Here is a 56571-nt window from a genome sequence, read left to right on the forward strand (position 1 = left end):
TTAAACAACAATCCACTAATCAGGAAACGCTTACATTATTGGTCTATAAAGAATGCCTGTACTTTTTAATCGTTCAAAAAATTTTTTAAAATTCTTTTTTTACTGAAAATATATCTACTTTCTTACATTTTCATTTTCCTATGGTGCTCATTATAATAAAATAATTCTTTCTTTTAAAGAAAAGTGTTAAAAAATCTAACATGGTATTTTCATTATGGAACCTTCTCCCTAAAAAAAGAAATGCAATCGTTCCCGAAGAAAGCGATTGCATTAGTGGGGTAAATTAAGATACAGCACAAATATCTTGAATCCACGATAAGCGGATTTGATACGTATTTTCTTTGTCATCTTTTAAATCAATCGTTTGATCGATGAGATTTAACTTCTGAACCTGTCCTTTAATTGTTTCTAATAATCCATTCTTATAATAGTTAATGACTATAAGCCTACTTCTTCCTAATTCCTTGAGAATCATGGTGCATATCTCCTTCTACATTTTTTATATTAATGTTCATCTATTCACATTATTTCATTTCTTGTTTATTTAACTTAAATCTATTATACACAATAATAGTAAGCGTTTTCAAGTAATTTACGTGATTTTCTGAACATTATTTTTCTTACTTCCATTATTACCTATTTTATTTCTCTTTATACCTTTGCAGGTAATTTCATCATCCTCTTTCCTGGAAATTTGTATCCTGAAGGGATTGGAAATTAAGCGCGAACAAACACTTAAATAGGAAAGAGCTATATCTTTTCAACTCTTACATTGTTTGTTAAAAAAGATAACTAATAAAGAGCTTATAAAAGGATTTAATAAAGGATATTTCTCCATCATTATTCTAAAATAAGATAGAAGTATTTTCTTTCCATTTGAAAAACTAACTTGTCAACAATAATAAAAAGGAATCTTTTTTGCCAAAGATATTTACCGTTTATTCTTTTCATAAGTGGGAATATATACTATATGCAAGAATTAATTGTTTAAAGGAGGAATAGGTATATGACAAAAAGTATTGTAGGTATATATGATTCTCCTGAAGCTACAGTAAATGCTATTGAGGAACTACTCTCTAAAGGATATTCACCAAATCATATTTCCGTTATTACAAGAAGTGAACAAACTGCATTAATCGAGCAAGAGACTAATGTAGACACTGCAAGTGGAATTGATGAAGTAGAACCCACATCTTTTTTAGATCGGTTAAAGACTTTCTTTTCCGATACTGATACAGAGCCATATGAAAAAGAGTTACAAGAAGGGAAATACATTGTTCTTCTTGATAATGACGCCGAATCAGAAGAAGAGAAGCTAAATAAATTAAACTTCGATAATAATGAAGTAGAAGTTATGCCATCTCAAACGATGAATACAACAGTAGAACGCAAAAAAGTATAAATAGAAAAAGAGGGTGGACTAAACCCTCTTTTTTTTGAGATTAAATTCACCTCTAACTTATTCCGTTATAGTCAAGCCTCTAATTATAAAAAAGTCAATGCTCCGTTCCAAAGGATTTCGTTATCTACTTTATATTAAGAAAAGTAGACCAGGAAGTAATTTCTTTTAATTAGGTGAAATTTATTCTTCTTGTACATAAAAATCCTTCAGTTACATTTAAAACTGGAGGTTATTTCAAGCACATTTAAAAATGCTTGGATAATAGAAAAAAGGATTCTGAATCGATGACCGAAGTCATGACAGAATCCTTAATTGGTACGTCCCAGGAGAGATTCGAACTCCCGACGCACTATTTACTCGATTTAGTTTCGCTTTATTAAAACGTTAATCTGTCGCTCACTGAACGGACACATATACCGGTCATTTGTCGAACTTTGACCGTATTAGAATACCATGTTAGGCGGTTATTTGTCTAGCCATCCCTCGAAAATACTCAACATTTCGCTTTTTCGGCTTAATTTCGTTTTTGACCGTATCGCTGTTAAGGTCGCCTGCTTCCAACTCGCAAATAAGTAATCGTCCATGCGTTTGACCTTGCGCTGTTTCGCTTTTAGTATCGTAGCATTCCACGCTTCAATGAACGGCGCTTCGTTATCTTCGATGACTACGGTAGGGTCCACGCTTGCTTTTGCTCGCAATAGAATTCCGTAATATTTATAAATAGACTCGGCGTTATGGAAGTATTTCACGATTGCGTTATATATTCCGCTAGGCAGCACGTTCTTTAATGCGTTTGGCTCCACCGCCGTATCTAATACGTAATTGCTTTTTAAAGGCTTAATAGAATTCGATGGTTCGTTTTCGGAATTGCTTGCCTCCGCCTTACTCTCCGTTGGCTTGTCGCTGCTTGCCCGATTGGACACGCTCGACTGGACATGTTGCTCCGCACCATTATTTCGCTCGCCTACCGCCGGCAATATCCGCAGTATGTTAGCGCCTTTGCCTCCGTTCACTTTCCGCGTTGTTGCCACCTTTTCGATGATTCCCAATTCCGCCAGCTTGTTAACGATGCGCCTTGCCGTCTTTTCGCTGCGATCGATTAACTCGCTGATAGTTGACGCTTTTAAGTGGCACGCTCCTGCAAACTTAACACAATAGCGAGCGATCATTTTCAGCGCCTTGCGATCCGTTTCGTTTAATTCGTATGTATGATTGCGTATATGTTCGTATACTGCGGCGTTTAATTGCGCGGTAGAATTGAACGTAGAATGTTCCGCTAAATAGTGCATAGAGCCGATTACTCCTTCCGTAATTTACTTATAACGTAAGTATAATTTACGGCGGGCGTATTTGTCAATTACGAATTGCGTAAACCTTCTATATAAGTTATAATTAAGGTAATACAAAACGGAAGGATTGATTGCGGTGGAATTGCGGTTACAAGAGTGGTTGAATGAGCGCGGAATTGAACAAAAAGAAGTCGTGGAGCGTACGGGCTTATCTACGCGTACAGTTAGCGAATTATGCACGAATAAAATGCAAAGAGTCCCACGCGAAGCAATCGGTAAAATCGCGCAGGAATTCGGCATTAAAGATGCCAACGAACTATTTAAGTTATAATTGCGTTAATCCGGCTCGATCACTTTAACGCCAATCACGTCCGACATATAAACACGATCTAGCGATTCATATTTGTCGAGCAACTTTATGCGGAAGTTCTTACCGACGGCATCTACGTAATGAACGCGACCGACCGCAACGGAAACATAACCATCATGCCAAGTCGTAAACTCGACCGGATAGTTATATTCCATTGCGTATTCAATTAACGAATCAAATTCCGCTTGCTGATATTCGTCAATGATCGGCTTATCTGTGCGGTACTCTTCCTCGTATATTGCGTCGCGTAATTCTTCGATTAGTTCCGGCAGCATTATCGAAGTCCATTTCTTTGTTCCTCGGTCTTTAATCACGCCTAACACCTCCGAAGGCTTTTTCGTCATTATAACCGAACGTAAGTTCGTAGTCAAGACGTCCGTGATTCACTTCGTAATAATAAATCATTTGCGCCACATCTTCCGGCGTAAGCCCACGTTCTTCTAATATCGCAATGAATTCCGACCAAGTCATCGTTACACCTCCCCGCTTGCTAATAGTTGCTCAACCGTTTGCCAATGGCGCCCATATATGCGCGAATGACGCTTCGTTAAGAAAGAATTATCGTATTGTTGCACGCGCTGACTTGCCGGCGGTAACGCACGCATCAAGAACGCATTTTGCCTACGCCCTCCAAACCGTGCCAGCACAATCGCATCGTACGCCTCGGTCCTCAACGCTAAGTCAACGTCGAATGCCGGTTTCAATTGCGCTTCCAGCCGTTCGAACACCTTGCGATTGTCATTAGCGAATAGGAACCAATTAATGCCTCCGCTGATTAAATCGTCGTCTAGGCCGTATCGCAATAAATCGAAATGATGAAATGCGAATATGCCAGCGAGTCGCCACTTCGGACCTTCGAGCACGATACGTTGCATTAGCGCTTTAAGGCCCCGCGTAAGGAATTGATGCGGTTCGTTAAATACGATGAATGCGCCGCCGTCGTTCGGATCCATTAACAACTTCGTCATAAATATTTTTAGCGTTATCCAATGAATCAACGTTTTCGCCGACAATGCGCCCAGCTTACGATTCGGCACGCGTAATATAACGACCTTGCCCTCGCGAATCCACTTTGCGAAATCAATATCCGCTGATGCTGGTTGCGCAAAAATACGGAACAACACATCGTCGCCAAGCATTTCGTCGAGCCGGTTGAGTATGGCGCTTGCTTTGCCGTCGATTGCTTTTTGACCGTCGCGTATTAACTTCGGGTTGCCCTTCGCATCTACGCCCCATTCTGACGTGTATTTAGCGATGAATTCCGCAGTTCTTACGTTACCTTGCTGTCGTAGTTCCCTCGCCTTTTCTGCGCGATATCCCTCGTCTTCGAGCAAGCGTTTAATTGCGAATAATGACCCGCCACTTGCCTTCGCAAATTCTCGCAAGATTGCACGCGATTGGCCCATCGATTCCATGTCGCCAAAGAAGTCGATTAATTCCTGCGCAAAACGATTCGCTCCATTAGCGCCAAGCTGCTCGACTATTTCCGTAAGGTCCATTGGCACGGGATATTCTGCGTCAGACAAATCGATATCTATTATGCGATCGGGCGGCAACGAATCTCGCACACCGTCGGCAAATCCGCGTTCGCCGTCTTCCATTATTGCGTCGATAACAAACGAAGCTATGCCGTGCTGCAATGCACCTTCAATGACGATATTTTTCGCTAATGTATCTTTACCCATTCGAGGCGCTCCGACTAACCCGTAACTGCGGAATGTTTTTATCGAGGTTGTTCGTCGGCAGTCCAATCTGATACTGGACGCCACGCACTTCGCTATGACCGACGAGTATCCCGTTTGTCTTACGGCGATTTACCGGCAAATCAGCGCCTTTTCGCGTTATGTTACATTCGCCTATACTAATGCGGATTCCTTCTATTTCGACATATTTTTGCGCTGGTTTATGTAGCATCACTTTTGGCAGGTCCGTTTCTACTCGGCGATTTGTTGCGAGTTCTTCTTCGTAACGTTGTTGCACGATTGCAGTCGGCATTTGTAGCGCTACTTTCGCCAGTTCATCGCATGATAGCAACGAAACGTCCCCGTCGGCTCTTGTTCGAGCGGAAAGGTGCAGCGTATTTAATTCGTCTAGTATTTCTTGCTTGCGCGCTTTCATGCGAACCTTAAACGGCACTAGTTCGTTATTGCCCGCTAATTAATATCCATATATTCACGTAGTTCTCTTTCGAATTGATCTTCTATAACTACACATTTAATAGTTGTTGCATTGTTTATATATTCCGCTGAATTAGTGTTTCTAACTAAATGCTCTGTTAATCTAGCGATAAAGTTTACAGAACATCCTATATACATTAATTCATCATTTTCGTAGATGTAGTAAACACCAGGAGTTCTATTAGGTAAGTTTCCAAATAATTTGTAACATCGATTATAAAGTTCTTTGTCATTCTTCCAGCAATCAACGGACCATCGACTAACATCAATTAAATACTCACTAGTTATTTCAACTCACTCCTTTTTGCATATAAAATATTTGCGTTATCAACCTAATGCAATATAAGACTCGCAACAAATAGTGATTTTCTATTTGGTGCAATGTATTAATTCTTTTTAAATAAGTCTTTTTATATTTATCTTTTTCATTAACGCTACAAGAGATAATAATCTACACAACAAAAGAGATTAACTTCATGCTAGTAGTTTGATACCTTCTTCTTTTCCGAGTAGCTTCCCTATATTAGTGTGTTTTTCTATTACTTGTTTTAATTTTTCTTTTATAGATTCTTCTTTCGCACGGAATCGCTGCCTATCCATCGGATCATTCACGACGTAAATTATTTTATCTTTACCGCGCCCAACCGACTTATACTCGATTGCAATTAATCCAACCGCCTCCAATACCGCATCGATAATCGGTAGCGTCGAATAACTAAGCTGAAATTTCTCAACGACGTTTGTACGCCCATTCCACGATTTTCCGAACGTATCTTTTTCTGCCTCATGATTTCGATAGCGTAATAAATACAAATAATATAACGTTGCCTTGTCGCCGATGTACGGATGATATAAGTCGAATACTTCGTGGTACATCATCGTAAAGCCGTCGCGCAATTCTCCGGTGCGGATATATGCGTTTGACATTCGTTATCACCTCCGATAAGTTATAGTAATAGTTGCGTAGATTTTAAGGCGAAATAACCTTATATTTACTATGACGTCTTAGAATCCAATTCCGCGCAATTTATTTTCGCCTTATATTCGGTTATACATTGCGTGAACTCTATCTCGCACATAAATACGAAAAATATTTACGCTACACTTTATATTAAGGGCGCAAATTAAACCTCGCGCAGGAATTACGCAAAATATTTTTCCGTGTTACTTGCGCTTCACAATATCCTATCCACTCGAATTGTAATTCCGTACACTTTTACGCAAAAAAAATAAGCGCCCGCAATGGACGCTCTTTTTCGTTATAAAAATCTCCGCAATTTCTCGGCGACTTCTTCCTTATCTAAATGTAAATAGCGCGATGTCACGCCTAAATCGCTGTGCCCTAGCGCATTAGAAATAACGGCAATGTTCGCGCCTTTATCTAGCAACGACTTCGCAAAGCCACGGCGTAGTGCATGCGGATTTATGTTGCGCAATCCGTATTCCTTTGCGTATTTATTTAGACGTTTTTGAATATTATTATTCGACGGACTTGTCGCCGTTATTGTTCCACGATTCGTTATAAATACATAATCGTTCTGCACTTTATACTCACGTTTAATTTTTTCGTTTTGCTTGATCAGCACCGCCAGCATTTTCGCCAATGTGTCGCCGAATGGTAAATACACTTGCCGGCCGTTTTTCACTATTTCGCCATCTATGCGTAACTGCTGCGTTTTAAAATCAACGTGTTTCGTTTCGAGATGCACAATCGTATGTATACGAATGCCTGTCTTAAACATCAACAACGCCGCAGTCGCATCGCGCAATTGAACGAAATCATTTAAGTCTAGCAACGAAAGCAGTACGCCTACCTCGTGCTCTGTTGCGCCTTCCTTAACGTTTGTGTCGACTTTTACGTTGACGGTTTTCCAAAACCTTTGCGTAATCCAACCGTTATCCATACAGCGCGTTAAGAACGCCTTAACGCATTTTAAGCGCGTCAATTTCGTTTGATTGCTGACGTTCATACTCGAAAGCCATACGTACAGACTTTCTGCGGTGATTTCTTCGACGAATTGTATTCGCGTTGCTTTGGCGAAATGTCTGACGTGGATATTGTAGTCGCTGATTGTTCGTTCACGATATCCGCTGACTTCCATTTGCTGCGTAATAATTTTAAGCGCCTGTTCGATCGAACGCCTTTTCGGTCGAGTGACCGGTGTACTGTTCGAAGGACTGACCGGCTTAGTATCGACAATGCTCCCCGAAAACAATCCGCTTAGGTCTTCTTCGACGATTAAACTCCGTTTTTTCCTCGTCATATGCAAAAAACGCCTCCTAATACGTGTATTATGCGTCGAAAATTCGGGCAAATAACGGGCAATCTGACCGTACACTGACCGACAACACTATAACGTAATAGAAAGCGTTTAATACCAACGGTTAACCGTCGTAAAATTGGTACGTCCCAGGAGAGATTCGAACTCCCGACCGACGGCTTAGAAGGCCGTTGCTCTATCCAGCTGAGCTACTGGGACATGTTTTATTTGTAATTAATTATTTCAGCGATAACTACCTTTAATAGTATATCATATACCAGGTAATTAGAATAGTTCTTCTAAGCAAATCTTCTGGTTCATTATTCATCTGTAATACATACAAACGTACATCCTGAAACAATCTATTTAAATACTTACAAAAATACGTCCCAGGAGAGATTCGAACTCCCGACCGACGGCTTAGAAGGCCGTTGCTCTATCCAGCTGAGCTACTGGGACATGCTATGTATTTATTCGATCCTTATGAGGACAATAGTTATTATATGATTATAGCAACATAAAGTCAATAGTTTAGTGAAGCTTTTTTTCCTAATGAGGAATTTTTTTCTTCCTCATTAGGAAAAAGCCGACTAAAAAGGAAATTCACTTGTTAATTCTGGTAGCAATCCACTATAAAAATCATAAACTTCCGTTACAAATCGGTCCATTTCAATAGTTAAAATAACATATGTTTGTTCTTTTCTTCCTCTAGGCAGTCTTAAACTACCGGGATTAATGAAAAGAACATCATCAACTACTTCCATCCCCAAGAAATGAGAATGGCCGAAACAGGCAATATTTGCTCCCACTTCCTTTGCCTTATACAGCAAGTTATTAAGGGAGGATTTGACGCCATATAGATGTCCATGTGTTAAAAAAATCTTTTTGTCTGCAATTTCTTGAGTGGTCTCTGTTGGAAATTTGTCTTCATAATCACAGTTACCTTGAACAGTAATATATCCCTTCATCACTTCTTCACTTGCTGATAGTTCAGAATCCCCACAATGCAGAAATAACTCGACATCTTCTTCATGTCTTTTTTTTAAAGTACCTAACTCGGATACCAATCCATGACTGTCACTTACAATCAAAATTTTCATCCAGTTCTATTTCCCTTCTTTAAAAACAGTCGGAAGCTGTTCTTTTAGTTTTTTCAATGCGTTTGCACGATGACTAATTTTATTTTTCTTCTCAGGCGGCAATTCCGCCATTGCCTTTTCTTCTGCTTCTACATAAAAGATTGGATCATAGCCAAATCCATATTCTCCTCTTCTTTCCTCCAGAATAACCCCTTCACAAGTTCCAGTAAATGTTAAGGAGTCTTCATTTGGAATCGCAACTGCTAATGTACAACAAAAACGAGCAGTTCGTTTTTCTAATGGTACACCCTCTAATTCATGCAAAACCTTGTCCATATTATCTTGATCATTCTTTTGTTCTCCTGCGTAACGTGCGGAGTATACTCCTGGTCTCCCGTTTAATGCATCAATAACAAGACCAGAATCATCTGAAATAACGACACGATTTAGCAGCTTAGAAATCGTTTCTGCTTTAAGGAGAGCATTTTCTTCAAATGTTGTTCCTGTCTCTTCTACATCTTGGACATCTGGGAAATCTAATAGTGTTTTTACTTCATAGCCAAGTGGTGAAAACATTTGTACAAATTCTTTTGCTTTGCCTGTATTCTTAGTTGCAATAATAATTTCTTTCATTGTAAAACTCCTTTAGTCTCTATTTGTTATTTTCTTATGTTGAACTATGTAAATTATGTACTTTCTTATAGTTTACTACGCTTAAAATCATCCGTCTAATATCAGTATATACCCTTTCTTTCTTATTTCCAAAGGCAGTTTTGTGAAGTTTATGCGATGATATCCATTCGCTCACCTACAGAAAGCAAACCATTATTCCTAGAATCACTTATCACTAAATAAAAATAACACCTTCAAATAAAATTGTTATTTCATTTGAACGAAACAATTTCACCCTTAGAACGTATTTATTATAACAAGCCAATTTATACCACTAATCAAAGAAAAGAGGTAAAACATGTCTTTACACTATCAGGAATATGGTGATAAAAGTGCTCCACTGATGCTATTTATACATGGTGGTGGAGTAAGTGATTGGATGTGGGATAAGCAAATTCAATACTTCACTCATTATCACTGTGTTGTTCCCCTCTTACCTGAACATGGATTGAATAATGATAAAGTTAAATTTACTATAAAAGGGAGTGCACAAGCATTAATTAAATTAGTGGAAGATAAAGCCAGAGGAAAGAAAGTAATCTTAATTGGATTTTCTTTAGGTTCTCAAGTCATTGTGGAAATGATCAGTATGAAACCAGATATAATGAATTTTGCCATAATCAATAGCGCTTCAGTTAGACCGATTTTATGGGCAAAGAAAATAATAAAACCTACTATTGCATTAACCTACCCATTAATTCAAAATAAAACCTTTTCCAAACTGCAAGCCAGTACACTATATATCAGCGATGACTATTTTGAAAAATATTATGAAGAAAGTTGTCAAATAAGTTCTGATACCCTTGTTCGAGTATTGGAAGAAAATATGTCCTTTCAACTCCCTAAAAACTTTGCAGTGGCCACTGGAAAAATATTGGTTACGGTTGGTGAAAAGGAAAAAGCCATGATGAAAAAATCCGCAAAAGATATTGTGGAGGCAAATTCGAATGGAATCGGCGTGATTATCCCTAATATTGGACATGGAGTATCTTTCGCTATGCCTGATTTTTTTAATCATATGGTCGAAACGTGGATTCAAAAAGGTGTTTTACCAAATGAATGTAAAGTGATAAGGTAATATTTATTATTTGCTAAGGAAAGTTTTTGTCTCCTAAAAAATAACGCTCATACGAAGAAGGGGATAAGAATATAACCATTCTCATCCCCTTTCCCCATTAATATTAGAAGCTGCCAGTATTTACATTTTCTGGACGAGTCACTGGTTTAGTTAAGCTTTCCCCTTCTGCGTTCACTAAATCTGCTTCTCCATTCACAGTAACAGCAACACTTTCAATGCCTTCTTGCTCTGTTAAGGATAATACTAATGAATTTAATACTTCATCAGCCAGTACCTTTTCTTCTCCATTTAAGCCACTAGAATATATATTCTCGTTAAAGTTTAACGTAACCTTGCCATCTTCTACAATTGGATCATCCAACAGCTTTACGTCATTAGGTAATAAACTTGTTAGTGCTGCTGCTCCGCCCATACCAGGTCCTTCTATTAGCTCTCCTACTGCAGCAGCGACATTATTTTCTTCGCCATTGCTAATACGCTTCGTTACTGGCACATAATAATAGGAGTCCAACTCTCCGCCAATATAATAAACAGTCAATGGTCTTGTGTTTGTAATGTCTGTGACATCATCTGTATTAATGTTGATGCCATCAGCTCTTGTTAATGCACCTTGAATTGGCGTTTTATTTACAGGCATCTCTGTCAGCTCATGACCATTTAACGAAAGTTTCACACTATCGATGGAATCAAATTGTGTCAATGTCCATGTAATGGATTGCAGGATTTTCTCTTCATCTTTAGCCTCGTATTCTTTGAATTCCTTAGAAAAATCTACAGTAGCCACTTTATCTTTATCTACATTAATACTTATTTTTGTATCTTGAGGAATTACTGCTTGGAAATCATTTGGCAGCAATTCAGAAACTTTCCCACCCTTAACTAAATATTCTAGGCTTTCTTTTGCAATCGAATTCGTTTTTGGCAGGTTTAAAGTTTGAGGAACAACATACCCGTTTTTATCCATTAAGTATAATTCAACTGGCATTGAATCCTCTTTCGCAACTTCACCTGTCGTTTCCTTGTCCGCCTCCTTTTTAACTGCATCCTCTTCATACGAAGTAGTTTGCGGTGGATCGACTTTTTCTTTATCTCCTAACAAGCTACAACCAGAGATCAACACAGATGATATGATAACCGCTGAAACAATGGTCAATTTGTTATTCTTAGACATCTTCATCACTCCTAAGACAGTTTGTACTAATATATATACGAGCCTATATTTTTTTTAGACCGTCTTTAGGATATTTTTTTCAAAAAAAGACTGTCTCCCTATTTTCATTGCAAAATGTCTAGATAGAAAATCGTCTAAACATGATGTAATGGAGACAGAAGGCAGTCTTCCTTATTATGTTAATTTAACTGTTTCAACAGCATGTATTTCTTGATTCAGCCAATTGGACGCGATGCGGGCAAACATCTCTTTTGATCCAGTTGTATAAAAATAATGTTCTACTTGATTCTCTTCAGAAGCAAGTTCATCATGATGGTTGAGAATAGTACTAACTTCGCGGGCAGTTTCTGCTCCAGAACTAATTACCTTAACCTTTTTTCCCATCTCTTCCTGTATAACTTTTGCTAACAAAGGATAATGGGTACAGCCAAGAATTAGAGTATCTATCTCTTTATTCTTTAATGGCCACAGCGTTTCTTTCACAATTTTCCTTGCGACTGGTCCATCATATTCGCCGCTCTCCACTAAAGGGACAAATTTCGGGCATGCTAAACTAACTGTTCTAACTCGATTATTAATCTTCTTTAGTGCTGTTTCATATGCCCGACTTCGAACAGTACCTATTGTTCCAATCATGCCTATATAATTATTTTTCGTTACCTTTATTGCTGTCCGTGCACCTGGAACGATTACGCCAATCACCGGAATAGATAGCTGTTCGCGTATCTCCTCTAGTGCGACCGCAGTAGCTGTATTACAGGCAATCACAAGCATCTTTATATTTTTCTTCAACAGGAACCTAGTCATTTCCCAAGTAAATTTCTTCACTTCTTCTCCCGTTCTTGGGCCATATGGACATCTTGCCGTATCCCCTAAGTAAACGATATTTTCAAAAGGAAGCTGGCGCATTATCTCCTTTGCAACTGTTAATCCACCAACCCCAGAATCTATAACCCCTATTGCTCTTTCCAAAAAACCGCCTCATTTTTCTCGCATTACTTGATGTAACCGCATAAAATTTTTCTTTAATTCTTCAATATCTTTCGTTGAGTACTCATTTAATACCTCTTGAAGATAGCCCTGACGCTTCTTGATAACTTCGTCAATTAATCTTTTTCCTTCTTCTAGCATATGAATACGAACCACACGTCGATCATTGGGATCCTTCACTCTTTGGACTAACTGATTTTTTTCCATTCGATCAACTAAATCTGTCGTAGTACTAAACGCAAGGAACATTTTATTAGATAATTCCCCAATCGTCATATCTCCTTCTTCAAATAGCCATTGTAAGGCCACAAATTGAGGAGGAGTCATCGTATAATTACTTAAAATCTCTCTCCCCTTTTGTTTGATAATACCAGATATGTAGCGCATATCCTTTTCGATTGTAGCTATATTCTCTAAGTATTCCTTTACATCTTTCTCTTCAGTCATCATGATTACAACTCCCATATATAAATTTACAAATATAATGAATATCCGACAATTTTCTATAAATCAGTACCTTTAATTATAATCTACAATTCTCCCCTCGTAAATGTATAAGGTGAAAAGTTAATGTCCATGTAAAAATTGCCGAATAAAGCCATGATTCCACTACTTATTCACATTAAAAAGAAGATGACCCATATAAGCGGGGTAAGGAGTGGAATTTCCTGCCTGCTTATACATGATCATCTTCTTTATTATAGTTCTAGTTCTCCCATTCTAAGGAGTTCTACAACAGCCTGTGAACGCCCCTTCACGCCCAGCTTCTGCATAGCATTCGAAATGCATACCTATTGCAAGTAAAAACTACATGAGTATTACCCTTGATATAAAAGGAATTATGTCATCTGTTCAAAACTATATCTAATATCGAGTGTTCCATCCTGGCTGATCTCCATAGATTCCAATAACTGCTGAAAAGCATAATGCAAATCACTATCTTCGTTTTCTAGCTGCTTAAATGCTTGCCTAATTGTTTCTATATTAATGGATGTGCTCTCATCCTGTGTTAGTAAGAAAAGCTTATCATTTAACTTAGAAATTTGTTTATCGAGTTCGTCTCTTTTCACTTTAAATTCTGCCTTGGAAATTAAACGATCATTTAAGTAGAGATCTAATACATCTTTCTTTTGCTGCTCTAAACGAACAATTTTATTTTCAATGCTACGCGTATCTTCCAGCTGTTTCTTTTTATATTCTGTATCAAAATTAAGGCGAATACTTTCCCCTTTTTCTATTAATACACGTAAAATAAACTCTCGAAATTGTTCATAGCGAATCGGTGCATGATTAACGCAGCCATGTGCTCCATATCTTCTATACTTACTGCACTTTAAGTATTTCCATTCAATACGGGTTCCATCTTTTTTCTTTTTATAGCTCTGCATGATGACCATGTTAGAACCACAATGAGCACATTTTAGAATATCTCGAAATTCATTCCAAGGAGTTAATTTAGTTTTTCTGCTTTTGAAGTCTTTACTGTTGGCTTTTTCAAATTGATTAGTGGTCACTATCGGTGGATGATGATTTTCGAAAATCATCCATTTCTCTTCTGGATTTCTAATTTGCTTCTTTCTTCCACCAACTTTAACTGTTGTGTATTGGTTGAGAATAAACTTTCCATGATAAATTGGATTTTGGAGGATTCTCTGAACAGATGTAACTTGCCATTTATCCTTTTGTTTCGGTTTTAAACCTAAATCATTCAACTCTTTTGTAATACGCTTAAATCCCCATTTATCGACGTTATACCAGTGGAACATTTGCCTAACAACCTTTGCTTCTTCCTCATTGATAACCAGCTTTTGATCAATTCGATCGTAGCCAAAGGGAATTTTCCCAATATGTTCCCCACGTCTTACTTTAGCTGCTAGAGCAGCAGAAATGGAGCTTGATAGAGTTCTAGAGTATTGAGCAGCAAATAGGCTCCATAGTTCAAAAACCATGTCATTTTTGCCTACTTTAAAGCTGTCAAATCCTTCTTCGATGGAGATAACACGGACATTATGTGCAAGAAGAGTTTCCCTTATTTCCAAACTATCCTTTAGATCCCTGGCCAAACGTGAAATGGATTTAAATACAATCATTTCAACCTCGCCTTTTTTAGTTTTATCTAATAATAATTGGATTGCTGGGCGATCTAGGAAGACAGTTCCGGAAATGCCTTCGTCTTTAAATACACTTTCTTCGTTCCATTCATATCCGTTTCGTTCTAGCCAGTTGCGGCATATATCTATTTGGTTTTCTACGGAAGAAACTTGTTCGTCACGGTCCGTAGAGACACGGACGTAAATAGCATATTTCACACTATGTTGCATTTAATCACCTCTTATAAATTAGTGTGAGAGCCAACTTTTCTAGAAATGGTCAATTTTATATTAGATTTTAATAAAAGTTGTTATACTTCTTTTAGAACCAATAATTTTTCTTGAAAGTTCATCCTTCCATTTTTTTGTATCTAATTTGTATTCCCCATATTCATCTTTATAGGTCTTTTTCAGAAGATTTATAGTCCTACTCTCATTTGGAAAGTTTTCTGAAAGTGGTATTCCATTACGCCCCTCTTCATAAACATAGTATTCCACGATATCTCCAAGTAGCATAAATTCATCTAAAAATAATATGAGTTCAACTTCATCACTTCCTACTTCATAGACATACGGTAAGTTGAAAGGTAAATCTTCTTTATAAGCTTCTCCACTAATAAAGGGATGATTATTATCTGGTTCATGAAACTCTGGAATAGGTCTAATTGTTGAAATAAAGTAGTGGGTTGTCATATTATCAAATCCTTTCTTAATCTTTATTAAGTTAAGTAAATTTATAACTTTAATTATAACGTAGTAAATAAAAAAGAGAACCAGTTTACTCTCAACTGGCTCTTTATTATTGCGTTAAACAAATGTTAATCATTTTCGTGTAGAAGTTTAAGACCTTTAATAGCATTAATCTGATCTAATTCCGATTTGTCACTATTATAAATAAATGCTTCTTTTTCATGACTAATTGTTACTAACCACTCTTTATTATTCTTAAAAAAAGATAAATCCTCTGGTAGATCAGGATGTTCCCATCCGAATAAATTATTCGAGGATTCTAAAACTACTTTTTTCGCATTGTCATCGGTATTATAATAATAAACGTATGCTGTTTGTCCATCTCCAAGAATAGTACTAGCCCATTCAGATTCTTCCTTCATTTCTATCAAAGAGCTCTCTAATCTTTGTAAAATCTGATTATAATCCTCAATTGTTCCCATATCTTTTCTAATAACCAAATGAAAGCTATCACAAAATTTAAAAGCTAATTCTATTAAATCTTTATAAGTCTTTTTTTTAGGATTTTTTGTAATTGTAATCATTTTCTTCTCCTAATTTATTGTGGTGAGCCATAAAAAGCATGTGCTCCTTCAATTCTAACAGATTTACCATTTTTATAACCCTTAATAGGATGATAGTGATAAAGTTTACCAGATTTATTTTTATCTATTTCTGGCCCCAGTGCTTTACCAATTGGACTACCCTTCTTTGCAACAGATTGAGCATTAGATTTAGATGTTGACCATGTACTAAGTCCTGATTTAAGACGACTAGCTGCTTTAGTCGCTGATATACCATTTCCAACTCCTAAAAATTTCTTTTTATTGTCTAGATGGACCATATAATGATTATATTTTTTGGATCTGTCTTTTTTTAGAAACTCTGAAATAGCTATATATGTCACACCTGAGATAGTTGCAGCTAAGCCAATTGAAATTAAATGAGCTAATAGTGCTTCTCCAATTACTACACCGATTGGAATAGCAAACCATACAAAAGATGCTTTAAGTTCTTCTGAGTTCACATCATATTTTTCTCCTGTCTCTAAATCAGTAAATGTTGCTTCTAAAGTTTCTCCAGCTACAGCATTTTCTGTATCAATACTATATTCATTTATTTGTTCATTGCCATCTGCATCAAGTTCTTTTGAAATGACCTTAATTTCGTTTGTTTCTATATTTATTGATAGAGTAACGTTTGCATTAGTTACTGTAAAAGGTTCTACATTTACATCTTCGTTTGAAAAATCTTCACCAATCTCTTCTTCACTTAAATCGAACTGTTCATCATCAAATGAAATTTCTGTATTTACATTCATAGAATCACTAGTATTTTCAATTTCGACATCGTCGGTAATTTCAGAAATTTGCGTGATTAATTCATCTTCAAGCTCATCAGTATCCAAATTATCAGCTGCATAAGTTACAGTGTTTGGAACTAACCCAACTATCAAAGCTAAAACTATTAATAGTGAAGTTATTTTTTTTAATAAAAGTAATTTCAATTTATACACTCCATTCATTATGAAAGTTTTATAAAACCATTCCCATAGATAGATTTCTCACCTAAATCAATAGAGTAATCTTTTAGAATATCTATAATTTTTTGTCTTAAGTTATCTTCATTTAAGTCAATATTAAACATAATATGATTTTCTAATATTAATGCTAGTATTCCAGTCAAATGAGCAGAAGCTATTGAAGTTCCACTATACTTAGCATATCCTCCATCTTTAGATGTTGATAAAACAGAAATTCCTGGTAAAGAATAATCAACCTTACCAGTTGCCGAGTATCTTGGTTTAACTTTATAATTGTTATTAACTGCTGTTACTGAAAAAACATCTTCATACTTTGCAGGATAATCAGGTTCTAATCCAAACTTATTACCACTTGCAGCTACAACAAGAATGTTAGCATTGATAGCTTTTTTAATCGAATTCTGCAATTGAGTATTATTCTCAGATGTACCAAAACTTAAATTAATAATTTGCACTTTATTATCAATACACCATTGAATTCCTCTATTTAATGCTTCAATACTACCTGCTCCTTTATCATCTAGTATTTTTACAGAATAAAGATCTACATTTGGTGCTATTCCTACTATTCCGTAATCATTATCCTGAGCAGCTATAACACCTGCAATAACTGTGCCATGTCCAAAATCGTCCTCAACCGGTTTACCTGGTTCTATTGCATTATATTCTTTTGATACTGTATTAATTAGGTCCTCATGCTGTTTATTGATACCACTATCTAAAATTGCAACTTTAATTTTTTCTGTCGGTCCTTCTTTTCTGTATTTCTCTATACCTAAACTAATAATTCCCCAAGTTTCAATTTGTGGAGCTCCTTTTTCAAGGTTACTATCCTCCAACTTCACTTTATTAAAATCTACTAATTTAATATTATTCTTAAACTCTAGTATTATATAGCAACCCAAAATTACTAAGATAGAAAGAATAATTAATAAAACTTTTTTAATTTTATCACCTCCATAATTTGTACCCTTCAGAGAACACTTTTTATTATATTTGAATTTTTTGTAAGTTTTCAAGTTGATTTTTTCGACTTTTTTCGACTTTTTTTATCTAAAAAGACAAATCGAACTAAAAAGACACCTTTCAATGAATGCTTTTCTTAGTTCAATTTGTCCTTTTTTGAATAACAACTGAGATTCTTAGACCAATAATACCCAACGTAAATTCAAACTAATATCTATTTTAGAGAAGCAGATATAGTTTTTTATTATCTATCAGGATATTAAGTATATATTCACTCTCATTTCATCTATCTTCCAACTCCTATATTAAATTTTCATATCAATACCACTAGAGCGTAGTTCTGTCCCATCTATAATGTGATTAATCCTTTCTACCATGTTTTCTATCTTTAATTCATTACAAGTGAGTATATTTACAAGGTGAACATACTCATATCTATCAATTTTTCTCTTTGCGAATAAAGCTTGTACCTTTTTAAGTATTTGAGCGTTGTATGATTTAACGGCAGTCGTATCATCCATGAGTCTTGCTGCCATCAAGTCAGTAGGTGAAAGATAATTAACCAACTAATTCGCCTACCAATTCATTTACTTTTTTCTGGACTTCCTCCAGTTGAGCGAGCTGCATATTTTCTTTCGCTTTCTCTCTATCTACATTATTTTTAATTTTAGATTTCATTTCCTCATTTAGTTTATTAAAAAAAACAATTAAAAAAGAATGAAGTAACTCCAGCTCCTCTCTATTAAATACAAAATGGTACTCCTTCTCTGCTTCTAAAAATTCCAGCTTATCCTTCAACTCATCTTTAATTTTGTCATACACCTTTAACAGTCTTTTTCCTTCCCAATGTCCATAATTCCGTTTAAGAACCGTTTTTATATTCTTCCTCATAACATGCAAGTGAACGGTTAATACTTCTGTTTCTGTTCCAGTTAAAATAAGATTCATTTTTTCACCTCGTACTCTTTTATAGAATATGACATCGCTGTTCCCAATACCTTATTTACATACCAATCTGCATGGTTATAATGCCAAATTGCCTTTCTTTTATCTTGAGAAAATCCATTGGCTGCAAGATAATTAGCTGCCGAAAAAACCGCATCTTCTAAATTCCAAGGATCTTTTCGTCCATCTCCATTGCCGTCAACTCCATATGCAGAAAAGGTTGCTGGCATAAATTGCATCGGACCAATTGCCCCTGCGTAACTAACCATTGATCTACTGGTTGAAAAACTTGTTTCAATGGAATGAATGGCAGCTAAAACCGTCCAATCCACTCCATACTTTTCTCCAGCTGCTTTATAGATAGGTAGATAACTAGCCGGCAATTCTCCCTTTGAAACTGCCATATAAACATCTGTATATTCCGAATTAAATTCTTTGATATCTCTCATTAAATATTCAATGGCTCGTTTATAAGCATTTTCTTTTGCTACTAGTTTGCTATATTGATTAACTAACTCTTGTGACTCTCCTACTGTCTTTAATGTCTGTTTTACTTCCTTCTTTTCCACTTTTATTTGATTTACTTCATTCTCTAATTCGGTATAAGTAGCAGCATCTATATTCATCTGACTAAAGAAAGACAATAATAATGTCAGCAATAGAATAATAGGTAACTTACTCATTATCCCGTTTGATCTCCCTGCTGCAATTCTTCTACATAATATAGAAGCTTTCTTTCTTCTTTATCCGTCAATTCATCAATTTTTATTAAAAAGAAAGAGTTTCTTCCAATCTTAATTTTTCGGTCATTACCAAGCTTTTTGGCTCGTTTCCAATGAATACATGACCATGGTAATAAAATGAATCCCTGTCTTTTTGCCAACGTTTCTGCCACTTCCAATGACTGATAATAGGAGAACTGCTGCATTTTACGTGCATATGCCACAATATTTAAAGAGTTAGGATATAAGTAAAGCAAACCTCGTGGATCTTTCCTTTTATAATCAAAAGGGATTAATGAGAAATTTTCTAAGCTTAAATTCAAATTACTAACCTCCTTTGTTTTCCCCGTGCTTCATCATGGATTCTTTCTAGCTCTGCAAAGAATTTCTCTCCTTCTCGCTCATTCTGGGGAACGGGAAAGTATTGCACCATGTTTTCTGTATCATATAATTTACAATTCATTATTCTCTTTGCCTTCCACATCGGAAGAAATTGTTTCATCATGAATTCACCAGTTTGAAAGTCCTGAAAGTAATAAGAGAAGCCTTTATCCCCTATTTTTCTAGCTGTAATTAATACTTCTGCTATCTGTCTAACTCTTGAATCTACAAAATTAATAGAAGGTGTACAATAAAATTGGACAGATTTCATTTTCCTTGTAAGCATTAAGACATCAGTTAGTATTCCTTGACCATACTTTGTCCATTTACGATTAGAAAAAGCAAGATACGCTTCATCCCAAACACATATACTCCCTTGTGCTTTCGCTACTTCATACCAATCGGTGAAGTGTGTCATCGGTCTACTGTCAAATAGATCATAATTAGAAAACAATTCCACATGTCCGCCATTTCTTTCCGTCTTTAGCTTCCACCAATGCGCTAACGTAGAAGCTAAAAATGTCTTTCCAGATCCTAAAGGTCCTTGTATTACAAAATGATGTGCCATTACTTCTTAATCGCTCCTTTCTCTGCCATGATAATTGGTTTAGGCGGTTTTGGTATCAATGCTTCAATGGCATCTAAATAATAATCTGGGGAAGCTACATGTACTTTTCCTTCCATAATGAATTCCACTATTTTTTTATAGGGATTACCGTCTGGATGAAGGTATTTGTTTTCTCCCATTGATTTTAAAAGTAACAATGCTTTTATCTGTGGCTCCCTTAATTCTTGAGCCGTACTTTTCATTTCTTCTAATACTTGCTTTACATCTGAAACGTGCTGCACCGTTGGAAATAAATCATCCGATATAGCCGATTGCAATTTCTCTGCGTTGCTCTGTGACATTTAGTGACCAACTCCCCATAAAAACAAATTTAATTTCGTTGTAGAGCGTTTCTCCAACGCTCTTTTTTAAAACATTAATCCAATGATTGCTATAAATAGCAAAATAGCTAAAATCACTTTCACCCAATCCAAACTTCCCGGAATAGCAGGTGGACGATAACTTGTTATTTGTTCTAAAACCATACTTCTTTCTAGATCTGCTAATCTTTTCGTTTCTACAATGGATTGAGTGGGCGCATTATAAAAATAGTTGCGCCCATCTAATCCAGTTGTTACTACACAATCCAAAATAGGAACTTTATATTTTCCTGCTACAATGACACTTTCATGATCGATATGCGAAATGGTACATATATCTGATGTTTTTTGTTCATCATCAAAAACAATTAATATATCTCTTGTTTCAAATGCGAAATCATCTTCTTCCTTTTTTGTGAAAAAACTCATCTTGCAATTACTCCTTTTCGTTTATTAGTTTTTGATTTTTGACGATTAAATACTTTCCAGCCAATCCATGCTACCGTTGCAATCCCTAAGCTTGTACCAAATCCAACAAAGTACATATATACAAACGCTTCTACCACCACTTAACACCCTCTTTCACTCCGTAATACATCCGCATTAATGATCTAAATAATAATAACGAACCTAGAAAAACGGTTGATATTAAAATACTGCTTATTACTAGCTGCCATGAGTTCGGCATATCACCAAAAACAGAAAAATATTTTCCTATGTTTAACCCTTGAGCGATTACCATATTTACGCTATTTAGTTTCTCTATTGCTAAATCAAGAAAGGAGATAGGCGGCTGAAATATCTTATCGATAAAAGTATGTATCGTATTTTTAATATCCATTAATCTCCACCTACTCTTATAGAACTAATTAGTTTTATAGCTAAAATTGCTGTTGTAAACCACAAACAAAACAACAATATATAAGCTACAACATCTAGTTGCAAAACATCTAAACTTCTAAATAAACGTCCTAAAATATCACTATATCCGTTACCGCTGCTTGATCTCGGACTATAACTTAGACTAGCCAAAGTGTTACCGAAACCAACTATAAGCGACCATAACAATTTAGCTGCATTAAATATGACAAGGAAAAGCTTTACAGCTAAAACACCAATCATATAAAGAAAATATAGTAACCCATCGATCAACGCATAAATGACTTCGAAAAATCCTATTATTATATCTACTAACCCTTGGAATAGCGTTTTTAAAAACGAACCAATCCACGTTATCCCTTGCCATATAAGTGTGAATAATTTCCCGAATGCGTCCCCAATGATCCCCATTAATAGTGACCTCTACGACCGTTACTGTTCCCGGAGTTTAAAGCCTTTCCGATTAATTCGATAAAATGATCTGCAAAAACAATAATCATTAAGATAAAAAGAATAGGAGATAGATAGAGAAGGTTTCCTTTAAAAATTATCTCTATCAAACCTTGTAACAATTCGCTTTCCATTTAGCTACCTCCCTTTTCTTAATTCTCTTGGTATCCTTGACGCTCTTTCTGATTGTCTGCCTTCTCTTGGTACTCTTACTCTATTAAAAAAATGTTTAGGTTCTCTCGGCTCTCTAATCGCCCGATTAAATCTATGCTCTTTCAATGTTCTCTCCCTTCTGTTCTCTGCTATCGTCAATTGACGTTCCCGAACCTTTATTTCTCTCGGTTCTCTAATCGGTCTATCAGATACCTTATTTTCTATTTCGTTACCCTCTGTTTTCGTTCTCCGTTCCGTTTCTGGTATATCATCTTTCTTTTTCCCTTTAACTGCGTTAACGATTAATTTCCGTAATCTTGGAACAAGAAGAAAAGATAATCCTAGCAAAACGAAAGGAGCGATCCACCACAATAACCCCGAACCCGTTTTAATTAAATCCCCCACACCAAATGGAAGATCCATATCTGAAATTCCTGTTGATGGTCTTGTTTTACCTCCTTCCAGTCCACTTTCTGAAATAGGTATGGCTTGTATATCCGGATCGCCTAAACGGGTATATTTCATGTCGCTTTTTGGGATGATTATTTGTTTTTCAGCTGCTTTGACGGTTGCGTACTCTTTGCCACCTACCAAAATTCGAACCATTCCGTTTGTCGGTTCACTCCATGTAAATTTATAATCTCCGTTCACTTCTTCTTCTACCGTTCCATCTTTTAAAACTGGTGGCGGCTCTGCTGGTGTTTTTACAGTTTTTTCTACCCCTTCACTTTCCATGTTATCTGTGGACGTTGTAGTTAATTTATATTGATAAATCGTCTCTGGCTCGACTGTAAAATCTTTAAAAGTTGTTCCGTTGGTTTCAAATATTTTTTTAAAAGATGTTTCTTCCGTTTCTGATTTATCTCTGTATATGTTTACATGTTTAAGTTTTTCGTCTTTTGGTTTCAACCACGATAAGTCTACTTCGTTATATTTCGCTTTTGCTTTCAGTTCTAAAATGTCTTTGGCTGCTCGTGGTTCGCTATCAATTTCAACATTTTTAACAACTCCGTTTGTTTCAACCCCATCATTATAGACCGACACTATTCGGTATTCGTTATAACTTGAATACGCTAAGTTTTCATCTTTATAAGAAGAAGTATCTTTATCTAGGCTTGCTAATAGATCGCCATTTCGGTATAACTTTGTTCCGACAAAATAAGAGTTAATCGGATTCTTCCATGACAGCAAAACATTTCGTTTATTTTCAAATTGGACGGATAAATTCGATATTTCATTGTAGTTTATTTCTCCACTTCCATAGAATGAAATATCATAAACTAATGCAAGTATAGATTGAGGGTTAGTTATTACAACTCTATCCACATCGTATAACCGTTCCCCTTTATAACTTCTTCCTGTATGACTTAGCAACAAATCTCCACTACTGTTATAAAAATTAAATCGCAAGTCCATTCTTGCAGAATTTGTACCTGTGGCGATATTAGAAAAGGATGTTATCGTTATTGGCTCAACAAATTTTAAAGATATATTATCGCTATTACTGTTAGACAAATTTACAAAGCTTTTCTTATCTATAGTTGTGTTAGAATCAAATGCATGTTCAAAATTTTTACCACTTAAATTTAAAGTAGAGCCATCATTAATAAAATGACTTCCTAACGAAAGCTTAACTTCTGCTGCAAACACACTATTTAAAGGCAATGCTATAAATACTAACCCACATATTAAAACTAATTTTTTAAACAAGTTTTTCCACCTCCTTTCTGAACTACTTCGGTATAGGAACTTTCATATCCCCGCCGCTAGGAATAGGGAAAGAACCTTCTTCCGCACTAGGGATAGGTACTTTAAATCCGTCATCACTAGGTATAGGCGCATTTGCTCCGCTATCTTTTGGCGTAGGTGGAGAAACACTTCCTTGATCTGGAACAGATGCGTTTACCTCTTCATCACTTGGTGTTGGTGGAGATACGTCCTCTTGTTCTGGTATCGGCGCTTTTGCTCCGTCATCTTTTGGCATTGGCGCTTTATTCTCTGGTTCTTCTGGAACTGGCGCTTTGTTCTCTGGCTCTTTCGGTATTAATTTTGGCGGGTCTTTTATCTCAGCTACAGGGTCTTTTATAATAAATCCGTCTGTTGGGTCTTCTCGCACTGGAATTTTTGGCGCTCCATTTTTAATATCATCACTATCAAAACCAGAATTTCCTATACCATCTTTTCCTTCTGGCGCTTTTATCCCTCGATCATCTACACCACTAGGCATTGACGGAACACTAGGTAAAGAAGGTGCTTTCCCTAGTAAATCAGACATATCGCTTTTTATTCTTGGCGCTATTGTATCCCTAAAAATTTCTGATACATTTTGCCAGTTTGGAGGCTTTGGTATTTTATCGATTATTTGATCGACTTTTCCCATATAATCGTCCCAAGCTGGACATTGAAATACAGCGCATGGGTTGGAAATGGTACAGGTTTGATCTCCTCCGCCACCACCACTTCCACTATCTTCTCCCCCGCTTGAACCGTCTGGGTATCCTCCGTTGCCGAATATAATCGTTTCAGCGTGTGGGGCGGTGGAATGTGCAATAGTAGCGTGCAACTCTTTTCCGTCCTCTGAAAATATCTTGAACCATTGCGCCCCTCTTGCTCCTTGTACTGTTCCCGGAACTGAACCAGAAGCGACTGGATTACTTGAATCAATCGTTCCATTCACAACTGTGTAAAATTCAACTCTCCCTTTTCCTTCCCCTACAACTGTTACATCTGTGAAATGTTCGTCTGGGTCAAATTTGTTAGTATTCAGATTCAAGAATCCCGACGCTGTACCAGTTGCCGTTCCAAAATATTCATAATTCAATGTTGCTGCATGTGCAAAGGTTGGAAAGGATAGAACAATAAGCAAAAAAGCCATAAGACTAAACTTTTTATACATTAATAAACTTCACCCTTTTCTTATTAAAAAAAGGAAGTAGAATAACTACCCCCTTTTTTACTTTAGAACTTACTTAGTTCCTCCTGCTGCTTTCTTAAATGAGTTAACAATAATTCCAACTAATTTCGGAGCAAATGCGAACGCTAGACCTAGAAGTACGAAAGAACCAATCCACATTAATAGTGCTGATCCACTACCGATTAAGTCACCTACTGAAAACGGTAATTCAATTCCTGAAAAGTCGATTGCTGCGCCTAATGCTAAATTCATAGTAAAATTCCTCCAATATGTTTGTTTTTGTTATAAAACTAGCTTTCGCCAGTGTTATTAATAATGCCTAATTTCGTAATCTTTTTCCTCGTCTTCCGTATCTTTGGATGACTTTTTAAAACTTACGATAACAATAGATAAAAGCATACCTACTGAAATAACAGCAATCACGAGCATTAAACCCGGACTTGCTGTGGAAATTAACATCCACACATAACCCCAAAATTCTTCTAGTCTTGCCTTTGTAAAAAATTCGATTTTAGGAATATTGTTCATAACTAGGTTTTCTTCCCATTTCTAATTGCGTTAATTACAACGTTTAGAAGCATACCAACCGCAATAATTGCAACAATAACCATTAAGAAATTCGCAACAGTTTTAAGAATGTAGCCGAAGCTATCCCAGTAAAAACTCCAATCCCAAACACCACTAAGATTCAAAGCTTCCCTTCTCCCTTCTACTGTTTCAATTTCTTGTTTACCTCCAATACCGTTTGATATAAAGTAATTAAAACAGTCCATGTGATTAGGCTGACCATAATGTCGGGATTGCCTAAGAAGACTTTAAATACATAAGCCATTAGCCCGCCTATTTCCATTTGTTAGCACCCCTTGATACCGCATTAATCAGCAGCTCTACAATTGGATAAGTTAATACACACGCCCCCATGAAAATGACATATACAATGACAATTGCTTTTGGAGTAAATGAAACCATGTCAAACATGCGTTTACCTCCTTATGATCTTGCTAATCACTACAAAAATAAGTAGTGCAGCTAACAAAGTGGATACTAGCAAATCTCCCAGTGTAACTTCATGAATGATATGAATGACTCCCTTTTCTGTTTCAAAAACAGTCATTTCACGTGGATCTATAGGTGAATTAATAACAACGCTTGACGAACCCTCATTCATAAGCACACCAACCTTTCAATGAAAAGCAAAAAGGGATAGGTACATGTTTCACTAAGTGAAAGACATACCTATCCCTTTTTCTATTTACATACGAAACTATCAATACTATAATGACAGTATCGTTGTAGTGAGAAATCGGTTGCTCGGTACTCCAATACCTAGTGATCCTTACAAAGTGTTGGCGCACCTTGTAAGACTGCAACGATATTTTATTTGCTCTTCTTGATTCTCACTATACTACTGTAGAATGTTTGTTTGTATCCCAAAATATTAAAGAATTTCCTCCTTTATCCGATATATTCTAATAAAGGGGGGGCTTTCCTATGGATCTAAGTAATGAAGTAACAAAAGTAGTTTCTAACCAAATTAGTAAGTTGAACATTTATACTTACCCTCAATATGTTTGGCTTGTTTTTCTGTATTACCTTATGCTTAATGTAGCTTTCAAACTCCTCCAATTATTACCAATTAGTACTTCCTACTTCGAAAAAAAAATGCCTGTAGAAATTCTAAATATTAATGAAATGATAATGAGTAAAATTGATAAATGGATGCCCTTCTTATGGTTTTTAGTAATCGCATTTTTTTTCAGTGGCATCCTTATTGTATTTATTCGTTTTATTCCTTTTGTTAACAACCAAAAAATTTCTTATCATGGTGATATTGGAATATTTCTAAGTATCTGGCTTTTTCTTTTTGCTATATCTTACGAATTATATAATCTTATGAATTATTACTTTCCACTAGCAATAATATTAATAGCTTTAGTTAAAAGTGGGTATGATCATTTATATGACAAATACAGAGAATCCTTGAACAATTTTTGAATCATAAGTTAAAAACCTGGGTGCATAATAAAATATATATTTATATTAAATTACCGCACCCTTTCCATCCTAACCAGCGTTATTATACTTAAACTTTTTCCCTCGTTTGGTCCTTCCTGTTTCTAATGTTTTTATCCAGCTTTTAAGTTCTTCTTTACCATAACCAAGTTCTTTCAGCTCAACTGGAAAACTATTTTCGAAGTCCTTCAACCAACTATACATTTTCTCTAGCACCAACTTCGCATTACCAAAAGCAAAAATATGGCGCTCTAGTTTCATGCTATAATCATTATTACCACAATATTCAGTCAAATATATATATTGATGTCCATTTGCCTTTACCTGGCTCAAATACGCCATTCTACCCCTTCTTTCTACTGTTTTTAAATGTGCAAACTCTTACTTTGCCCGATTTCAGCGATTCTTTCCTATACACAATAACAGCATCTTGCTGATAAACAAGATTATTTTTTTGTTCCATGCTTATTCCTCCCTAAACAACCGAATCTTATCAAAAAATATTAAAATGAAAAGAACACCGATTACTATAAATGATAAATTTATCATGACAATCTTTTGTAAATACGTAATGTGATTACTGGCAATTAGATTCCCTAACTGGAAAACTATTCCGCTTAATGCAAAATAAGCGAAGATTAACAAAGTAATTGTATGAAGATGATATTTTTTCAGTCTCCCTAATACCTTGGCAATCCATCCATTACCTTTTTGCTTCCTCGTCATAAAGCTTACGTAAAAGTACACAGCTCCAATCACAAACAAGTCAAACGCTGCTAACAAGTATTCAAAGGGAATAATTGAAACCAAATAAGTCGGTAAATATACCATATGGCTCTTCCTCCTATCTAAAAAATCTCCATATGATCTTTCCAATGAAGCGATTCTTCATGCGTTGCTTCACTCTTCCACGTTTTATAGCATTGATATCGCCTAACACCTTTGCAATGCGATACAGCCATGTTCTAAGCTTTCCTATTGTCACGTTCTCACCCCACTCTCTTTCCTTGCCGTTTCCGCAGCCATTCTATAAATCCTGTTGCTTCTTTAAAGGCTCTTTCAAACGGTACATTCTGAATGATTATTTTCGTCTTATACGCCCCTTTTTGGTCTTCTCGATGGTTTTCCCTCCAAGCTGTTGCTCGACCATTTAGATGGCGTTCTATGAAAAGAAAGGCTCCCCTTCCATAGCGATATTCGTAAAATAATCCATGTTGATAGACAAGAAAGCCTATCTCTTTAGCTGCTGCATTTTCTTTTAATTGTTGTAGTATCTCAATCTTGTATTCTTTTATTTGTGCTTTTAGTTTTTCATCGATATAATTTTGATAGATTAGTTTTATTTTGTTATTTTTTTCTATTATTTCTATATTTAAGTCATACATGATATTAAGAAGGTTATTTATCATTAATTATCCTCCTCAATGACAGAGTTACTAGTTACTTTCAAGTTACTTGTTTTCCCGTTTTCCTCAATATTTTCCCTTATAGGAGAATTACCGGAATTTGAGTAACTGGAGGTAACTAAGTAACTATGATTGGATATAAGACCAATTCCAAAAAAGAAAGTCTGGTTACCAGTACTCTTCTTCTTCTCAATACCTCGCATTACTAATCGGTTAGAAAACTTTACTTTCTTCAATGGAGTTTCACTATTTTCTTCACAGTAAGCCAAATACTCCTTATAAAGATCATTCAATTTGATCTTGGCTTCTGGATGAACGACACAAGCATCGTTTATGAAATTGCTTAATAAGTCCATTTCATCCTTATAGGCATCTGTTGCATTCTTTATGGTTGTGGGCTCTCCTAAGCCTTCTCTTTGCCATTTTAAGCAGCCTTCTACTGCCCATCTTAATATCCCAGGAAGTTCTGCATGTAGCTTCTCTGGCAGGTGTTTATCAATGTTTTCTTTTGGAATCGTCACATTAAACGGCACTAATCGTATCCGTCTCCAAATCCCTTCGTCGTCACCCTTGATGACTGGTTTATAATTCGTAGTAAAAAATATCTTAAATTGTGGTAAGAACTCAAAAAATTCTTTTCGTAAAAATCTCGCTGTTACAGGCTCTCCACCTGTTAACTGTTTAATGAGCGATTCACTTAATCGCTGTCCATCTTCACTTTCTACAGCCGATACAAAACGGCTGCCTACTAATCTAGCAACATCATTATTAATGCCAGAGTCATTATATTTCGTGGTGAATGTCTCACTATTTGTTTGCTTGGCATAATCGCCAAATAGTGTTTTCACTGTATTAATAAAAGTGGATTTTCCATTTCTTCCTGTTCCCCATAGGAAGAACACCACTTGTTCACTTGTATCTCCTGTAAGAGCATACCCAATCGATTTTTGGAGGAAGTCGATAACCTCGTGTTGCACTTCTCCCTTTTCGGTAAATACACTTTCTAAAAACTGTATCCATATTGGACATTCCGCATTCCGATCAAAAGTGATATTTGTATTTTTTGTCATGAATAGCTTTCGGTCATGGCTATGAAGTTGTCCTGTTTTTAAATCAATATAGCCATTGGAGCAATTCAACAAGTATTTATCTTTGTTTAGATCGTCTTGTGATATCGGCAGCATCGCTTCTGCTCGATTTATACTGTTGAGGAAAACGGAACTTCTTTCACTTGTTTTCGCCCATTTGACTAGCTCGCTTCTTCTGCTGTCTTCATCTTCTTGCGCTGCTTCTCCATACATTTCACGAAAAGTCTTTATGGCTATTCGCTCGATTTGCCTTTTATAATCTTCTTTCCACGTGCGACCATTCCATATCATCCATGATTCAAATTCCATGCAGTATCGCAAATTCACCCCATTACGGTGCACTAATCTTTCTGCATTTCCCATTTCGGTCAAATTAAATTTCGGCTCTTGTTCTGGCTGCTGATTGGTTTGCACTGGTGGACTAGGTGGAGATCCATAAATCTTTCCACTCGCCACTTTGCTAACTGCACTTTTGTATGTCGCCATATATTCTCTATGATCTAAGGAAGGCTGGAATAAATACTTGTTTGTAAAGCTTGTAATCTCGTGAATGGCATCTGGATCATAACCAAACTCTACTAACCGACAAGCATGTTTGTATAAAGCGTTATTCCTGCCACCCTCCATCATTGGTACTGGAAAAGGGCGTGCTTCTTTGTTCAAGTTTTTTAATTGATCAAAGTAAATTGGCATTTCCGATAATGGACCATTTACTAAATGAACCCACTGCCTTCCTTTCGTATTGGAGGAAGGCAGTACAACTTGTCCCTTTTCTGCTAAGCGATAATCCCCTACACAGCCACAAGCCATTAGCACGGTTGCATTCTGTCTTCTTACTCTTTTGTTATCTTTAAAGAAAAACTGATAGCCACGCACCGTTTTAATCGCATGAAAGCTTAATTGGTCATGCAGCAAGGCTTTATAAAGCATTTCGCCTTCCTTTGGATTATCGATATCCACGACTATGTAGCCTTTTGGAATAACTAAGCCTGTCCATCCACCTTGCTTTAACCAGTTATTTTCTTCTTGTCTGGAAATGCCTGGCTTGTCCATCTGTTGCCATCCATTTGTAAAAGGTCGCTTTGCTTTGTTATAACGCTTTGCTTGATCACTTTCTTTATTGTTGTATGAATATCCTAATAGCTTAATAACTTTTATAGTAGAAGAAGGAAACAGCCGAGTGAGATCGACCGTTTCTTTTCTTTTTGTTTCTGTTGCAAGCATCGACTCTTTCCTTTCAAATTAATTTTTGATACAATAAAGCTACAACTTTTTTCTCTGATGCAGTAAGCTTACTAGGCTTGCTGTTTCTTTCTGTCTAAATTTGGTACAAACCGACTTTTTTCAACGGCATTTTTCTCACTATTTTTCAAAAAGAAAGCTCGCTTAGCAAAATCGATTTTAATTCCCCTTTCTTGCATGGCTTTCACAAGATCTGCGAGCTGTTGACTCCTTTCTTTTTTCACTTGAAACTCTCTTAATCTCTTAACTGCTGCATTCAAATCTTCTAGCTCTAAATCTACTGTTTCATAATCTTCCTCACAGACAGCTTCAAACAAATAGAACACGGTTTTAAATACATTTGTTTTTAGATTCTCTTCTTCGACAATTAATTGAGATTGTTGGCACATTTCGACAAAATACAACTCCTTCTTAGTGGTATGTTTAATTAGAGGATTTTATGAAATAGAAAGCTTTTTATCATCCTTCTTAAAATAAGGTTCTAGAGCTTTTCGAAACGCTTCTTCGATATTCTGTTTTCCGTATGTTTCTTTGCCCAATTTCAATGGACATGGCTTGCTTTTTTTCATATTGATCACCTCTAATGAATCCTATGCATGTGGGACAGATGGACTAACCATAAAACCGAATACGAATTGCTTCAAATGCTAACTTTTTATTATTGCTGTCTAAATAATCAAGATCAGATAAATCGAACTTATTACGTTCATTAAACAGATAGAGCGCTAAATTCAACATGATCTTTTCCGAATTAGACCAAGCAGCACTTTTTCTTTTTAGCGATTGGATCTTAATGATTTCTGCATCCATATCAAAGTACTTAGTGGTAAACATTTGATTTAACTTTGAATGGTTTTTAAATAAATGGATTAATGATAACCAGTAGCGATCTTTAGCTAAATGAACTGGAATTTGGTTCGACATTTTGGTTCCTCCTAACAATAAGTAACGTTTCGTTACTTTAATATTCAAAAAAAAAGAGTCCATTTAAATCCAATTACATTTGCAATCTTTTTTGCAACGTCAACACTTGGATTTCTATTTCCATTTTCAATCATTGTGTAATAAGCTCTTTGGATTCCTACTTTTGAAGCAACATCTTCTTGAGTTAATCCATTATTTTCTCGGTTTTTCTTTAACCATTCTCTCATTCACTATCCTCCTTTAATGTAACGATATGACACATTCCATACTCATATAATAGTATCACTTCGTTACTAAGTCAATACAAAAATAAAAAATAAAGTAACTTTTCGTTACTTTTGTTTTTAGTAACAATTAGTTACTGTAAAATTAATGATATATATAATGAGGTGATTTCCTTGCTTAGTGAACAATTATTAAAATTAAGAAAAGAAGCGAAAAAAACACAAGAAGATATTGCAAATCTATTAGGAATAACAAGACCAGCTTATACAGCATATGAATCTGGAAAACGTCAACCCGACTATGACTCTTTAATAAAATTAGCCGAGTATTATGATGTTTCTTTAGATTTTCTTTTGACTGGGAAAGAAAAAGTTGAAAAAAATCATACTGATCAAACAAATCTCTTCTTTTTTGATATGGAAGGATTAACAGAAGACGAAATTGAGGATATCAAAAGGCATATTAATTATGTGAAGTGGAAATCCGAACAAGAAAGGAAAGATAAATAGAATTATGAAAAATAAAGATAGGCATACCATTGCTAGTGGAATAGCTGTGTTTTCTGCCTTTTATTTGTTCATGAAAATGAATGAGATTAAAGCAATTATTCCTTTTTTAGAAAATAGTATCTACTTTTTAATTTTTGTAATAGTGTCAGAAGTTTTTCTTTATTGTTTAATATGGACTATCTTACCGTCGAAAAAATCGAAAAAGAGTAAGAAGGTTATTAAGAGTAGTCCTTCTAAGAAATCTACACAAGTAAATACTGCTAAGAAGACTGTTTATACAGAAAACAACAATAAACACAGTTTATTACATAGTGATAAGGAAATATTAACGCTTCCTTTTGATCAATTGACATGGAGAGATTTTGAGCGCTTATGCTACCTCTATTTCAAAGCTAAAGGGTACAAGCCTAGAGAAACTTCCGAAGGTGCAGATGGTGGAGTTGACTTAATTATCTATAATAAACACCATCAAACAGATGTAGCTATCCAGATTAAACATTATCAAAAAGGAAAACAAATAACCGTCAAAGAAATTAGAGAGCTTGCTACAGCGAAAAAGAACCATAAATGCATCCTTGCAGATTTTATCACAACATCTACTTATACTAATGCTGCATTGGTGGAAGCAGATAAATTCAATATCCAGTGCAGACAAAAAGAATGGGTAGAAAATAAAATACTACGTTGGAGAGATCAAGCTGCGAGACAGATTTCTTAATTATTTTTTAAACACTGTTTAATTACAGTGTTTTTTTATATAAAAAAACATCTTGAAAAATAGAACATTTGTTCCTATAATAGGTTTTGAGGTGATTCATTTGTCCTATATCTATCGTCCCTTTCCTTTAGAAGAAAAAGTAATGAAGATGTATAAGAATATGAATATATATAAACCAGAAGATATTGATATAAGAAAAATTGCGAATTATTTCCGCATTCATTTAAAATTTTCAACCAACCGATCATATTCCTTTCAAAACGGAAATTTTATGATTATTAATATAAATAAAAGTCTTAACAACATGGAGCAAAGGGAAGTATTCTTCCATGAACTTTGCCATTTGTTAAGACATTGTGGAAATCAGTATAAAAATATGCCAAAAGCTTTTAGAGACTTACAGGAATGGGATGCAGAACACTTTACTCGGTATGCTGCAATTCCATATCATATGCTAAAACTAATAAATTGGAAAAGTGGTTCTCTAATTACAGATCTCAATAAAATCTTTTGTGTTTCAGAAAATATTTGTTTGGAAAGAATAAACCATATATTAAGAAATTCAAATAGAAAAGAATAAAATATCATTAATTCAATTTGTCTATATTAATTATTAATTTCTCTAGTCTGTTTAATAGTTGAATATTACTACTATCTAATTCAGTTTTCTTTTTTGTTGCTTGCCATTCAATTAAAAAAGATCTTGAACCACTTAGATAATTCAATAACGCATACTTACTTGAAAAAAATACTCGTTCTTTATTTAACTTTCTGTTAATATATCTTTTAGAATTTAATAAGCTCAATAATTCGTTAACTGATGAAGGCTTTAAATTATTATAAACATATAATATTGTATTTAAATCTCTTTTTTTAGATCTAGATAATCGAATATCACTTCCTACAACAAAACCATTTAATACTATTTCATTTGTTGTAGTGATGAGCTTGGAATTATTTAAATTGAAGCCCTTCGATTTAAGAATTTTTCTTATCATATTAATAAAAAATTTCTCGAGTATTCTTTTATTATTAGAGGAAAATAATAAATCATCCGCATATCTAGTATAGGTTACATTTGTTTTTCTACAGTATTTCTGGATACGTAAATCAATTTGTCTGAAAACAATATTTGAAATAACTGGACTAGTAACTGCCCCTTGTGGTAAGGCGTTATTAAGACTAACTATATTTAGAAATACATCTATCATTTCCTTTGATTTTAATTCGTCAGTCTTAAAATAATATTTTATTACTTCTTCTATTATTTCATTATTAATTGAAGGGAAAAAATTTTTAATATCAATTCTAATATAATACTTGACTTCATTTTCCAAGCGAATATGGGGAATTAGATACTCCTTATAAGAGCGATCTTTTACAAATCCATAAACATTATCTGGTATAGGAATATTATTTAAGAATCTGTCTTTTAGGTTAGTTTGATAAGTATGTAATTTACTTTCTTTTTTTAAACAATTTAGTATTCTATCAGTACCCTTTTTAGGGATAACTCTAGTATAATAACTCTCATTTTTATTTTCCAGTTCGTTTTTAATATTTTCAATTGTATCTTGTAAAATATAATTATAAAAAAAATCTTCCTTAAATATAAATATAATAATCACCCTCTATAAGCAAATAAGTACATTCTCAAAGCCTCGCTTTGCGACTAAAGATCCCTGCAGGACATATGCCGCGAACAATTACAACTTACAATTGTAACACGTTACCCTTGGTTTTAATTCACAAGGGATTAGATGCATAGTTAAACTATACTCCAATATTACTACTCATTTATTATACATTAATCTTATAGAGGTAATTATCATATTTAATTCTGGAAAATTCTCTTTAAATATACCTATTTTATCCTCATAAGTCAACGAATCATTATTAAAATCATTATTCTCAAAGAAATCATTAATAAAATGTGTTACCCATCCACTGGTTTTCTTATTTCTCACTTTGGCTATATTATTGTAGATTTCTCTAACAGAATCATCTTGTATGTTATCAATATTTCCAATCCATTCTTTTACTGTTGCAAAGTTATCATATTTGCCTTCATGGATTAATCTTAAGATAGTAGTCTTATATGCATATGAATTTTTCAAATTATAAATGTCTTCGATCATTTGTATATCAGTACTACTTTTCTTATATCTTTTTAACCATTCAAATACTACTTCGTGGTTTGAACGGTTTATTAAAGCTCCTTCAATAGTTGTTGATACAGGAAATATATTATACTCTAAACTATAATGGACCCATGAAACTAGACACGAAATGAGGAGATGTTAAAGTAGGTTTATGAAAAGAAAACGATATACATCAGAGTTTAAATCTCAAATCGTGCTAGAGGTCCTAAAAGAAGAAAAAACCATGAATGAAATTGCTGCCTCTCATGGGATCCATGTAAATCAAATTCGTCAATGGCGAAAGGCTTTCCTTGAACAAATGCCTCAAATATTTGCTAAAGAAAATAAAAAGGCTGATCAAATGAAAGCTGACTACGAACAACAAATTGAAAATCTATATGCCGAAGTCGGCCGTCTAACCACGCAATTGACGTGGCTTAAAAAAAAATCTGGCCTTAAAGAGTAGGGCAGAAAGGATTGAAATGGTTGATTGGGAGGATGCGGAATTACCAATAACCACCCAAGCTGAGTTGCTGAGTCTTAATCGTTCAAGTCTTTATTATAAGCCGGTGGAACCTTCTCCTGAAGAAGTGTTCATCAAGCATCGAATTGACGAGATATACACCCAGTATCCATTCTACGGCTCAAGGCGTATCACAGCTGTACTCAATACCACTGGATTGACAATTAACCGAAAGGCTGTTCAACGCCACATGAGGGAAATGGGGATTGCCGGTATTTCACCGGGTCCTAACCTTAGTAAGCGTAATCTTGAACATCGAATCTATCCCTATTTGCTTAGAGGCCTGACCATCACCCATCCCAATCACGTATGGGGAATTGATATCACCTATATCAAGCTTCAACGCAACTGGATGTATCTTGTGGCAATTATTGACTGGTATTCCCGTTATGTCGTCAGCTGGGAAATGGATCAAACTCTTGAGATTGACTTCGTGCTAGAAGCTGTTAAACGGGCTTTCTCACAGTCTAAGCCGGTGATTCTGAATAGTGACCAAGGCAGCCATTTCACTAGCCCCAAATATACCGATCTAGTGTTAGGGAATGAAACAAAGATTAGTATGGATGGAAAAGGACGAGCCCTTGACAATATCATAACCGAAAGATTATGGCGAACACTCAAGTATGAAGAAGTCTATTTAAAAGAATACGTGACTCCTAGAGAAGCAAAAAAAGAGATTAGTAATTTCCTTCAGTTCTATAACTATGAACGCCCCCACCAATCATTAGGCTATAAAACACCAGCCTCCATTTATGGCTTATAAGTGATTCATCCTTATGGGAGGATCCTTCATAGGGGAGAACCTGTCAAGGGTTTGGCAAAGCCCTCGCTACGCTCGCCCTTGACAGAACCTCCCCTATGAAGGAAAAATAAAGTAGGATGAATCACTCGCAAAAAATATGCACCTATCCCCTTGAAGCCCCAGTGAGCACCTCTCGCTCCTAAAAGCAGACATCCATAGTTGGATTCTGACCCACCTTAAAAATATTAAATTAGTGTCTTGACGAAGGGGTCCACTTTAAACTAAAGGTTTTAATTAGACTTTTTAATAACGAATAATACTCACTGGTCCCCTTTATGTAGCCCCATTCTTCATCGAAATAAAATTTACTTTTTGATAATATTCCATTTATACGTTTTCTTGCATTATTAGTATTTATACGTTTTTTACCATAAAAAAAACGTTCTTTATTTAAGGCATTATTATCTTTTAAAGGATTCATGAATTTATCACCTTTTTTTAATGAAAATTCCTTAGAATCTCTTTTATAACTCAAAATTTTATCAAAATCTATTAAGATGATATATGGTATACTAATATTTTTTTCATTTGGATGAATCGTTCTTAATTTAACACTATTACCATCATATGGAAAAAAATCTATCTCTTTTAAAAAAGGAAATAATTTCACTAGATTATTATTACTGAACAGCTCCATTTCAGTTATTCCTTCTACAAAAACAATACATTTAGCAAAATAATAGCTTGCCTCTTGTTCAGTTATTATCTTTGATTCTCTTGCATCAGTAAATCCTTTCATTTCACTTAATTTTGTATAATTTTTATTCATTGAAAGATGGTACATGTTCACAATTTTATTATCTTGCATTAATGATTTAATCATTCTTGGTGAATGAGTAGATATTAAGATATTTATATGTTTACTCTTATTAAAGAATGCTGATACCATTTTATCTAAATACTTGGGATGAAGACCTATTTCAGGCTCGTCAATAATTATGAAAGGTTCTTTTATCTTTTTATCTGATATTTTGGATACCAAATTTATTAATAAAATCAAATAATTATAAGAATTTATTCCATCTGAAAAATACTCTAAGTTCTCAAATTTATGTTTAAAATTATTTCCACCTAATTGTAATTGGTAGATTGCGGCAAATTTTTGATTTGAATTAAAACTTTTTACTTCAATATCATTTTTCTGCATTTCATTTTCAATATATCCTAAAATAGTAGAGTATTTATCTCCAAATGCAGACTTAAAACACTCTTCTAAAACTGTCCTATATGAAGCACTTTCACTTAACCCAACCTTACTCAACTCTCCAATAATTTCCCATAAATCATCCCAATTTATCAAATTTATATGCCTTGTTTGTGAAAAGTAAATTGGAAAAATACTCTTTATAAAACTCCTAATTTCATAGGAAACATTCCATTTCTGTATCCCATTCTTATCTTGTATTAAAGTTACTTCAACTTCATTTTTGTCATTAGATAATGATTTGTGCAAATTCTTTATTTTTTTAAATATTGGATTTACCTTATATTCAGGGTTTTCAGAATTTCTTTCAATGTGAATTTCTGTTATCTTTAATAATCTTGTGAAATCATAAAAAATGGTTATTTCAAAAGAATTAATATATGGATTAACTTTATCATACAGACTACTATCTATATTCTTTCCTGTTAAATTATCATTGAAATATTTTATTGCCTTAAGCACATTAGTTTTTCCAGTACCATTTTCTCCCAACAAACAGTTTATTTGATTAAAATTTATTTCTAAGCTTCTTATAGATTTACAATTTTTTAATATAACACGACTTATAGGCATTTTTAACCTCTCATATTTAAATTTTATTTAAAACATATTTATATGTTACCATGATTTTACTTTTTAGAAATGATTTTTTACACTCGCAATAATACTACATTCCATTAGAAATATGATTTCGAACTGTTTTTTCGCTTATGAATAAATCACTCGCGATTTCCTTAGTCGTTTTATCTTGGACTAACAGCTCAAATACTTCTCTTTCTCTTTTGGTTAATAATGGCTTGTGAGTAAATTCATTCTCCTTCAAGTAGTGTAACCCTCCTTGCCTTTGCCAGCTATGAACTTTGGGATGGGTATAGTTATAGTCTGAATATATTATGTAAGATGACACCTTGGAGTGACTGGATTTAAGCAAATTAGGAAAGGTTTTTTCGGTTTTTCATCATTAGTACTCCATTTCCATCATTTGACTATAATTTTACGTACTTATGAACTTTCAACACACGAATTTTCAGGATGAAATAGTCAAAATGTAGTACGTGCAATTATAATCACTTTTTCCAAACTTTCTAAAAAACCGTGTTATAATTTAAACAATGAACCTTGGTATCGTAGTAAATTTCTGTTATCAAAGAAAGTTTTGGTGATATAGATGGACTTTAACATTGAATTATTGACAAATTTACATAAAAAAATTCTTCAGGATATGTATTTTGATTATGAAGAGAACAGTACTCCATATATTGATATGGTAACGATTATGGGGAGTCTATTTTACTTTGAACAACAAACGAAAAAGGCGCGAAAAAATAATCACTTAATTGTACCTGTTTTTAATTTAAGTCTCTGGGAAAAAAATAACGATGTCTTAAAAGAGCTAATAGATTGGATAATGGATGAACCAGTTTATCTGAATTTCCAGCAAAATGAAGCAGCGCTGTTGGCTCCATCATTTTTCCTTCCAAATAATCAGGAAGTAACATTGTTTTTGGATGATATGGCATCACTTGTGGGTGTTGCGAAAAATAAATTCCCAGATCTACCCATCGCCTCAGACTACATTCGACTTAAAAACATGAACAATGAACAGAGTAAACAGGAAAAACTAGCTGCTTTTTTGCGCAGTAATGTTTCAGATTCTGGAGAGATCATTCATTTAGGTTCGGCGATTTGCAAGAAGGTCAGAAGAAAACGATCAGCCGCAAGCATATGCTTGCTTGTATCGATTGCAGCAGCAAAAACATATTTTAACGGGAAAGGCAATGTATATGTCTATCAAAATAGCAAAATTAATAAGGACATTTCTATCGATGGGAATGTACTGCTTAAAGCTACTCATCCAAAAACATTTAATTTATTAAATGCTCTTTATTCCGGTTTGGAGCTTGATTTGACTATCCAAACGCCTATCTTACATCGCCCCTTCTATCGTGTGATCAATGAGATGCCTAAAGAATATAAGCTACAAATAAAAAACACGGCAGAGTGTCTCCGGATGAGAGGAGATGGGTATATATCAGCGAAAGTACCATGCGGAATTTGTCTGCCATGCTTGCAAAGAAAAATGGCCTTAGCGGCCAGTAATAATGAAGTATATGATACATTATACCAGTATGATTACGGGCAAAAGACTGCTGATATAAAAAATGAGGAAGATAAACGTATCTTAACAGAGAATCTGCAAGCCCTGGAAGATGCCATTGAATATCTAGAGACAAATGTTAGTAGACTAGCTAGCGAGGAACAAACAATAGCAGAGGAATTCATTTTCACTTATCATCAATTTAAGGAAAAATATTAACACAAGAAAGACCACCTTAACTGGTGGTCTTTTGTTTAATGATCACTTCCAAAGAACTCTTTAAATGCTTGGAACGTTGTTTCTCGGTTTAAGGCTGCAATCGACGTTGTCAGTGGAATGCCTTTTGGACAGGACTGCACACAGTTTTGAGAGTTACCGCAGTTAGCTAGTCCACCATCTCCCATTATCTCATGCAGTCTTTCCTCTTTATTCATCTCTCCTGTTGGATGTGAATTAAAGAGACGAACTTGAGAAAGCGGTGCTGGTCCAATGAAATTAGATTTACTATTTACATTCGGGCAAGCTTCTAAGCAGACTCCACATGTCATACATTTCGATAGCTCATATGCCCACTGGCGTTTTTTCTCTGGCATTCTTGGTCCAGGTCCTAAATCATATGTGCCATCAATTGGTATCCATGCTTTAACTTTCTTTAAGCTGTCAAACATGCGGCTTCGATCGACTTGCAGATCGCGCACCACAGGGAATGTTCTCATTGGCTCTAGACGAATCGGCTGTTCTAATTGATCAATAAGCGCTGTACAGGATTGGCGTGGTTTACCATTGATGACCATAGAACAGGCTCCGCAAACTTCTTCCAAACAGTTCATATCCCAAGCAACTGGAGAGGTTTTTTTTCCGTCGCTTGTAACTGGATTTCTGCGAATCTCCATTAATGCAGAAATAATGTTCATATTAGGACGATAAGGCAAAGTAAATTCTTCTACATAAGATGGTGAATTAGGGTCATCTTGTCTTTCAATTTGTAATGTTACTGTTTTTTGCTCCCCCATTTTATTTCACTCCCTCTTTTTGCTTTGAATAATCTCTTTTTCTCGGTTTAATTAAGGAGGTATCTACTTCTTGGTAATGGAAATCTGGTGCCTCATTTGCGCCCACAAATTTAGCCATTGTTGTTTTTAAGAAATCTTCATCATTTCTTTCTGGAAATTCTGGTTTATAATGTGCTCCACGGCTTTCATTTCGGTTATATGCACCGAGGGTAATCACACGTGCTAGCTGAAGCATATTTTCTAATTGACGCGTAAATACGCCTCCTTGGTTAGACCATTTTGCTGTATCATTGATATTAATATTTTTATAACGCTCTAACAGCTCTTGAATCTTGTCATCTGTTGCCAGCAGCTTATCGTTGTAACGAACTACTGTAACGTTATCTGTCATCCATTCCCCTAATTCTTTATGAAGCACATAGGCATTTTCTGTTCCATCCATTTTCAAAATACCCTGCCATTTAGCTTCTTCTGCTTTAATAGCGGAATCATATATGGATGATGATAAATCTTCTGCGCTTTTGCTTAATCCGCTTATATATTTAACCGCATTCGGACCAACTACCATGCCGCCATAAATTGCTGAAAGCAAGCTATTGGCACCTAAGCGGTTTGCTCCATGCTGTGAATAATCACATTCACCAGCAGCAAATAAGCCTGGAATATTTGTCATTTGATCGTAATCTACCCACAATCCACCCATGGAGTAATGAACAGCAGGGAAAATTTTCATCGGAAGTTTACGAGGATCTTCACCAGTGAATTTTTCGTAAATCTCGATAATGCCGCCCAGTTTAATATCAAGCTCTTTTGGATTTTTATGGGATAAATCTAAATACACCATGTTTTCTCCATTGATGCCGAGCTTTTGATCGACACATACATGGAAAATCTCGCGTGTGGCAATATCCCTTGGTACAAGGTTTCCATAAGCTGGGTACTTTTCTTCTAAGAAATACCATGGCTTTCCATCTTTATACGTCCAGATACGACCGCCTTCTCCACGAGCTGATTCACTCATTAAACGTAATTTATCATCACCAGGTATTGCAGTTGGATGGATTTGAATAAATTCACCATTTGCATAATAAGCTCCTTGCTGATAAACAACAGATGCTGCTGAACCAGTATTTATAATGGAATTTGTGGATTTCCCAAAGATAATTCCAGGGCCGCCAGTTGCCATAATAACAGCGTCTGCAGGGAAGGACTTAATCTCCATTGTTTTTAAATCCTGTGCCTTAATTCCTCTGCATACCCCTTCATCATCTGTGATAATTCCAAGGAACTCCCAGCCTTCATATTTCACGACAAGCCCGTCGACTTCGTATCTTCTTACTTGCTCATCCAATGCGTATAGAAGCTGTTGTCCTGTAGTTGCACCTGCAAAAGCGGTTCTGTGATACTGTGTTCCTCCAAAACGGCGGAAGTCCAGTAATCCTTCCGGTGTACGATTAAACATAACTCCCATTCGGTCCATCAAGTGGATAATGCCCGGGGCTGCCTCCGCCATTGCTTTAACCGGTGGCTGGTTTGCTAAGAAGTCACCGCCATAAACCGTATCATCAAAATGCTCCCATGGAGAATCTCCTTCTCCCTTTGTATTCACCGCTCCATTGATCCCGCCTTGAGCACAAACAGAATGTGATCTTTTTACAGGCACAAGGGAAAATAATTCTAAAGGAGTCCCTGTCTCTGCTACTTTGATTGCTGCCATTAATCCTGCTAAACCACCGCCAACGATGATCACTTTCCCTTTCTTCATAACAAACGTTCACTCCTTCATCTATTGCTCTACTAATCTAGTATTTATTAAACAAACGCGAAGATTGCTCGTACACCTACAATTGATAATGCAACAAATATTCCTAGCGTTACATATGTATTAATTCGTTGAGACTTTGGCGAAACAGTAATTCCCCAGCTTACACAGAATGACCATAAACCATTTGAGAAGTGGAAGATCGTGGAGATTACACCCACTAAATAAAATGCAAGCATCCAAGGATTTGCTAAATTTTCACTCATCATGTCATAATTTACTTCTTGGCCTAATTGAGCTGCTACTCTTGTTTCCCAAACATGCCAAACGATAAAAATTAACGTAATGATCCCTGTCACTCTTTGGATATAGAACATCCAATTTCGAAAGAAACTATAATTTTTTGTATTATTTTTGGCTGTAAACGCAATATAAATTCCATAAATTGCATGATACAAAATCGGTAAAAATATTACAAAAATTTCAAGAAAATACCGAAAAGGTAAATGCTCCATAAAGCCAGCTGCCTTGTTAAAAGCTTCTGGACCTCTAGTTGCAAAGTGATTGACAACTAAATGTTGGATTAAAAATACACCTACTGGGATCACTCCTAATAACGAGTGAAGCCTTCTGAATAAAAACTCTCGATTTGCTGCCATAAAATTCCCCCCTAATTGATGACATACTCCCATTGCCCATAAAGCGATAACATAACCAAAAATTCTTACAATTTAGTGACAATTTAATTGTACTCTTAAAAAAAAATGCGGTCAAGAAAACGGATACATTAAATAAATTTTCTTTCGCTTTTTTTCTATCTATATGTCCAAAAAAAGGAAAAATTTCCTCTTTTCTCTTCTTCGCATAAATTTAACATACAAATCAAATAATAGAATCAATGCAAAGGACATGAACAAATATTGATTTTATCGTTATGAAAGCAAAACTTTTTCCTTTAAAAGGAAAAGATATTTTAAAACATAATTTAAAAAAATCGCTTATTTTCAAATAGATTTTTCCCGTTTTTTAGTCACCCTAATTCAAAAATCGTTCCCTTTTCTTATGATTTTTTTCCGTTTTTACAGTATACTATTTAGACAATATATTTTATTCTATTTTATTTGGATTCCGTACTTTTGGCATAACCAATGTATGGAAATATTGCAAATGCCAAAATGATTACTTTTATGAAGAGACTATCTTGTAATTATGTAAATATAATAGAATCATAGAAAGAGGAGAGCATATTGAGTGATTTAACATCCTTAGAAGAAAAAACACAGGTGGAGTCAGATCCCCTTACTGTTCCCGCATATGGATATGAATTAATTCGAGAGATACTTATCCCCGAATTATTAGGCCGGGATACGCCTGATCTGTTATATTGGGCCGGTAAACGTATTGCCCGATTATTTCCTTTAAATGCTGTAGAAGAAGCGTACGCTTTTTTTCAAAAAGTCGGATGGGGAAATTTAGAAGTAGTTAAGCAAACAAAAAACGAAATTATCTATCAATTATCCAGCGAGCTGATTGAAAAAAGATTAAAGGAAAAAGGGAAATGCACATTTCAATTAGAAGCAGGTTATTTAGCTCAACAATATGAACAGACAAAAAAGGTTATTGCTGAAGCCTTTGAAGATCCAAAAAGAAAAGAAAAAAAAGTAACCATAACGGTTCGCTGGGATAGTAAAGATCCTATAGAAGAGTAAAAAGAACTCTAAAGGAGAGAAGAATTTTAATAGTCTTCCTTCCTTTGGAGTCTTTTTTGCTTCTACTAATCATTTCTTATACATGCACAGGCAATTTGCTTAATTCAAATGCATCGTGAAGAATTTCTACAGCTTTCACCATCTTCTCTTTCTCAATTACTGTTGATACTTTAATTTCGGATGTGCTTACCATTTTAATAATAATTTTTTCTTGTGATAATACTTTAAACATATCTGCTGCAACACCAGGATTTGAAATCATTCCAGAACCGACTATCGATACTTTTGCCAATCCTTGTTCAGAAGTTACTTTATCGTATCCTAATTCCGCTTTATTTTCTTCTAGCACATTCAATGTTTCTTCTAAGTCACTATCTTTTATCGAAAAAGATAAGTTTGTCAGCTGGTCATTTGTTAAGCTTTGAATAATAATATCGACATTTATATGATGGGACGCAAGGGTGGTGAAAATAGTAGAGAGACTTGTTAAGGGATTTCTTAAGCCAAATACCGTCACACTCGTAATATTGTCCTCAAATGCCACTCCGCGTACAACTAAATTTTGTTCCATGGAAACTTCCTCCTCGATGATTGTTCCTTCTTCTTGTTCCATACTTGAGCGAACCACTAATGGTACTTGATAGTTTTTTGCATATTCTACTGCTCTTGGATGTAGGACTCCTGCCCCTAAATTAGCTAATTCCAACATTTCATCATAAGAAATCGCTAATAGTTTTCGTGCACTTTTCACAAAACGAGGGTCGGTTGTAAAAACGCCTGTTACATCTGTGTAAATATCACATTTATCTGCTTTTAAAGCTGCTGCAATCGCAACCGCCGTTGTATCAGATCCACCACGTCCAAGTGTTGTTATATCTCCTGTGTCAGTCACTCCCTGAAATCCAGCAACTACTACTACTTTTCCTTGTTGTAGCTGTTCTTGTACTTTTTCTGTTTGTATCTTTACTATTCGCGCATTCCCATGAACATCCTCTGTTTCTATTCCTGCTTGCCAGCCAGTATAGGAAATGGCGTCTACTCCTTTTGCCTGTAAAGCCATAGATAGTAAGCTGATGGTAATTTGCTCTCCTGTGGATAGTAAGACATCCATTTCTCTTTTAGATGGCTTTGGATTTATTTCACTTGCAAGCGTTACAAGCGAATCGGTTGTTTTCCCCATAGCGGATACGACGACGACTACATCATTGCCACGATTTCTTTCTTCGATTACTCTTTCTGCTACATGAAGAATTCTTTCTGCACTGCCTACGGAAGTACCACCAAACTTTTGTACAACTAATCCCACTTCATTCCCTACCTTCTTGTAATCTTAGAGGTTTCTTTTTATTTCTCATTACTTTTCTTTATGTACTTTTTATTTCTCTTTGGCTATCTTAATGAATAAAAGACAAATAAAAAAAGCAATGAGAATATCTCATTGCCGTGCAGTTGAATATAATATATTTATGCACAAACAGTGAGATAGCTCTCCAAAACAGTTCCTTGTTTTGACAGTCTTACATTTATTCAATGCAAAACCAGCAAAGAAAGTCATGAGAACTTTCCTTACTTCGGCGATCTATCCCTTTCATAATTCTTCCCTGAAGCTCATTCTTCTCCGAATTATTACTCTTGAAGTTCGCACCTCTACCTTCACTTATTAAGTTATAAGTTGCCATCATTATAGCACAGTGGATTCATTCCGACAAATAAATTTTTTATTCCTTTAATTTAGCAAGTAATTGTTCAGCCACATTTGCGGGAATACCTGCTTCCACAAATTCTTCGATCGTAGCTTCTTTCATTTTCTTCACAGATCCAAAGGTTTTTAAAAGTAATTTTCTGCGCTTTTCTCCAATTCCAGGAATGTCATCCAATAAAGACTGAAAAGCATTCTTCCCTCTTAATTGACGATGAAACGTAATTGCAAAGCGGTGAACTTCGTCTTGGATTCTTTGTAATAAATAGAATTCCTGACTATTTCGCTCAAGCGGGATAATCTCCAATGGATTTCCGAATAGTAGTTGAGAAGTGCGGTGCTTATCATCCTTTACTAAGCCAGCAACTGGAATATCTAAGCTTAATTCATCGAGTAGAACTTCTCTAACTGCTTCAAGATGCCCTTTTCCACCATCAATTAATAGTAAATCTGGAAGTGGCAGCCCTTCTTTTAAAACGCGCTGATATCTTCTTCGAACTACTTCCCGCATGGATTCATAATCATCTGGTCCTTTTACCGATTTGATTTTATACTTGCGGTATTCTCGTTTCGCTGGTTTTCCATCGATAAAGACAATCATCGCTGAAACCGGATTCGTCCCTTGAATATTACTGTTATCAAATGCTTCAATCCGCAGAGGTGTGTAAATCCCCATTTGTCTGCCTAGGTTTTCCACTGCTTTTATCGTACGCTCCTCATCACGTTCGATTAATGCAAACTTCTCTGTTAAAGCATTCTTCGCATTTTTATTAGCTAATAATACAAGTTCCTTTTTTTGCCCTCTCTGTGGCTTTATCACTTTTACATTTAATAATTCTTCGACAATATCTCCTTGGATCTCGTCTGGAAGATAAATTTCCTTTGGTTTAAAATGATTTGCTTTCTCATAAAACTGACCTAGATATGTTAGCATTTCCTCTTCAGGCTCTTGATAAATTGGAAACGTACTTACATCGCGTTCAATTAACTTTCCTTGACGAACAAAAAATACTTGAACACACATCCAGCCTTTATCATAGGAATAGCCAAAAATATCTCTGTCTATTAAATCCGTCATCATCATTTTTTGCTTTTCCATCGTTGCCTCGATATGAGCGATTTGGTCGCGGTATTCCTTGGCGCGCTCAAAGTCTAATTCTTCTGATGCTGCCATCATTTTTTCAGATAGTTCTTTTTTAATATCTTTATATCCACCATTTAAGAACTTGGTGATATCATCAGTCATCTTCTTGTATTCTTGTTCGGTAACCTCATTTACACAAGGAGCTAAACATTGTCCTAAATGATAATATAAACAAACTCTATCTGGCAGCACATTGCACTTACGTAAAGGGTAAATACGATCAAGAAGTTTTTTCGTTTCATTTGCTGCTTGGACGTTTGGATATGGGCCAAAGTACTTGCCCTTATCTTTCTTTACATTTCGAGTTGTAATCAGCCTTGGATGCCTTTCAGCCGTCAATTTAATAAATGGATAGCTTTTATCATCCTTCAGCATAATATTATATTTTGGATCATGCTTCTTAATTAAATTTATTTCTAATATTAATGCTTCAATATTGGAAGAGGTTATGATGTATTCAAAATCTTCAATTTCATTGACTAGTCTTAATGTCTTACCATCATGAGAGCCTGTAAAGTAGGAGCGAACTCGATTTTTTAATACCTTTGCTTTTCCTACATAAATAATGGTACCTTGTCGGTCCTTCATCAAATAACATCCAGGCTGATCAGGTAAGATCATTAATTTATTTTTAATGATGTCGTTCACAATTTTCCCTCCCAGCTCACAAACCTTATAAACGAACATATATACTATCTTCTCTAATTATAGAGAATTTCATCGATTCATCAAGGAAAAAGTATGGAATGGGAATATTTTAGGGAAAACGGTTTATGCTTACATGAAGAATTAGGATTTTATTGCGATGTAATGTTGATAACTTGATCTGCTTTTATCGGATTATTCTTATGCTTCACTTTTATACCACAAGTTTATTTTCTCCATCAAAAAACCTGCAGACACTAGGAGTGTCTACAGGTCTTTCTCTTTCAAAAAAAGAAAGAGTTCATTAAACATGTTTAGCTAATAGTTCAGAAAGAGCTTCTTTTGGTTGGAATCCAACTACTTTATCTACTACTTCACCGTCTTTAAGAACAAGTAAAGTTGGGATGCTCATTACGCCAAATTTAGATGCTGATCCTTGGTTTTCGTCTACATCTACTTTAACGATTTTTACGCTATCTCCCATTTCGCCGTCAAGTTCTTCAAGAACTGGAGCGATCATTTTACAAGGTCCGCACCATGGTGCCCAGAAATCTACTAATACTACACCTGAACCTGTTTCTTCTTGGAATGTTTGATCTGTTGCATGTGTAATGGCCATTTATAATTTGCCTCCTTATTTGATAAACTAACAATATCGAAAGTATACCATGGTTTCTTTGATGATACTAATAATATGTTTCAAATATCATTTTCCCCTACTATCAGCTAATACATTCACCTATAATTAGATCATTCCCATTCTTTTAATAAAGAAGGTATTATTTCAAAAATATCTCCCACAATCCCATAATCAGCTACTTCAAAAATTGGAGCATTTGGATCTTTATTAATAGCAATAATGGTTTTGGCAGACGTAACGCCAACAAGATGTTGAATAGCCCCTGAAATTCCGCAGGCGATGTATATATCTGGAGCCACGGTTTTTCCTGTCTGTCCAAGCTGAATGGAAGCATCACATACTCCTAATTCTACTGCACCTCTGGAAACACCGACTGTTCCTCCAAGAGTGTCAGCTAATTTCTTCACTAGTGCAAATCCCTCTTCATTTTGAATACCTCTTCCAGCGCCCACGATAATTTTTGCATCCACTAAGCCAGCTGCCTTTTCTCTTTTTTGTTCGAGTCCAATTAAAGTAGCTACTGGCTTATCGATATTTACTTTCAAAGAATGGACAGCTGGTTTTGTTTTCTCCTTCTTTGGGAGAGGCTTCCATTTTTTAGGCTTTATTGTTATAAGAAAAGAAGAACCTTCCACTTCTGTTCGTTCCGTTAATTTACCAGAATAAGCAGACCGAGTTATAGACAGTTTGTTATCATGAAGGACAAAACTCTCTATATTTGAAAGTAAGGGTAGATTCCATTTCTCACTTAAATACGGGAAGATGGATCTGCCGATATCATTGTGTCCACATAAAAGAATAGAGGGTTCAAGTTGTTCCCAAACAGATAAGAGGGCTTTTATATATGATTCATTCGAAAATCTAGCTAACAAAGGGTGTTCCACGATAATGATTTGATCGACATCCGTTTCATTCCATTCAGATGCGTTCGTTCTCATATCCTCTCCCATTAGCAAGAGAATTGTTTCTGCCTCCGTTTTTAATTCCTTTGCTGCTGAAATACACTCAAGGGTAATGGAGGCAATTTTTCCTTCTTGATGTTCTCCCACCACAACGATTTTTCCCTTCATATTAACTCCTCCATTACAATGACTTTAATAATTTGGATAAGGAAGCAACTTGATCTTTTATTTCCCCTTGCAACATCATTTTTTTACGATTTAATTGTGGATATGAATAGTGGCTGAGCGTTTTTGCGTGGTTTTCCTTTACCTGGATAAATCGAAAAGGCTTCTTTTTTGCTTTCATGATCCCAGCAAGTGATGGCAATCTTGGAACGTGTAAACTTTGTGGAATGGTAGCTAAAAAAGGAAACGGAACTTGATATGTTTCGATGTCTCCATCTGCATTTCTTTTAATTTTTGCATGTTTTTCCTCTTGTTCGATTCGAATTGCTTTCACAAAGTAGGGAATATCTAATAAAGCAGCAACCCTAGGACCTACTTGACTTGTTGCTCCATCTGTAGAAAAATCTCCTGCTAATAGAACATCGTAGTCTATATTTTGCAAATATTCTTGTATCTTTTTAGCTATATGAGCTGGATGATCTTCATCAGGATTAGATTCTATTAAAACAGCTTGATCTGCTCCCATAGCTAAAGCTGTTCTCAATTGCTTTTCTCCTTCTTTTTTACTTACCATCAGCACCGTTATATGCCCACCATATTTTTCTTTTAATTGTAGGGCTTCTTCTAAACTTATCGCATCTGGTGGATTGATGATAAACTCTTTTTCCTCTATCAGTACTTGTTCTTCTTCAAGTACGAGGGTAGCCTCAGGAGAAACGGTTCTCGATAATAAAACCACAATCTGCAATGATTCATTACTCATTTTCTTCTTCACTTTCTTTCTTCAATTGTCTTCTTAATACTTTTCCTACTGCTGTTTTCGGAAGTTCTTCTCTAAATTCATAAATACGAGGTACTTTAAAAGATGCCAATTTCCTACGCATAAACTGATTCAGTTCTTCTTCTGTAACCGTCATTCCTTCGCGCAATACAATAAATGCTTTCACTGTCTCTCCCCTATAAGGATCCTTCACTCCCACAACTGATGCTTCCATGACAGCTGGGTGCTCATACAAAACTTCTTCAATTTCACGAGGATAGATATTAAAGCCGCCTGCAATGATAATGTCCTTTTTCCGATCGACGATATAAAAATACCCTTTCTCATCCATATATGCGATATCACCAGTTAGTAACCAGCCATCTTTTAAAACCTTATTGGTTTCTTCATCATTGTTCCAATATCCTTTCATCACTTGCGGCCCCTTAATTGCAAGCTCCCCAACTTCTCCCACTGGCAATATTTCACCTGACTCTAATGAAAAAATAGCTGCATCAGTCCCTGGCCAAGGAACACCAATACTTCCTTTTACAATTTCATTGTCCCAAAGAAAATTCACGTGGGTAACAGGAGATGTTTCCGTTAATCCATAGCCCTCTACTATTTTCCCGCCTGTCTTTTCCTCAAATTTCTCAATAACCTCAACTGGTAATGGAGCAGAACCACTAATCGCTCCTTTAATCGAGGAAAGATCGTATTGGCTTATGTCTGGATGATTCATTAAACCAATGTAGATAGTAGGTGCTCCTGGAAAGACAGTTGGCTTTTGTTTATGGATTGTTTTTAACAAACCACTCGCATCAAATTTCGGAACAAGAATCATTTTATATACTTCCATTACTGATAATACAAGAACTGTCATAAGTCCATACACATGAAATAATGGCATGACGGCAAGCATTTTTTCTTTTCCCTTTTCCATCTTATATAGCCATTGTCTGCACATAGAAGTATTGGCTACTAAATTTTGATGGGTGAGAATAACTCCCTTTGGAAAACCTGTCGTTCCGCCAGTGTATTGTAGAATCGCTATATCTTCTTCAAAATTTATCGGTACTTCCTTTAGGACTGATTCTTTGGACTTTAATGTTTGGGTATATAGATGAGTAGAGTTTGATGATGTAATTGTTGGAGGTTTTCCTTGCTCTTTCGCTTGAATGAATGGATAGACAATATTTTTGGGAAATGGGAGATAATCTTTAATAGATGTAACAATAATATGTTCAAGATCTGTTTGCTTCATTACTCTTTCCACTCTGTTGTAGAGCATATCTAATGTTATAATTACTTTCGCCCCTGAATCTTTCATAATAAATTCTATTTCTCGCTCTTGATAAAGCGGATTTACTGGTACAGCGATAGCTCCCGCCTGCAAGATTGCATAGAAACTAATAACTGTTTGTGGAATATTCGGCAGCATTACTGCAACCCTGTCCCCTTTTTTTACACCTAAGTGCTGCAAATATGCTGCAAATTGCAATGTTTTCTTATAAAGTGTTTTAAACGTCATTTCTTTTCCCATAAAATGAATAGCTTTATGTTTTGGATACTCATTTGCCGCGTATTTTAATAATTGTGGGAGAGTATCTGCACGATAATAAACATTTTTGGCAATTTGATCAGGATAAAGTTTTAACCATCTTTTCTCTGTTTCCAACACAATTCCTCCATTTAATTCTATTGTTGTACTAGCTTATTATATGGAGGAACATATTCATTGGATTATGTATAAGCCTACTTTCCCCTTAATTGACACAATTCCGCATAAAAAACAGCCTTTTTAAATGTAACTAAAAAAGCCAAACAATCATGCGAATGTGATTTGTTTGGCTTTTTAGCTGGAATTTTTATGTCCTAGCTCCCTTTAAAATAATATATTTATTAAGAGATACCTGCCCCAATTACAAAAGATAAACCAACAGAAATAATCATAGAAATAAAGCCGACTGCTCGATTATCATTTTTTATTTCATCGTCAATATTAAATTTAGGGGTTAAAAATTCAAAGATGAAATAACCAATTAACAATAGGACAAAACCATATACACCCCAGATAATCATTTTCAGTAAAGAATCATTTTGCATAATCGAATGGCTGAAAACATTCGCTATTCCAAAGATTTTCCCGCCTGTCGCCATCGCAACTGCTAGATTCCCATTTTTTATTTCATCCCAATTATTATATTTTGTTACAAGTTCAAATATAGCTAAAAATACAACAAGGCTTAAAATAACAACACTATAATCGCCGGCCGTTTTTACATATTCATTTTCCCAAAATTGTGCCATAAGGTTTCTCCTCTACCTTTATTCTCCCAAAAGAAAGTTTATTTAAATTCGACAACCGTTACACCACTGCCGCCTTCTCCTGCTTCTCCAAAACGAATCCTTTTTACAGCCCGATGATTTTTCAAATACTCTTGAACACCTGAACGAAGGGCTCCTGTTCCTTTTCCATGAATAATGGAGACTCGTGGATAGCCAGCAAGCAGACTATCATCTATATACTTTTCTACTCGAGCAAGAGCATTTTCGAATCTCTCGCCACGTAAATCTAACTCCAAGCTAACGTGATAATCCTTTCCTTTTATCGTGGTTAGTGGTTTTGTTTCTACCACCTTTGGTGCTTTGATGAATTCAAGATCTTTTTCTTTGACCTTCATTTTCATAATACCAATTTGGACTTGCCATTCTTTATCGGAAACTTTTTCTAGTAATTGTCCTTTTTGATTAAAGGTTAGAACCTTTACTTCATCGCCAGGCTGATAAACATGGTTCGTCTTCGACGCAGCTGGTTGTTTTTGTCTTTCTATTTGTGGTGTTGCATCCTCTAAACGTTTTCTTGCATCAATTAGTTCATGTTCTTTTACTTCTGCTCGTTTTTCGAGCTGCATTTTTCGTAAATCGCCAATAACAGCTTCGGCCTCTTTTTTAGCATTTTCGATAATTTCTTTCGCTTCTCTTTTTGCTTTTTCTTGCAGTGTTTCTTTCTTCTCGTAATATTCCATTACTTGTTTCTGTAAATCACGATGTAGCATTTCCGCTTGTTTTAATAAATCTTTCGCTTCTTCATGCTCTCTTTCCGCTTGCTTACGACTATTCTCCAGGGAGGCAATCATATTCTCGATTTTATTGCTATCCTCGCTTACATGTGACCGAGCTGTATTAATCACATCTTCCTTTAAGCCCAACCGCTTACTAATTTCAAAGGCATTACTTCTTCCCGGTACTCCAATAAGTAATCGATATGTCGGGCTTAATGTTTCAATATCAAATTCCACACTTGCATTTACAACGCCTTCGCGATTATATCCATAAGCCTTTAACTCTGGATAATGAGTAGTCGCAATAACTCTTGCTCCGCGTTTGTTTACTTCATCGAGAATCGAAATAGCTAGAGCTGCTCCTTCTTGAGGATCTGTTCCAGCTCCTAACTCATCAAATAAAACAAGACTTTCATGATCTACTTTTTCAAGAATACTAACAATATTAACCATATGGGAAGAGAACGTACTTAAAGACTGTTCAATGGATTGTTCATCCCCTATATCTGCGTATACAGATTTAAAAACGCCCATTTCCGAACCGTCTAATACTGGAATCTGCAGGCCTGCTTGTGCCATTAAAGTACATAGACCTACTGTTTTTAAAGTTACTGTTTTACCGCCCGTATTTGGTCCGGTAATAACGATAGATGTATAGGAATCCCCAAGAATAATATCATTCGCCACCACAACCTCTGGCGGTATAAGTGGATGCTTCGCTTTAAGCAGAACAATCTTTCCTTCATTATTAATTTTTGGTTTGGATGCTTTTAACCGATGAGCATATTTTGCTTTTGTAAACATAAAATCAATTTCTGCTAATACAGTGACAATATGCAATAGCTCTTCTTCATATTGTGCTACGAGTGCCGTTAATTGCGTTAAGATACGATCAATTTCTTGTTGTTCTTTGACCCGAATAGCTTGAAGTTCATTATTTAGTGTCACTACAGACTGTGGTTCAATAAAGAGGGTTTGCCCAGAGGCACTTTGATCATGAACAATCCCCCCATAATTGCCTCGATATTCTTGCTTAACCGGGATAACATACCGATCATTTCTGATTGTAATAATACTGTCAGACAGCATTTTTTGGGCACTTGAAGAACGAATCATACTTTCTAGTTTCTCTCGTACTTTTGATTCATTTCTACGCAGCTGATTTCTTAATGTTCTAAGGGCATCACTTGCACTATCCATCACTGCACCTTGTTCATCAATAGCCATCTTGATTTCTTCTTCTACTTCGACAAGCACCATGATACTGTCTGTTAAAGTAAACAGTATCGGAATAGGCTCTTCTTCATGAAATTCTTCAATAAATCGTTTCATTTGTCTACTAGCATGAACGGTACTGGCAATCTGATTTAATTCAGCTGGACTAAGCATACCGCCAATAGAGGATCTTTTCACATGGGCGCGGATATCATAGATTCCATCAAGAGGGATGGATCCACGCATGCGATATACCTTAGCAGCTTCATCTGTTTCTTCTTGCCAGCTTACAACTTCATTATAATCAGTAGATGGAACTAATTCCTCCACTTTATTTCTTCCCAATGAAGAAGATGCATGCTCGATTAATTGATCTTTAATTTTATCAAATTCTAACGTTTTAAATACTCTTTCCTGCATGGAGTAATCTCCTTTGCTATCCCCATTTCGGGTTTAATCATATTTTTTATTGGTTCTTCTGACTTTTAGAGCGTTCTTTTCCATTAAGCTATCCCTTTTCAACAGAGAGAATGCTTTTCACGTCATGACTTGGACGGAGGCGAAAACAGCTATACCTTGCAGATTCCCCCATTCTCATCCAAGCATACTTAATTACCTTTATATAAGAAGGCTAATAATTCCTCTTTGGACATAGCATTCAATACAGTAGATTTTTTTATCCAGCCCTTTTTCGCGGTGGATACTCCGATGGCCATATTATTAAGCTCATGCTTATAATGAGCATCTGTATTTATGACAATCTTTACGCCAGCATCCTGTGCCATTTTGACATGTGCTGCATTTAAATCTAAGCGGTTAGGATTACTATTCAATTCCAAGACAGTATTCGTTTCTTTCGCTAATTGAATGAGCATTTCCATGTCAACATCATAACCATCTCTTTTGCCAATTTTCCTACCAGTTGGGTGTGCAATGATATCAACATATTTGTTTTCCATGGCAGCTTTTAATCTATTCATTATCTTATCTTTCGATTGTGAAAAAGCAGAATGGATAGAGGCAATCACAATATCTAATTCTTTCAATAATTCATCATCATAATCTAGTGTGCCATCTGGTAATATATCCATCTCAGCACCAGCTAAAATAGTTATATCTTCATATTTAGCATTTAACCTTTTAATTTCTTTTATTTGCTTTCTCACTCTATCTGGTGTTAATCCATTGGCAACCTTTAAATATTGAGAATGGTCTGTAATAGCCATGTATTGATAGCCTAATTTTCGATTTGCTTCTATCATTTCTTCTAATGTATGTGCACCATCGCTTGCAGTGGTATGCATATGCAAATCTCCTTTAATATCTTCCAAGGAAATAAGCTCACTATCATCTGAATAATTTTCTACCTCTTTTCCATCTTCTCTTATTTCAGGAGGAATAAAGGGCAGTTCGAAATAATGATAAAACGCTTCTTCTGTCTTAAAGGTTTTTATTTCGCCTGTTTCATTATTTTCAACGCCATACTCGCTTATTTTTTCTCCGCGTTCCTTAGCTAGCTGTCTCATTCGCACATTATGTTCTTTTGAACCTGTGAAATGATGTAAGGTTGTTGCAAATTCCTCTGGTTTCACTAACCGAAAGTCGATAGAAACGTCATAATCCAGCCCTAGTATTACACTAACTTTTGTCAATCCTGCTCCTATTACTTCTTTTATAGACGGAAGCTGAAGCAATTGCTCTTTCACCTGATCAGGAGCATTTGTGGCGACAATAAAATCTAAATCTTTAATCGTCTCCCTAACTCTTCTTA

Annotated in this window: 71 protein-coding genes, 2 tRNA genes, 1 pseudogene and 1 riboswitch (1 of these 75 running past the window's edge); of the genes and pseudogenes, 10 read left to right on the forward strand and 64 right to left on the reverse strand. The window is 35.5% G+C overall.

Features of this window, described 5'->3' with window-relative positions; translation table 11 throughout:
• Nucleotides 1-283 precede the first annotated feature (283 nt).
• Entirely contained in the window at nt 284-475 is a 192-nt protein-coding gene (locus tag NSQ89_RS14440; RefSeq protein WP_047943553.1) for a YolD-like family protein, read from the reverse strand.
• 531 nt (nt 476-1006) lie between these two features.
• Between NSQ89_RS14440 and NSQ89_RS14445 the strand changes: the two genes are divergently transcribed.
• Nucleotides 1007-1402, forward strand: a complete 396-nt coding sequence (locus NSQ89_RS14445; RefSeq protein WP_047943552.1) for a general stress protein — start codon at nt 1007-1009, stop codon at nt 1400-1402.
• A 464-nt stretch (nt 1403-1866) separates the two neighbouring features.
• On the opposite strand, the gene NSQ89_RS14450 is transcribed toward NSQ89_RS14445, so the two are convergent.
• Nucleotides 1867-2691, reverse strand: a complete 825-nt coding sequence (locus NSQ89_RS14450) for a helix-turn-helix domain-containing protein (protein WP_341132811.1) — start codon at nt 2689-2691, stop codon at nt 1867-1869.
• Between the two features lie 136 nt (nt 2692-2827).
• Between NSQ89_RS14450 and NSQ89_RS14455 the strand changes: the two genes are divergently transcribed.
• Nucleotides 2828-3022, forward strand: coding sequence for a helix-turn-helix domain-containing protein (locus tag NSQ89_RS14455; RefSeq protein ID WP_123260777.1), 195 nt, complete (start codon nt 2828-2830; stop codon nt 3020-3022).
• Between the two features lie 5 nt (nt 3023-3027).
• Here NSQ89_RS14455 and NSQ89_RS14460 read toward each other — a convergent pair whose 3' ends face one another.
• The 10 genes from NSQ89_RS14460 to NSQ89_RS14505 form a co-directional block, all read right to left on the reverse strand.
• Nucleotides 3028-3375, reverse strand: a complete 348-nt coding sequence (locus NSQ89_RS14460; RefSeq protein WP_341132812.1) for a YolD-like family protein — start codon at nt 3373-3375, stop codon at nt 3028-3030.
• On the reverse strand, nt 3368-3532 hold the full coding sequence (locus NSQ89_RS14465; protein WP_164464122.1) for a hypothetical protein: 165 nt from the start codon (nt 3530-3532) through the stop codon (nt 3368-3370). The genes NSQ89_RS14460 and NSQ89_RS14465 overlap by 8 nt, the downstream gene beginning before the upstream one ends.
• A gap of 2 nt (nt 3533-3534) precedes the next feature.
• Nucleotides 3535-4746: a hypothetical protein gene (locus tag NSQ89_RS14470; RefSeq protein WP_341132813.1), complete on the reverse strand. Its 1212-nt coding sequence runs from the start codon at nt 4744-4746 to the stop codon at nt 3535-3537.
• Nucleotides 4739-5179 (reverse strand): hypothetical protein, encoded by a 441-nt coding sequence (locus NSQ89_RS14475; RefSeq protein ID WP_341132814.1) that lies wholly within the window; start codon nt 5177-5179, stop codon nt 4739-4741. The genes NSQ89_RS14470 and NSQ89_RS14475 overlap by 8 nt, the downstream gene beginning before the upstream one ends.
• Nucleotides 5180-5712: 533 nt before the next feature.
• Nucleotides 5713-6135, reverse strand: a complete 423-nt coding sequence (locus NSQ89_RS14480; protein WP_341132815.1) for a hypothetical protein — start codon at nt 6133-6135, stop codon at nt 5713-5715.
• 362 nt (nt 6136-6497) lie between these two features.
• Nucleotides 6498-7502 (reverse strand): tyrosine-type recombinase/integrase, encoded by a 1005-nt coding sequence (locus NSQ89_RS14485; RefSeq protein ID WP_341132816.1) that lies wholly within the window; start codon nt 7500-7502, stop codon nt 6498-6500.
• A 142-nt stretch (nt 7503-7644) separates the two neighbouring features.
• A tRNA-Arg gene (locus tag NSQ89_RS14490) sits at nt 7645-7718 on the reverse strand.
• A 166-nt stretch (nt 7719-7884) separates the two neighbouring features.
• Nucleotides 7885-7958, reverse strand: a tRNA-Arg gene (locus NSQ89_RS14495).
• Between the two features lie 131 nt (nt 7959-8089).
• Nucleotides 8090-8599 carry a metallophosphoesterase family protein gene (locus NSQ89_RS14500; protein WP_047943551.1) on the reverse strand — a complete coding sequence of 170 codons (510 nt, stop codon included), beginning with the start codon at nt 8597-8599 and terminating at the stop codon, nt 8090-8092.
• A gap of 6 nt (nt 8600-8605) precedes the next feature.
• Nucleotides 8606-9211 carry an XTP/dITP diphosphatase gene (locus NSQ89_RS14505; RefSeq protein ID WP_047943550.1) on the reverse strand — a complete coding sequence of 202 codons (606 nt, stop codon included), beginning with the start codon at nt 9209-9211 and terminating at the stop codon, nt 8606-8608.
• Between the two features lie 337 nt (nt 9212-9548).
• On the opposite strand from NSQ89_RS14505, the gene NSQ89_RS14510 reads away from it, so the two are divergent.
• Nucleotides 9549-10328, forward strand: coding sequence for an alpha/beta fold hydrolase (locus tag NSQ89_RS14510; RefSeq protein WP_095258063.1), 780 nt, complete (start codon nt 9549-9551; stop codon nt 10326-10328).
• 103 nt (nt 10329-10431) lie between these two features.
• Here the strand turns inward: NSQ89_RS14510 and NSQ89_RS14515 are convergent, their stop codons facing one another.
• The 28 genes and pseudogenes from NSQ89_RS14515 to NSQ89_RS14650 all read right to left on the reverse strand — a co-directional run bounded on the left by NSQ89_RS14515 (nt 10432) and on the right by NSQ89_RS14650 (nt 26356).
• On the reverse strand, nt 10432-11499 hold the full coding sequence (locus NSQ89_RS14515) for a GerMN domain-containing protein (RefSeq protein WP_047943548.1): 1068 nt from the start codon (nt 11497-11499) through the stop codon (nt 10432-10434).
• 174 nt (nt 11500-11673) lie between these two features.
• Complete coding sequence (gene racE / locus NSQ89_RS14520) at nt 11674-12471, reverse strand: glutamate racemase (RefSeq protein ID WP_047943547.1); 798 nt, start codon at nt 12469-12471, stop codon at nt 11674-11676.
• Nucleotides 12472-12480: 9 nt separating this feature from the next.
• Nucleotides 12481-12939 (reverse strand): MarR family winged helix-turn-helix transcriptional regulator, encoded by a 459-nt coding sequence (locus NSQ89_RS14525; protein WP_047943546.1) that lies wholly within the window; start codon nt 12937-12939, stop codon nt 12481-12483.
• Between the two features lie 248 nt (nt 12940-13187).
• Nucleotides 13188-13274: pseudogene (gerE, locus tag NSQ89_RS14530) on the reverse strand (spore germination transcription factor GerE); the annotation flags it as partial.
• Nucleotides 13275-13328: 54 nt separating this feature from the next.
• On the reverse strand, nt 13329-14810 hold the full coding sequence (locus NSQ89_RS14535; RefSeq protein WP_341132817.1) for a recombinase family protein: 1482 nt from the start codon (nt 14808-14810) through the stop codon (nt 13329-13331).
• A 60-nt stretch (nt 14811-14870) separates the two neighbouring features.
• Complete coding sequence (locus NSQ89_RS14540) at nt 14871-15272, reverse strand: hypothetical protein (protein ID WP_341132818.1); 402 nt, start codon at nt 15270-15272, stop codon at nt 14871-14873.
• A 125-nt stretch (nt 15273-15397) separates the two neighbouring features.
• Complete coding sequence (locus tag NSQ89_RS14545; protein WP_341132819.1) at nt 15398-15853, reverse strand: stage III sporulation protein AH; 456 nt, start codon at nt 15851-15853, stop codon at nt 15398-15400.
• A gap of 14 nt (nt 15854-15867) precedes the next feature.
• Nucleotides 15868-16815, reverse strand: a complete 948-nt coding sequence (locus tag NSQ89_RS14550; RefSeq protein ID WP_341132820.1) for an SAR2788 family putative toxin — start codon at nt 16813-16815, stop codon at nt 15868-15870.
• A gap of 17 nt (nt 16816-16832) precedes the next feature.
• A complete protein-coding gene (locus NSQ89_RS14555; protein ID WP_341132821.1) occupies nt 16833-17870 on the reverse strand; it encodes a S8 family peptidase in 1038 nt (345 codons plus the stop codon).
• A gap of 252 nt (nt 17871-18122) precedes the next feature.
• A complete protein-coding gene (locus NSQ89_RS14560; RefSeq protein WP_341132822.1) occupies nt 18123-18383 on the reverse strand; it encodes a hypothetical protein in 261 nt (86 codons plus the stop codon).
• Nucleotides 18376-18765 (reverse strand): hypothetical protein, encoded by a 390-nt coding sequence (locus NSQ89_RS14565; RefSeq protein WP_341132823.1) that lies wholly within the window; start codon nt 18763-18765, stop codon nt 18376-18378. Before NSQ89_RS14565 ends, NSQ89_RS14560 begins: the two co-directional genes overlap by 8 nt.
• The gene (locus NSQ89_RS14570; protein ID WP_341132824.1) at nt 18762-19445 is read right to left on the reverse strand and encodes a lytic transglycosylase domain-containing protein; all 684 of its coding nucleotides are present in this window, start codon (nt 19443-19445) and stop codon (nt 18762-18764) included. The genes NSQ89_RS14565 and NSQ89_RS14570 overlap by 4 nt, the downstream gene beginning before the upstream one ends.
• Nucleotides 19445-19807: a hypothetical protein gene (locus NSQ89_RS14575; RefSeq protein ID WP_341132825.1), complete on the reverse strand. Its 363-nt coding sequence runs from the start codon at nt 19805-19807 to the stop codon at nt 19445-19447. The genes NSQ89_RS14570 and NSQ89_RS14575 overlap by 1 nt, the downstream gene beginning before the upstream one ends.
• A complete protein-coding gene (locus NSQ89_RS14580; RefSeq protein WP_095321069.1) occupies nt 19804-20433 on the reverse strand; it encodes a zonular occludens toxin domain-containing protein in 630 nt (209 codons plus the stop codon). The genes NSQ89_RS14575 and NSQ89_RS14580 overlap by 4 nt, the downstream gene beginning before the upstream one ends.
• Nucleotides 20433-20774: a hypothetical protein gene (locus tag NSQ89_RS14585; RefSeq protein ID WP_095321068.1), complete on the reverse strand. Its 342-nt coding sequence runs from the start codon at nt 20772-20774 to the stop codon at nt 20433-20435. Before NSQ89_RS14585 ends, NSQ89_RS14580 begins: the two co-directional genes overlap by 1 nt.
• 66 nt (nt 20775-20840) lie before the next feature.
• Nucleotides 20841-21221 (reverse strand): hypothetical protein, encoded by a 381-nt coding sequence (locus NSQ89_RS14590; RefSeq protein ID WP_341132826.1) that lies wholly within the window; start codon nt 21219-21221, stop codon nt 20841-20843.
• Entirely contained in the window at nt 21218-21361 is a 144-nt protein-coding gene (locus tag NSQ89_RS14595) for a hypothetical protein (protein WP_176473377.1), read from the reverse strand. The genes NSQ89_RS14590 and NSQ89_RS14595 overlap by 4 nt, the downstream gene beginning before the upstream one ends.
• Nucleotides 21352-21633, reverse strand: a complete 282-nt coding sequence (locus NSQ89_RS14600) for a hypothetical protein (RefSeq protein WP_095321066.1) — start codon at nt 21631-21633, stop codon at nt 21352-21354. The genes NSQ89_RS14595 and NSQ89_RS14600 overlap by 10 nt, the downstream gene beginning before the upstream one ends.
• Nucleotides 21633-22082 (reverse strand): hypothetical protein, encoded by a 450-nt coding sequence (locus tag NSQ89_RS14605; protein WP_095321065.1) that lies wholly within the window; start codon nt 22080-22082, stop codon nt 21633-21635. Before NSQ89_RS14605 ends, NSQ89_RS14600 begins: the two co-directional genes overlap by 1 nt.
• Nucleotides 22082-22255, reverse strand: a complete 174-nt coding sequence (locus tag NSQ89_RS14610; RefSeq protein WP_176473376.1) for a hypothetical protein — start codon at nt 22253-22255, stop codon at nt 22082-22084. Before NSQ89_RS14610 ends, NSQ89_RS14605 begins: the two co-directional genes overlap by 1 nt.
• Before the next feature lie 4 nt (nt 22256-22259).
• Nucleotides 22260-23984, reverse strand: coding sequence for a fibronectin type III domain-containing protein (locus NSQ89_RS14615; RefSeq protein ID WP_341132827.1), 1725 nt, complete (start codon nt 23982-23984; stop codon nt 22260-22262).
• A gap of 22 nt (nt 23985-24006) precedes the next feature.
• Nucleotides 24007-25170: a hypothetical protein gene (locus NSQ89_RS14620; RefSeq protein WP_341132828.1), complete on the reverse strand. Its 1164-nt coding sequence runs from the start codon at nt 25168-25170 to the stop codon at nt 24007-24009.
• 69 nt (nt 25171-25239) lie between these two features.
• The gene (locus tag NSQ89_RS14625) at nt 25240-25440 is read right to left on the reverse strand and encodes a hypothetical protein (protein WP_095321062.1); all 201 of its coding nucleotides are present in this window, start codon (nt 25438-25440) and stop codon (nt 25240-25242) included.
• A 57-nt stretch (nt 25441-25497) separates the two neighbouring features.
• A complete protein-coding gene (locus NSQ89_RS14630; protein WP_341132829.1) occupies nt 25498-25716 on the reverse strand; it encodes a hypothetical protein in 219 nt (72 codons plus the stop codon).
• 2 nt (nt 25717-25718) lie between these two features.
• Nucleotides 25719-25880 carry a PTS ascorbate transporter subunit IIC gene (locus tag NSQ89_RS14635; RefSeq protein WP_095321061.1) on the reverse strand — a complete coding sequence of 54 codons (162 nt, stop codon included), beginning with the start codon at nt 25878-25880 and terminating at the stop codon, nt 25719-25721.
• A gap of 17 nt (nt 25881-25897) precedes the next feature.
• Nucleotides 25898-26038, reverse strand: a complete 141-nt coding sequence (locus NSQ89_RS14640; protein WP_341132830.1) for a hypothetical protein — start codon at nt 26036-26038, stop codon at nt 25898-25900.
• Nucleotides 26029-26166, reverse strand: coding sequence for a hypothetical protein (locus NSQ89_RS14645; RefSeq protein WP_176473374.1), 138 nt, complete (start codon nt 26164-26166; stop codon nt 26029-26031). The genes NSQ89_RS14640 and NSQ89_RS14645 overlap by 10 nt, the downstream gene beginning before the upstream one ends.
• A gap of 4 nt (nt 26167-26170) precedes the next feature.
• Nucleotides 26171-26356, reverse strand: coding sequence for a hypothetical protein (locus NSQ89_RS14650; RefSeq protein ID WP_341132831.1), 186 nt, complete (start codon nt 26354-26356; stop codon nt 26171-26173).
• Between the two features lie 323 nt (nt 26357-26679).
• On the opposite strand from NSQ89_RS14650, the gene NSQ89_RS14655 reads away from it, so the two are divergent.
• Nucleotides 26680-27183 (forward strand): hypothetical protein, encoded by a 504-nt coding sequence (locus NSQ89_RS14655; protein WP_095323173.1) that lies wholly within the window; start codon nt 26680-26682, stop codon nt 27181-27183.
• A gap of 69 nt (nt 27184-27252) precedes the next feature.
• Here the strand turns inward: NSQ89_RS14655 and NSQ89_RS14660 are convergent, their stop codons facing one another.
• From NSQ89_RS14660 to NSQ89_RS14695, 8 genes are all read right to left on the reverse strand, one after another.
• On the reverse strand, nt 27253-27543 hold the full coding sequence (locus NSQ89_RS14660; RefSeq protein WP_144580403.1) for a hypothetical protein: 291 nt from the start codon (nt 27541-27543) through the stop codon (nt 27253-27255).
• 123 nt (nt 27544-27666) lie between these two features.
• Entirely contained in the window at nt 27667-28032 is a 366-nt protein-coding gene (locus tag NSQ89_RS14665) for a hypothetical protein (protein WP_341132832.1), read from the reverse strand.
• A gap of 158 nt (nt 28033-28190) precedes the next feature.
• Nucleotides 28191-28610: a hypothetical protein gene (locus NSQ89_RS14670; protein WP_341132833.1), complete on the reverse strand. Its 420-nt coding sequence runs from the start codon at nt 28608-28610 to the stop codon at nt 28191-28193.
• Nucleotides 28610-30919, reverse strand: a complete 2310-nt coding sequence (locus NSQ89_RS14675; protein WP_341132834.1) for a phage/plasmid primase, P4 family — start codon at nt 30917-30919, stop codon at nt 28610-28612. Before NSQ89_RS14675 ends, NSQ89_RS14670 begins: the two co-directional genes overlap by 1 nt.
• A gap of 71 nt (nt 30920-30990) precedes the next feature.
• Nucleotides 30991-31326: a hypothetical protein gene (locus NSQ89_RS14680; RefSeq protein WP_341132835.1), complete on the reverse strand. Its 336-nt coding sequence runs from the start codon at nt 31324-31326 to the stop codon at nt 30991-30993.
• Between the two features lie 48 nt (nt 31327-31374).
• Nucleotides 31375-31506, reverse strand: coding sequence for a hypothetical protein (locus tag NSQ89_RS14685; RefSeq protein ID WP_268876342.1), 132 nt, complete (start codon nt 31504-31506; stop codon nt 31375-31377).
• 43 nt (nt 31507-31549) lie between these two features.
• Complete coding sequence (locus NSQ89_RS14690; protein ID WP_341132836.1) at nt 31550-31861, reverse strand: hypothetical protein; 312 nt, start codon at nt 31859-31861, stop codon at nt 31550-31552.
• A gap of 44 nt (nt 31862-31905) precedes the next feature.
• Nucleotides 31906-32088 carry a helix-turn-helix transcriptional regulator gene (locus tag NSQ89_RS14695; RefSeq protein ID WP_341132837.1) on the reverse strand — a complete coding sequence of 61 codons (183 nt, stop codon included), beginning with the start codon at nt 32086-32088 and terminating at the stop codon, nt 31906-31908.
• 171 nt (nt 32089-32259) lie between these two features.
• Between NSQ89_RS14695 and NSQ89_RS14700 the strand changes: the two genes are divergently transcribed.
• From NSQ89_RS14700 to NSQ89_RS14710, 3 genes are all read left to right on the forward strand, one after another.
• On the forward strand, nt 32260-32595 hold the full coding sequence (locus NSQ89_RS14700) for a helix-turn-helix domain-containing protein (protein ID WP_341132838.1): 336 nt from the start codon (nt 32260-32262) through the stop codon (nt 32593-32595).
• A gap of 4 nt (nt 32596-32599) precedes the next feature.
• On the forward strand, nt 32600-33313 hold the full coding sequence (locus tag NSQ89_RS14705) for a restriction endonuclease (RefSeq protein WP_341132839.1): 714 nt from the start codon (nt 32600-32602) through the stop codon (nt 33311-33313).
• 142 nt (nt 33314-33455) lie between these two features.
• Nucleotides 33456-33893 carry an ImmA/IrrE family metallo-endopeptidase gene (locus tag NSQ89_RS14710; protein ID WP_341132840.1) on the forward strand — a complete coding sequence of 146 codons (438 nt, stop codon included), beginning with the start codon at nt 33456-33458 and terminating at the stop codon, nt 33891-33893.
• 7 nt (nt 33894-33900) lie between these two features.
• Here the strand turns inward: NSQ89_RS14710 and NSQ89_RS14715 are convergent, their stop codons facing one another.
• Complete coding sequence (locus NSQ89_RS14715) at nt 33901-34941, reverse strand: reverse transcriptase family protein (protein ID WP_341132841.1); 1041 nt, start codon at nt 34939-34941, stop codon at nt 33901-33903.
• Nucleotides 34942-35106: 165 nt separating this feature from the next.
• Nucleotides 35107-35451, reverse strand: a complete 345-nt coding sequence (locus NSQ89_RS14720; protein ID WP_341132842.1) for a hypothetical protein — start codon at nt 35449-35451, stop codon at nt 35107-35109.
• A 175-nt stretch (nt 35452-35626) separates the two neighbouring features.
• Between NSQ89_RS14720 and NSQ89_RS14725 the strand changes: the two genes are divergently transcribed.
• Nucleotides 35627-36740 (forward strand): IS3 family transposase gene (locus NSQ89_RS14725; protein ID WP_341132843.1). Its coding sequence is split into 2 segments (ribosomal slippage): nt 35627-35895 and nt 35894-36740, totalling 1116 coding nucleotides; the frame shifts between segments, so codons are not numbered across the junction.
• A gap of 229 nt (nt 36741-36969) precedes the next feature.
• On the opposite strand, the gene NSQ89_RS14730 is transcribed toward NSQ89_RS14725, so the two are convergent.
• Both NSQ89_RS14730 and NSQ89_RS14735 read right to left on the reverse strand, forming a co-directional pair.
• Nucleotides 36970-38556 (reverse strand): retron Eco8 family effector endonuclease, encoded by a 1587-nt coding sequence (locus NSQ89_RS14730; RefSeq protein WP_341132844.1) that lies wholly within the window; start codon nt 38554-38556, stop codon nt 36970-36972.
• A gap of 94 nt (nt 38557-38650) precedes the next feature.
• Nucleotides 38651-38806 (reverse strand): helix-turn-helix domain-containing protein, encoded by a 156-nt coding sequence (locus NSQ89_RS14735; protein WP_341132845.1) that lies wholly within the window; start codon nt 38804-38806, stop codon nt 38651-38653.
• 345 nt (nt 38807-39151) lie between these two features.
• Here NSQ89_RS14735 and NSQ89_RS14740 point away from each other — a divergent pair, with 345 nt between their 5' ends.
• The gene (locus tag NSQ89_RS14740) at nt 39152-40300 is read left to right on the forward strand and encodes a hypothetical protein (RefSeq protein WP_047943545.1); all 1149 of its coding nucleotides are present in this window, start codon (nt 39152-39154) and stop codon (nt 40298-40300) included.
• A 35-nt stretch (nt 40301-40335) separates the two neighbouring features.
• On the opposite strand, the gene sdhB is transcribed toward NSQ89_RS14740, so the two are convergent.
• The 3 genes from sdhB to NSQ89_RS14755 are packed head-to-tail and all read right to left on the reverse strand — an operon-like array spanning nt 40336 to nt 43515.
• Complete coding sequence (gene sdhB / locus NSQ89_RS14745; RefSeq protein WP_047941933.1) at nt 40336-41094, reverse strand: succinate dehydrogenase iron-sulfur subunit; 759 nt, start codon at nt 41092-41094, stop codon at nt 40336-40338.
• 1 nt (nt 41095) lies between these two features.
• Nucleotides 41096-42859, reverse strand: coding sequence for a succinate dehydrogenase flavoprotein subunit (gene sdhA, locus NSQ89_RS14750; RefSeq protein ID WP_047941932.1), 1764 nt, complete (start codon nt 42857-42859; stop codon nt 41096-41098).
• Nucleotides 42860-42906: 47 nt separating this feature from the next.
• The gene (locus NSQ89_RS14755; RefSeq protein ID WP_047941930.1) at nt 42907-43515 is read right to left on the reverse strand and encodes a succinate dehydrogenase cytochrome b558 subunit; all 609 of its coding nucleotides are present in this window, start codon (nt 43513-43515) and stop codon (nt 42907-42909) included.
• Nucleotides 43516-44103: 588 nt separating this feature from the next.
• Here NSQ89_RS14755 and NSQ89_RS14760 point away from each other — a divergent pair.
• Complete coding sequence (locus tag NSQ89_RS14760; RefSeq protein ID WP_047941929.1) at nt 44104-44565, forward strand: YslB family protein; 462 nt, start codon at nt 44104-44106, stop codon at nt 44563-44565.
• A gap of 76 nt (nt 44566-44641) precedes the next feature.
• Here NSQ89_RS14760 and NSQ89_RS14765 read toward each other — a convergent pair whose 3' ends face one another.
• From NSQ89_RS14765 to polX, 9 genes are all read right to left on the reverse strand, one after another.
• On the reverse strand, nt 44642-45871 hold the full coding sequence (locus NSQ89_RS14765) for an aspartate kinase (protein ID WP_047941928.1): 1230 nt from the start codon (nt 45869-45871) through the stop codon (nt 44642-44644).
• A gap of 169 nt (nt 45872-46040) precedes the next feature.
• Nucleotides 46041-46223, reverse strand: a riboswitch (Lysine riboswitch).
• Nucleotides 46224-46283: 60 nt separating this feature from the next.
• Complete coding sequence (gene uvrC / locus NSQ89_RS14770; protein WP_047941927.1) at nt 46284-48056, reverse strand: excinuclease ABC subunit UvrC; 1773 nt, start codon at nt 48054-48056, stop codon at nt 46284-46286.
• A gap of 301 nt (nt 48057-48357) precedes the next feature.
• Complete coding sequence (gene trxA, locus NSQ89_RS14775) at nt 48358-48672, reverse strand: thioredoxin (RefSeq protein ID WP_047941926.1); 315 nt, start codon at nt 48670-48672, stop codon at nt 48358-48360.
• A gap of 131 nt (nt 48673-48803) precedes the next feature.
• Complete coding sequence (locus NSQ89_RS14780; protein WP_047941924.1) at nt 48804-49763, reverse strand: electron transfer flavoprotein subunit alpha/FixB family protein; 960 nt, start codon at nt 49761-49763, stop codon at nt 48804-48806.
• 13 nt (nt 49764-49776) lie between these two features.
• Nucleotides 49777-50535 carry an electron transfer flavoprotein subunit beta/FixA family protein gene (locus NSQ89_RS14785; protein ID WP_341132846.1) on the reverse strand — a complete coding sequence of 253 codons (759 nt, stop codon included), beginning with the start codon at nt 50533-50535 and terminating at the stop codon, nt 49777-49779.
• Nucleotides 50516-52198, reverse strand: coding sequence for a long-chain-fatty-acid--CoA ligase (locus NSQ89_RS14790; RefSeq protein WP_047941923.1), 1683 nt, complete (start codon nt 52196-52198; stop codon nt 50516-50518). Before NSQ89_RS14790 ends, NSQ89_RS14785 begins: the two co-directional genes overlap by 20 nt.
• Nucleotides 52199-52422: 224 nt before the next feature.
• A complete protein-coding gene (locus NSQ89_RS14795; protein WP_047941922.1) occupies nt 52423-52830 on the reverse strand; it encodes a DUF350 domain-containing protein in 408 nt (135 codons plus the stop codon).
• Between the two features lie 38 nt (nt 52831-52868).
• Nucleotides 52869-55220, reverse strand: a complete 2352-nt coding sequence (locus NSQ89_RS14800; RefSeq protein ID WP_047941921.1) for an endonuclease MutS2 — start codon at nt 55218-55220, stop codon at nt 52869-52871.
• A gap of 188 nt (nt 55221-55408) precedes the next feature.
• Nucleotides 55409-56571, reverse strand: the 3' portion of a protein-coding gene (gene polX, locus NSQ89_RS14805; protein WP_047941919.1) for a DNA polymerase/3'-5' exonuclease PolX. 553 nt of this gene lie beyond the right edge of the window; only the last 1163 of its 1716 coding nucleotides appear in the window; the start codon falls outside the window, past its right edge; it ends in the stop codon at nt 55409-55411.

This window comes from Niallia sp. FSL R7-0648, from assembly GCF_038007005.1.
Lineage (GTDB): Bacteria > Bacillota > Bacilli > Bacillales > Cytobacillaceae > Niallia > Niallia circulans.

Bases quoted from the DNA above. Each gene is read 5' to 3' on its own strand.
- NSQ89_RS14440 (WP_047943553.1), bottom strand. From the start codon at position 475: ATGATTCTCAAGGAATTAGGAAGAAGTAGGCTTATAGTCATTAACTAT.
- NSQ89_RS14445 (WP_047943552.1), top strand. From the start codon at position 1,007: ATGACAAAAAGTATTGTAGGTATATATGATTCTCCTGAAGCTACAGTA.
- NSQ89_RS14450 (WP_341132811.1), bottom strand. From the start codon at position 2,691: ATGCACTATTTAGCGGAACATTCTACGTTCAATTCTACCGCGCAATTA.
- NSQ89_RS14465 (WP_164464122.1), bottom strand. From the start codon at position 3,532: ATGACTTGGTCGGAATTCATTGCGATATTAGAAGAACGTGGGCTTACG.
- NSQ89_RS14470 (WP_341132813.1), bottom strand. From the start codon at position 4,746: ATGGGTAAAGATACATTAGCGAAAAATATCGTCATTGAAGGTGCATTG.
- NSQ89_RS14475 (WP_341132814.1), bottom strand. From the start codon at position 5,179: ATGAAAGCGCGCAAGCAAGAAATACTAGACGAATTAAATACGCTGCAC.
- NSQ89_RS14485 (WP_341132816.1), bottom strand. From the start codon at position 7,502: ATGACGAGGAAAAAACGGAGTTTAATCGTCGAAGAAGACCTAAGCGGA.
- NSQ89_RS14500 (WP_047943551.1), bottom strand. From the start codon at position 8,599: ATGAAAATTTTGATTGTAAGTGACAGTCATGGATTGGTATCCGAGTTA.
- NSQ89_RS14505 (WP_047943550.1), bottom strand. From the start codon at position 9,211: ATGAAAGAAATTATTATTGCAACTAAGAATACAGGCAAAGCAAAAGAA.
- NSQ89_RS14510 (WP_095258063.1), top strand. From the start codon at position 9,549: ATGTCTTTACACTATCAGGAATATGGTGATAAAAGTGCTCCACTGATG.
- NSQ89_RS14515 (WP_047943548.1), bottom strand. From the start codon at position 11,499: ATGTCTAAGAATAACAAATTGACCATTGTTTCAGCGGTTATCATATCA.
- NSQ89_RS14525 (WP_047943546.1), bottom strand. From the start codon at position 12,939: ATGATGACTGAAGAGAAAGATGTAAAGGAATACTTAGAGAATATAGCT.
- NSQ89_RS14535 (WP_341132817.1), bottom strand. From the start codon at position 14,810: ATGCAACATAGTGTGAAATATGCTATTTACGTCCGTGTCTCTACGGAC.
- NSQ89_RS14540 (WP_341132818.1), bottom strand. From the start codon at position 15,272: ATGACAACCCACTACTTTATTTCAACAATTAGACCTATTCCAGAGTTT.
- NSQ89_RS14545 (WP_341132819.1), bottom strand. From the start codon at position 15,853: ATGATTACAATTACAAAAAATCCTAAAAAAAAGACTTATAAAGATTTA.
- NSQ89_RS14565 (WP_341132823.1), bottom strand. From the start codon at position 18,765: ATGAATCTTATTTTAACTGGAACAGAAACAGAAGTATTAACCGTTCAC.
- NSQ89_RS14570 (WP_341132824.1), bottom strand. From the start codon at position 19,445: ATGAGTAAGTTACCTATTATTCTATTGCTGACATTATTATTGTCTTTC.
- NSQ89_RS14580 (WP_095321069.1), bottom strand. From the start codon at position 20,433: ATGGCACATCATTTTGTAATACAAGGACCTTTAGGATCTGGAAAGACA.
- NSQ89_RS14585 (WP_095321068.1), bottom strand. From the start codon at position 20,774: ATGTCACAGAGCAACGCAGAGAAATTGCAATCGGCTATATCGGATGAT.
- NSQ89_RS14590 (WP_341132826.1), bottom strand. From the start codon at position 21,221: ATGAGTTTTTTCACAAAAAAGGAAGAAGATGATTTCGCATTTGAAACA.
- NSQ89_RS14600 (WP_095321066.1), bottom strand. From the start codon at position 21,633: ATGGATATTAAAAATACGATACATACTTTTATCGATAAGATATTTCAG.
- NSQ89_RS14605 (WP_095321065.1), bottom strand. From the start codon at position 22,082: ATGGGGATCATTGGGGACGCATTCGGGAAATTATTCACACTTATATGG.
- NSQ89_RS14610 (WP_176473376.1), bottom strand. From the start codon at position 22,255: ATGGAAAGCGAATTGTTACAAGGTTTGATAGAGATAATTTTTAAAGGA.
- NSQ89_RS14620 (WP_341132828.1), bottom strand. From the start codon at position 25,170: ATGTATAAAAAGTTTAGTCTTATGGCTTTTTTGCTTATTGTTCTATCC.
- NSQ89_RS14625 (WP_095321062.1), bottom strand. From the start codon at position 25,440: ATGAATTTAGCATTAGGCGCAGCAATCGACTTTTCAGGAATTGAATTA.
- NSQ89_RS14630 (WP_341132829.1), bottom strand. From the start codon at position 25,716: ATGAACAATATTCCTAAAATCGAATTTTTTACAAAGGCAAGACTAGAA.
- NSQ89_RS14640 (WP_341132830.1), bottom strand. From the start codon at position 26,038: ATGGAAATAGGCGGGCTAATGGCTTATGTATTTAAAGTCTTCTTAGGC.
- NSQ89_RS14645 (WP_176473374.1), bottom strand. From the start codon at position 26,166: ATGTTTGACATGGTTTCATTTACTCCAAAAGCAATTGTCATTGTATAT.
- NSQ89_RS14650 (WP_341132831.1), bottom strand. From the start codon at position 26,356: ATGAATGAGGGTTCGTCAAGCGTTGTTATTAATTCACCTATAGATCCA.
- NSQ89_RS14655 (WP_095323173.1), top strand. From the start codon at position 26,680: ATGGATCTAAGTAATGAAGTAACAAAAGTAGTTTCTAACCAAATTAGT.
- NSQ89_RS14660 (WP_144580403.1), bottom strand. From the start codon at position 27,543: ATGGCGTATTTGAGCCAGGTAAAGGCAAATGGACATCAATATATATAT.
- NSQ89_RS14665 (WP_341132832.1), bottom strand. From the start codon at position 28,032: ATGGTATATTTACCGACTTATTTGGTTTCAATTATTCCCTTTGAATAC.
- NSQ89_RS14670 (WP_341132833.1), bottom strand. From the start codon at position 28,610: ATGATAAATAACCTTCTTAATATCATGTATGACTTAAATATAGAAATA.
- NSQ89_RS14675 (WP_341132834.1), bottom strand. From the start codon at position 30,919: ATGCTTGCAACAGAAACAAAAAGAAAAGAAACGGTCGATCTCACTCGG.
- NSQ89_RS14680 (WP_341132835.1), bottom strand. From the start codon at position 31,326: ATGTGCCAACAATCTCAATTAATTGTCGAAGAAGAGAATCTAAAAACA.
- NSQ89_RS14685 (WP_268876342.1), bottom strand. From the start codon at position 31,506: ATGAAAAAAAGCAAGCCATGTCCATTGAAATTGGGCAAAGAAACATAC.
- NSQ89_RS14690 (WP_341132836.1), bottom strand. From the start codon at position 31,861: ATGTCGAACCAAATTCCAGTTCATTTAGCTAAAGATCGCTACTGGTTA.
- NSQ89_RS14695 (WP_341132837.1), bottom strand. From the start codon at position 32,088: ATGAGAGAATGGTTAAAGAAAAACCGAGAAAATAATGGATTAACTCAA.
- NSQ89_RS14705 (WP_341132839.1), top strand. From the start codon at position 32,600: ATGAAAAATAAAGATAGGCATACCATTGCTAGTGGAATAGCTGTGTTT.
- NSQ89_RS14710 (WP_341132840.1), top strand. From the start codon at position 33,456: ATGAAGATGTATAAGAATATGAATATATATAAACCAGAAGATATTGAT.
- NSQ89_RS14720 (WP_341132842.1), bottom strand. From the start codon at position 35,451: ATGATCGAAGACATTTATAATTTGAAAAATTCATATGCATATAAGACT.
- NSQ89_RS14730 (WP_341132844.1), bottom strand. From the start codon at position 38,556: ATGCCTATAAGTCGTGTTATATTAAAAAATTGTAAATCTATAAGAAGC.
- NSQ89_RS14740 (WP_047943545.1), top strand. From the start codon at position 39,152: ATGGACTTTAACATTGAATTATTGACAAATTTACATAAAAAAATTCTT.
- sdhB (WP_047941933.1), bottom strand. From the start codon at position 41,094: ATGGGGGAGCAAAAAACAGTAACATTACAAATTGAAAGACAAGATGAC.
- sdhA (WP_047941932.1), bottom strand. From the start codon at position 42,859: ATGAAGAAAGGGAAAGTGATCATCGTTGGCGGTGGTTTAGCAGGATTA.
- NSQ89_RS14755 (WP_047941930.1), bottom strand. From the start codon at position 43,515: ATGGCAGCAAATCGAGAGTTTTTATTCAGAAGGCTTCACTCGTTATTA.
- trxA (WP_047941926.1), bottom strand. From the start codon at position 48,672: ATGGCCATTACACATGCAACAGATCAAACATTCCAAGAAGAAACAGGT.
- NSQ89_RS14780 (WP_047941924.1), bottom strand. From the start codon at position 49,763: ATGAAGGGAAAAATCGTTGTGGTGGGAGAACATCAAGAAGGAAAAATT.
- NSQ89_RS14795 (WP_047941922.1), bottom strand. From the start codon at position 52,830: ATGGCACAATTTTGGGAAAATGAATATGTAAAAACGGCCGGCGATTAT.
- NSQ89_RS14800 (WP_047941921.1), bottom strand. From the start codon at position 55,220: ATGCAGGAAAGAGTATTTAAAACGTTAGAATTTGATAAAATTAAAGAT.